Here is a 57,671-nt window from a genome sequence, read left to right as displayed (position 1 = left end):
AGACCCCTTCCGCCAGCGCCGAGCTGCGCGCCGACATCCGACGACTGGGTGACCTGCTGGGCGAGACGCTCGTACGGCAGGAAGGGCCCGAGCTCCTCGAGCTCGTCGAGAAGGTCCGCCGCCTGACCCGCGAGGACGGCGAGGCCGCCGCCGAGCTGCTCGGCGACACCGACCTGGAGACCGCCGCCCGGCTGGTCCGAGCCTTCTCGACCTACTTCCACCTCGCCAACGTCACCGAACAGGTCCACCGGGGCCGCGAGATGCGCGCCCGCCGCGCCGCCGAGGGCGGCCTGCTCGCCCGTACGGCCGACATGCTCAAGGACGGCGACCCGGAGCACGTCCGCGAGACGGTCCGCAACCTCAACGTCCGTCCGGTCTTCACCGCGCACCCGACCGAGGCCGCGCGCCGCTCCGTGCTGAACAAGCTCCGCCGGATCGCCGCCCTCCTCGACGAGCCGGTCACCGCCACCGACCGCCGCCGCCACGACCTGCGGCTCGCGGAGAACATCGACCTCATCTGGCAGACCGACGAGCTCCGCGTGGTCCGCCCCGAGCCGGCCGACGAGGCCCGCAACGCCATCTACTACCTGGACGAGCTGCACGCCGGCGCGGTCGGCGACGTCCTGGAGGACCTCGCCGCCGAGCTGGAGCGGGTCGGCGTCGAGCTGCCGCCCGGCACCCGCCCGCTGACCTTCGGCACCTGGATCGGCGGCGACCGCGACGGCAACCCCAACGTGACCCCGGCCGTCACCTGGGAGGTGCTGATCCTCCAGCACGAGCACGGCCTGACCGACGCCATCGAGACGATCGACGAGCTGCGCGGCCTGCTGTCCAACTCCATCCGGTACGCCGGCGCCACGCAGGAGCTCCTCGACTCCCTCCAGCAGGACCTGGACCGCCTGCCCGAGATCAGCCCCCGCTACAAGCGGCTGAACGCCGAGGAGCCGTACCGGCTCAAGGCGACCTGCATCCGGCAGAAGCTGGTCAACACCCGCGAGCGCCTCGCCCAGGGCACCCCGCACCAGGAGGGCCGCGACTACCTCGGCACGGCCGAGCTGCTCCGGGACCTCGCCCTCATCCAGACCTCGCTGCGCGAGCACCGGGGCGGCCTCCTCGCCGACGGCCACCTGGACCGCACCATCCGCACCCTGTCCGCGTTCGGCCTCCAGCTCGCCACGATGGACGTCCGCGAGCACGCCGACGCCCACCACCACGCCCTCGGACAGTTGTTCGACCGGCTCGGCGAGGAGTCGTGGCGGTACGCGGACATGCCCCGCGAGTACCGGCAGAAGCTGCTCGCCAAGGAGCTGCGCTCCCGGCGCCCGCTCGCCCCGACGCCGGCGCCGCTCGACGCGGCCGGGGAGAAGACCCTCGGCGTCTTCCACACGGTGAAGGAGGCGTTCGAGCGGTTCGGGCCCGAGGTCATCGAGTCGTACATCATCTCGATGTGCCAGGGCGCCGACGACGTGTTCGCCGCCGCCGTCCTCGCGCGCGAGGCGGGGCTGATCGACCTGCACGCCGGCTGGGCGAAGATCGGCATCGTGCCGCTGCTGGAGACGACCGACGAGCTGAGGGCCGCGGACGTCATCCTCAACGACATGCTCGCCGACCCGTCGTACCGACGGCTCGTCTCGCTCCGCGGCGACGTGCAGGAGGTCATGCTCGGTTACTCCGACTCGTCGAAGTTCGGCGGCATCACCACCTCCCAGTGGGAGATCCACCGCGCCCAGCGCAGACTGCGCGACGTGGCCCACCGCTACGGCGTCCGCCTCCGGCTGTTCCACGGCCGCGGGGGCACGGTCGGCCGCGGCGGCGGCCCCTCGCACGACGCGATCCTCGCCCAGCCCTGGGGCACCCTGGAGGGCGAGATCAAGGTCACCGAGCAGGGCGAGGTCATCTCCGACAAGTACCTCATCCCGTCCCTGGCCCGGGAGAACCTGGAGCTGACCGTCGCCGCGACGCTCCAGGCGTCCGCCCTCCACACGGGGCCGCGCCAGCCGCAGGAGGCCCTGGCCCGCTGGGACGCGGCGATGGACACGGTCTCCGAGGCCGCCCACACGGCGTACCGGGCGCTCGTCGAGGACCCGGACCTCCCGGCGTACTTCTTCGCCTCCACCCCGGTCGACCAGCTCGCGGAGCTGCACCTCGGCTCCCGGCCGTCCCGCCGCCCCGACTCGGGCGCCGGGCTCGACGGCCTGCGGGCCATCCCGTGGGTGTTCGGCTGGACACAGTCGCGGCAGATCGTGCCCGGCTGGTACGGCGTGGGCTCCGGCCTGAAGGCGCTGCGCGACGCGGGCCTGGACGACGTGCTCGGCGAGATGTACGAGAAGTGGCACTTCTTCCGCAACTTCCTGTCGAACGTCGAGATGACCCTCGCCAAGACGGACCTGCGGATCGCCCGCCACTACGTCGACACGCTCGTGCCCGAGCCGCTGAAGCACGTCTTCGCCGCCATCGAGGCCGAGCACGCCCTCACCGTGGAGCAGGTCCTGCGGATCACCGGCGAGCGCGAACTGCTGGACGCGCAGCCCGCGCTGAAGCAGACGTTCGCGATCCGCGACGCCTACCTGGACCCGATCTCCTACCTCCAGGTGGCGCTGCTGAAGCGGCAGCGCGACGCGGCCGCCGCCGACGAGCCGGCCGACCCGCTGCTCGCCCGGGCGCTGCTGCTCACCGTGAACGGCGTGGCGGCCGGTCTGCGCAACACCGGCTGACCGCGCGCCCCGCACGCGGACGGGCCCCCGCCGGAGTCGCTCCGGCGGGGGCCCGCCCGTTCACGCGCGCGGGGCGCGTCGTCAGTGCTGCCGGACCCTGCGGCGGCGCGCCACCAGGAGGGCGCCACCGGCGACGAGCACGGCGGCGAGGGCGGCGAGGACGCCGACGGGGGCGCCGCTTCCGGTCTCGGCCAGGTCACCGGTGGAGGAGCCCTCGGACGGGGACGGGGACGGCGCGGCGGTCGGCGCGGTCCCGCCCGGGGCGGTCCCGGACGGCGCCGGGGCGCCCGGCGCCACGGACGGGGACGGCGAGGTCGCGGGGGACCCGGGGTTCTCCGACGGACCCCCGGACGGGTTCCCCGAGGGCGTCCCGGACGGGTTCTGCGAGGGGGCCCCGGAGGAGTTCTCCGAAGGGGTCCCGGAGGGGTTCCCGCTCGGGGTGTCGGACGGGCCCGGCGCCACGTCCGGGCAGTCGGACTTGAAGACCTTGGACTTGGCCTGCCCCTTCTCGCCCTCCCAGTTCCAGGACAGCTTGTACTGACCGTCGGGGAGGGTCATGTCCTCGGTGCGGCCGTGGCCCTCGCCGTCCAGGGTGATCGAGCCGTTCTTGACGGCCGTGCCCTTCTCGACGTCGTTCTCGGCCCAGGCATGGATCTGCCAGGTGACCTCCTGGGCGGCGTCGAAGCGGAAGGCGTCGAGGTAGAACGCGCAGACCTTGGGCTCGTTCTTCTTGAGCTCCTCGCCGGTCTCCGCGTCGTGGATCTTGACGGTGCCGTTGTCGCCGTTGGTGGCGTGGGCGGTGGGGGCGAACGTCAGGCAGCAGGCCGCGGCCGCCACCAGGGCGCCGGTGGTCTTCGAAAGGGTGCGCATGGGCAGTCCAACGTGAGAGGTGACTGTGCCGTGGGGGGCGGCTCAGCTTCCTGTGGCGCCGCACGCCAGTCAAGGGCGATCGGAGGCATCCGGACGGATGTATTCCATTTGCTCCCCGCGGCCCCGATAACGGTTGGGCCACATCGCGTTCGGTTGTACGGAAGTCCGCACCGGTTCTGCCACGACCCGGCCGTCCGACCGCATGTGACGCATCGTCAGAGCATCAGGAACGACGCCACCAGCACCGCCCCGCCGGCCGCCCCCGACGCCCAGGCGGCGCGGGTCCAGCGCAGCCCGCCGCCGATGACCAGGGACGCGAGCAGCAGCGCACCGCCCAGCGGCAGCCACGCGTGCAGCCCGCCGGCCCAGCCGGTGCGCACGGCCTCGGTCGTGTCGGGCTTCACGACGACCTCGTACCGGCCGCCCTCCTCGACGGCGACGGACCGGGCGATCGTCATGTCCGTCCGGGGCGGCGCGGCGGGCCCGTCCGGGACGAAGCGGCCCGTGCACACCTCGTCGCCGCAGCCGGTGACCGTCATGGTGCCGTGCACGCGGCCCTCGGAGAGCAGCACGTGCTGCGCGGTGCCCCAGGACGCCCGGACGCCCGCGACCACCAGCACCAGGGCGACCAGCGCCAGGGCGGCGACACGGGCGTACGGGAGTACGGGGATCCGCTGCTTCGGGCTCATGGGGCGCGATCCTTGGCCATGGGGCCGCGCCCGGTCAATTCCGGTGGACGGCCCGTCAGGAGTTGTACGCGGACTGCGCCCGCTCCAGGCCCTCGGTGACCAGCGCCTCGACGGCGTCGGCCGCGCGGTCCACGAAGTAGTCGAGCTCCTTGCGCTCGGCGGAGGAGAAGTCCTTGAGGACGAAGTCCGCGACCGGCATCCGGCCGGGCGGGCGCCCGATCCCGAACCGCACCCGGTGGTACTCCGGGCCCATCGCCTTCGTCATTGACTTGAGGCCGTTGTGGCCGTTGTCGCCGCCGCCCAGCTTGAGGCGCAGCGTGCCGTAGTCGATGTCCAGCTCGTCGTGGACGGCCACGATCTGGTGCGTGGGCACCTTGTAGAAGTCCCGCAGGGCGACCACGGGCCCGCCGGAGAGGTTCATGTACGACATCGGCTTGGCGAGCACGACCCGCCGGCCGGACGGGCCGGGGAGCCCCAGCCGCCCCTCCAGGACCTGCGCCTGCGCCTTGCCGTGCCGCTTGAAGGAGCCGCCGATCCGCTGGGCGAGGAGGTCGGCCACCATGAAGCCGACGTTGTGCCGGTTCCCGGCGTAGCCGGGCCCCGGGTTCCCCAGCCCCGCGATCAGCCAGGGGGCGCTGGCGTCCGTCATCTGCGTGTGCCTCCGGATAGGGGTGTGGGGGGTGCTGGACGCACCCCCCACGACGACATCAGGCCGAAACCGATGCTCAGGCCTCGGTGGCCTCTTCGCCCTCGGCGGTCGGCTCCTCGGCCTGCGCGGCCAGGACCTGCAGGACGACGGTGTCCGCGTCGACGGCGAGGGAGACGCCCTTCGGCAGGGTGATGTCCTTGGCGAGGACGGAGGCGCCGGCCTCCAGGCCCTCGACGGAGACGGTCAGGGCCTCGGGGATGTGGGTGGCCTCGGCCTCGACCGGCAGCGCGTTCAGCACGTGCTCCAGCAGGTTGCCGCCCGGGGCCAGCTCGCCCTCGGTGTGGACCGGGATCTCGACGTTGACCTGCTCGCCGCGGTTCACGAGCAGCAGGTCGACGTGCTCGATGAAGCCCTTCAGCGGGTCGCGCTGGACGGCCTTCGGGATGGCCAGCTCGGTCTTGCCGTCGAGCTCCAGGGCGAGCAGGGCGTTCGACGTCTTCAGGGCCATCATCAGGTCGTGGCCCGGCAGGGTCAGGTGGACCGGGTCGGTGCCGTGGCCGTACAGGACGCCCGGGACCTTGTTGGCGCGGCGGATGCGGCGGGCGGCACCCTTGCCGAACTCGCTGCGGGTCTCGGCGGTGAGCTTCACTTCGGACATGGCGCACTCCTCGTATGCGGGGGCGGACATCTGGTCGCGGTCACTCGGCCACGACTGGACTGGCCTGCTACGAAGAGCGCGTCGATAACGGACCGCCGCGGTCGTACGGACCACGGCCTCCCTCGCCGAGCAACTCCGACAGTCTACTCGGCGTTCCGCGGCGCACCCAATCCGATCACCGGGGCCCGCGGACGGCCCGACCCGGACGGACCGACCCGGACGGCCCCCGGACGGCCCCCGGACGGCGAAGGCCGCCTCCCCGGGCGGGGGAAGGCGGCCTTCGCGGCGGTGCCGCGCATCGGGTACCGGCTACTGCTGCTCTTCGAAGAGGCTGGTGACCGAGCCGTCCTCGAACACCTCGCGCACCGCGCGGGCGATCGTCGGCGCGATCGACAGCACCGTGATCTTCTCCAGCTCCAGCTCGCCCGGCGTCGGCAGCGTGTTGGTGAGCACGAACTCGCTCACCTTGGAGTTCTTCAGCCGGTCCGCGGCCGGGCCGGAGAGGATGCCGTGCGTCGCGGTGACGATGACGTCCTCGGCGCCGTGCGCGAACAGCGCGTCGGCGGCGGCGCAGATCGTGCCACCCGTGTCGATCATGTCGTCGACCAGGATGCACACGCGGCCCTTGACCTCGCCGACGACCTCGTGGACGGTCACCTGGTTGGCGACGTCCTTGTCGCGGCGCTTGTGGACGATGGCCAGCGGGGCGTCCAGCCGGTCGCACCAGCGGTCGGCGACCCGTACGCGGCCGGCGTCCGGGGAGACGACGGTCAGCTTGGAGCGGTCGACCTTCGCGCCCACGTAGTCCGCCAGGACCGGCAGCGCGGTCAGGTGGTCGACCGGGCCGTCGAAGAAGCCCTGGATCTGGTCGGTGTGCAGGTCCACGGTGAGGATGCGGTCCGCGCCCGCGCACTTCAGCAGGTCCGCGACGAGGCGCGCCGAGATCGGCTCGCGGCCCTTGTGCTTCTTGTCCTGCCGGGCGTAGCCGTAGGACGGGATGATCACGGTGATGCTCGCGGCGGAGGCCCGCTTCAGAGCGTCGATCATGATGAGCTGTTCCATGATCCACTTGTTGATCGGAGCCGTGTGGCTCTGGATCAGGAAGCAGTCCGCGCCTCGCGCCGACTCCTGGTAGCGGACGTAGATCTCACCGTTGGCGAAGTCGAAGACCTTCGTCGGCACCAGATCGACACCCAGCTGATGTGCGACCTCCTCGGCCAGCTCGGGGTGGGCGCGGCCGGAGAAGAGCATCAGCTTCTTCTCGCCGGTCGTCTTGATCCCGGTCACAGCACTGTCTCCTCAGACGTGTTCTCTGGCCGCGTGTCCCGTGCGCCGCGAACCAGCCGAATTTGTGTGCACGTATCACGGTACGCCCAGTACGACGTACGTGTTTTCGGTCAGCCTTCGCCGCCGGTCTCTCCGGCCGCCGCCGTGGCGGCCTGGGCGGCGGCGCTGCCGGGCCGCTTCCGGGCCACCCAGCCCTCGATATTCCGCTGCTGGCCACGGGCCACGGCCAACGCGCCGGCCGGGACGTCCTTGGTGATCACGGAGCCGGCGGCCGTGTAGGCGCCGTCCCCGACCGTGACAGGAGCCACAAACATGTTGTCCGACCCGGTCTTGCAGTGGGACCCGATCGTCGTGTGGTGCTTCTTCTCGCCGTCGTAGTTCACGAAGACGCTCGCGGCGCCGATGTTCGTGTACTCGCCGATGGTGGCGTCGCCGACGTACGACAGGTGCGGGACCTTCGTGCCCTCGCCGATCGTCGCGTTCTTCGTCTCGACGTAGGTGCCGATCTTGCTCTTGACACCGAGCCGCGTCCCCGGGCGGAGGTACGCGTACGGGCCCACGGAGGCGCCCTCGCCGATCACGGCGGAGTCCGCGACGGTGTTGTCCACGCGGGCGCCCCGGCCGACCTGGGTGTCCCGCAGGCGGGTGTTCGGGCCGACCTCGGCGTCCTCCGCGACGTGCGTGGCGCCCAGCAGCTGCGTACCCGGGTGGACCACCGCGTCCCGCTCGAACGTCACGGTGACGTCGACCTGCACGGACGCCGGGTCGATCACCGTCACGCCGTCCGCCATGGCGCGCTCCAGGAGGCGCCGGTTGAGCAGCGCGCGGGCCTCGGAGAGCTGGACGCGGTTGTTGATGCCGAGGATCTCGCGGTGGTCGCCCGCGACGGACGCGCCCACGCGGTGCCCGGCCTCGCGCAGGATGCCCAGCACGTCGGTGAGGTACTCCTCGCCCTGGCTGTTGTCCGTGCGGACCTCGCCCAGCGCCTTCGCGAGGAGCCGCCCGTCGAACGCGAACACGCCGGAGTTGATCTCCCGGACGGCCCGCTGCTCGTCGCTGGCGTCCTTGTGCTCCACGATCGCGGTGACGGCGCCCGTGGCCGGGTCGCGGACGATGCGGCCGTAGCCGGTCGCGTCCGGCACCTCGGCGGTCAGCACGGTGACGGCGTTGCCGTCCGCGGCGTGCGTCGCGGCCAGCGCGCCCAGCGTCCGCCCGGACAGCAGCGGGGTGTCGCCGCACACCACGACCACGGTGCCGTCGACCCGCCCCAGCTCCTCCAGCGCCATGCGGACCGCGTGCCCGGTGCCGTTCTGCTCGTACTGGACGGCGGTGCGCGTCCCGGCGTAGTGCTCCTGGAGGTGCGCGGCGACCTGCTCGCGGGCGTGGCCGACGACGACGCAGAGGTGCTCGGGGTCCAGCTCGCGCGCGGCGGAGACGACGTGTCCGACGAGGGAGCGGCCACAGATCTCGTGCAGGACCTTCGGGGTCTTGGACTTCATGCGGGTGCCCTCACCCGCGGCGAGGACGATGACTGCGGCCGGGGGGTTGGCGCTCACGGGTGGCCCTTCGGCTTCGGGTGGTGGACACCCGCAGGATACCGGGGGGTTTCGCAGGGGAAACGAGGGCGGGTCCCGGCCGCGGAGGCCAGGACCCGCGCGGACGTGCCGCGACTGGCTCCCCCATCAGGATTCGAACCTGAACATACGGGACCAAAACCCGCAGTGCTGCCTGATTACACCATGGGGGATCAACCCGGTTGAACCGGACACGAGGTCGGGTCGCCGGACCGGCACGCAACACTATGCCGTACCGACCGGCCTCCGTGCGACGGTGCCCGGCGGACCTGCGGGGGCCGCCCGTAGGCTGGGATGCATGACCACAACGGGGGCACACCAGGACGCCGCGGGCATGACCGCCCGGGGATTCGGGTGGTGGGGGAGGCGGCGCGGAGCCGCGCTGGACATCGGACTCGGGGTCCTCTCGGCCCTGGAATGCGCGGGCGAGGGCGTCGGCTTCGCCGAGGGCGTCCACGTGCCGGCGGCGGTGGGGGCGCTGTTCGGACTGGCCGCCGGATCGGTGCTCGTCCTGCGGCGGCGCTGGCCCATCGCCGTCGTCCTCGTCTCCGTCGCCGTCACACCGGCCGAGATGGGTTACCTCATGGCCGTCGTCGGCCTGTACACCCTCGCCGCCTCCGACGTGCCGCGGCGGATCACCGCGGCGCTCGCCGGCATGTCGCTCGTCGCGGTCTTCCTCGTCACCTTCGTGCGGCTGCGGCAGGACGTCGCCGCCTCCGACTTCGACCCCGGCTCCTGGTACGTGCCGCTCGTGTCGGTCTTCATGTCGGTCGGGCTGACCGCGCCGCCCCTCCTGTTCGGGCTCTACATAGGGGCGCGGCGGCGGCTCATGGAGAGCCTGCGCGAGCGCGCCGACTCCCTGGAGCAGGAGCTGTCCCTCCTGGCCGACCAGGCGGAGCAGCGCGCCCAGCTCGCCCGCACGGAGGAGCGGACCCGCATCGCGCGCGAGATGCACGACGTGGTCGCCCACCGGGTGAGCCTCATGGTCGTGCACGCGGCGGCGCTCCAGGCGGTGGCGCTGAAGGACCCGCAGAAGGCGGTCAGGAACGCGGCGCTCGTGGGGGAGATGGGGCGGCAGGCGCTGACGGAGCTGCGGGAGATGCTGGGGGTCCTGCGCGCGGAACCGGCACAGCCGGCGGCCGGGGCGCTGTCCGCCGCGTCCCCGGGGGAGCCGCCGGCGTCCGTGGGGGAGCCGCTGGCCTCCGTGGGGCGGGCCGCGGCAGCCGCCGCCTCCGCCGCTTCCGGCGCCTCTGCTCCTTCTGCTGCTCCCGCCGCTCCTGCCGCCGGTGCGTTCGCGGCGGAGGACGGGGCCGGGCCGGGGCTCGGCGGTGTCGAGGAGCTCGTCGAGCAGTCCCGCGCGGCGGGGACGGTCGTCGAACTGCTCGTCCAGGGCGAGGCCCGCGCGTACGCCCCGGAGGTCGAGCAGACCGCGTACCGGGTGGTGCAGGAGGCCCTGACCAACGTCCACAAGCACGCGGCGGGCGCCAGGGTCGTCGTACGCCTCGCCCACCGGGGCGAGGAGGTCGCCATGCAGGTGGAGAACGGCCCCTGCGACGCGGCCACCGCCAGCGCCCGCCTCCCCAGCGGCGGCAACGGCCTGATCGGCATGCGGGAGCGGGTGACGGCGCTGGGCGGCGTGTTCGTCTCGGGCCCCACGGACGAGGGCGGCTTCCGCGTCTCGGCCGTCCTCCCGGTGGGCGGGTGAGTCCGGTGACCCCGGTGGCCGGGGCCCCGGTGGCCGGGGGTGGGTGACCCTGGCGGTCGGGTGTTCCCGGTGAGTGGCCCCGGTGGTCGGGTGGGGTCGGTGGTCGGGTGGGGTCGGTGCGGAGGCGCCGGGGGCGGTTGCTCAGGGGCTGGTGAGGCGGGTGGGTTGGACGCCGGTGACCAGGGCCGTCAGGGCGTGGTCGATGTCCGGGCCCAGGTACCAGTCGCCCGCGTGGTCCAGCCCGTACACCCGCCCCTCCACGTCGATGGCCAGCACGCCGCGGCCGTCCCCTTCGGCCCCCAGCGGCGCCAGCTCGGTCTCCAGCGCCCGCCCCAGGTCCGACAGGCTCCGCGCCAGGTGCAGCCCCGCCAACGGGTCCAGCAGCAGCGGACTCGGCGCGATCTGGCGCCCCTGACCGGGGGGCGCGATCCGCAGCCCCCCGAACTCGGCCCACACCTCCACCGCCGCCGGGAACACGCTGTGCCGGTGCCCGGCCGGGGACGTGTGGGCCCGCAGTGCGTCGGCCCACCGCTCGGCCTGCTCGATGTCCCAGCGGCCCGGCTGCCAGCCGGCCTCCCGCAGGGCGGCGTCCACGGCGACGGAGAAGCGGGTGGTGTTCAGGTCGGGCATGGCGGGTGGGGTCAGCCGTTCTGGTGGGACGAGGTCGGATCGACGGAACGTACACCGAAGTGCGCGAGGAGGGCGGCACACGAGCGGCACGGCGCGGCGTAGGTGCCGTGGAGCGGATCGCCGTCCTCGCGGATCCGCCGGGCCGTGATCTTGGCGTTCTTCAGGGAGCGCCTGGCCTCGCCGGCCGTCAGCGGTTTGCGCCGGGCCCGTTTGGACCGGTTGCCCTCCGCGGCGACCAGGTGCCGCGACAGCAGGATCGCCTCCGGGCAGCGCCCGGTGAAGCGCTCCCGCTGCCCGCTCGTGAGCGTGTCGAGGAAGTCCTGGACGAGGGGGTGGAGCACCGGCGGCTGGTTGCCCCGCGCCGCCGTGCACGTGAGGGTCTCGCCGCGTACCGACAGCGCCGCGCCCACCGTCGGCAGGATGCCGTCGCGGCGGTGGCGGAGCGCGGGCGCGCGGTCGGGGGTGGCGGTGCTCCACGAGAGGCGCGGGTCCCCGCCGCCGGACCCCGTGTCGCGGGAGGCGGGCGCCGTTCCTGGTTGCGCTGCGTGCATGGTGCGTACTGTTCCCCTCTGTGCAATCCCCCCAGTTGCGTGGACAGACTGCCAAATGGGTGAGGAGATGGGAAACGAGGTCACTGAATCGGCCTATCGGTGTGTCGCGGGATCACCGATCGGCCACCCGGGCGTGACGCATGGTCACCGCCGTGGAGGGCCCGGCCGCCCTCTGGACCCACCGCATAGGCTGTGCGGAACCAGCCAGCAGCAGCCAGGGGGCAACCGCCATGACGACAGGTCGGCTCGGGCACCAAGCCGCGCCGCCGAACGCGGCCTACGCGGGACAGCTCGTGCACTTCCCGGACCCCGTCCGGGCCGCCCGCCACCCGAGGGGGGTACGGGTGGACGCCGACGGCTTCCCGGACTTCTCGCCGTACGCCCGTGCCGCCGCGGAGATCGCCGAACCGCCGGAGGGCTTCGGCGTGGACGAGCTGCGGCTGACCGACTACGTCTCCGCGAACGCCGCGCTCAAGGCCGACGGCCACCCCCTGTGGGACGCGCTCCCGGCGGTCGCCACCCCGCACGGCTGGACCTGGCACCACGTCCCCCGCACGCGCCGCATGGAGCTGGTCCCCGTCGAGGTGAAGGCCCTGCTGCGGCACCACGGCGGGCTCGCCACCGCGGCGGTCGACCAGGACAAGCGGGGCACGCGCCCCCTCCAGGACACCCGCCCCGCCCACTTCGGGCTGCCCAGGAACGCCGTGTCCGTGACGGAGACGCAGCTCCAGGGCGTCGAGGAGGACCTCGGCTACCGGCTGCCCGGCGCGTACCGCTCCTTCCTCAAGGCCGCGGGCGGCTGCGCGCCGGTCGGCGTCGCCCTCGACGCGGAGCTGGGGCTCCTCGTCGACCAGCCGTTCTTCACGGTCCGGGACGAGGCCGGCGCCAACGACCTCGTGTACGTCAACAAGTGCCTGCGCGACCACCTGACCAAGGACTACCTGGGCGTCGCCTTCGTCCAGGGCGGCCTGCTGGCGGTGAAGACGCGGGGCGCCGGGACGGGTTCGGTGTGGTTCTGCCCGTACGACGACGCGCGGGACGGCGACGGGTCGGCGATCCAGGAGCGCATGGAGCGGCTCCTGCTGCCGTGCGGCGCGGACTTCGACGAGTTCCTGCGGCGCCTGGCGGGCAGCCCGCCGGAGCTGGAGACGGTGGCGAACCTGATGGTGGACGGCGGCTTCGCACGCGCCGTCCCGGTCACGGGTGAAGGGTGACGGGTGACGGTCCGATGGTGACGTTCGCGCAGGCGCAGGAGCGCGCCGAGGAGTGGGTCAACGGAGACGTGCCGCCGTACCAGCACCGCGAGGTGCGGGTGCGGGAGTTCGAGCTGGGCTTCGTCGCCTGGGCGGAGGACCGCCCCGACGGCCCCTCCTCGGACGGCGGCGGGCAGCGGCTGGTCATCGCCCGCGACGGCGAGGCCACGCTGTGGCCGGAGCTGCCGGTGGGCGAGGTGATCCGCCGGTACGAGGAGGAGTACGGAGCCCGGGCGGCGGCCGGGACCCCGCCGCCCCGGCAGCCGGAGCGCATCGACCTGAACCAGACGTCCTTCCTGCTGACCCCGCCGGAGTGGCTCCAGGACGCGGCGGACCGCATGGGCGTCCCGGACCGGAGGGCGGAGGAGCCGCCGGGTGCGGCTGCTGCGTCGGGTGCGTCTGGTGTGTCAGGTGCAGCGGGCGCGGCCGGCGTGTCGGGTACGTCGGGCGTGTCCGGCGCGGGCTCGGAGGCGGGTTCGGACGCGGGAGCGGATGCGGGGGAGGCCCCGGTGGGCGGCGCGCCCGCGCAGGGCGTGCCGTTCGCGCCGCCCGCGCCGGGTGCGACCCCTCCGCCGGCGGTGCCGTTCGCGCCGCCCGCGGGCGCGCCGGCCGACGAGTGGTCCGTGCCCGGCCCGCGGGACGCCGGTGGCCCGCGCGACGGCGCCCCGTCCGGCACGGACGCGCGCGACGCCGCTCCGGGAGGCACCTCCGCGGGCGGCACCTCCCCGTTCGACGCCGTTCCGGGCGGCACCCCGCCCGGCGGCACCGTGCCCGGCCCGCGGGACGCCGTCCCCGGACCCGGCCCGGACCACGAGCCGACCGCCCCCGACGGGGTGCCCGCCACGTCGTCCACCACGTCGTCCACCACGCCGCCGCCCTCCGCCTGGAACGACACCAGCGCCTCGGCCGGTGCGGCCGACGACGTCTCCGTCCCCCTCCCGGCGACCGTGTTCGCGCCCCCGCTGGCCGGCTCGGACGACGACGACACGCCGCCCCCGGCCGTCCCGGCCGACGCGCCGACCGCGCTGATGCAGGGCGGCAGCCAGCTCCCCCGTACGGCCGTCGGGCCCGTCCTCGACCTGGACGCCGCCGACATCGCGGACGCGGCGACCAGCAAGGCGGCGGTGCCGCCGCGCACGCCCGGGAGCGGTACGCGCGGGGGCGGCCCCACGACCCCGCCGCCCCCCGGCGCACCGGGTACGCCGGGCGCCCGCCCGCCCGCCGGAACGCCGACCGGCACGCCGACCCCGCCGCCCGCACCGGCGCCGGGTCCCGGTGCGCCCGCCGGCGGGTACGTACCGACGCAGCTCGTCGCGCAGCTCGGACCGGACGGGCCGAAGCCGCCCGGCGCGCCCACCCCGCCGCCCGGCGGCGGTGTGGACACGGCGCAGACGATGCTGGCCCACCCGGGACCCGGCGGCCCCGGCACGCCGCCGCGCCCGGGCCCACCCGGACCTCCCGGACCTCCCGGTCCGCCCGGGCCTCCCGCGCCGCCCGGTTCGACGCCGCCGGGCGCCGTCGGGGTCGACATGGCGCAGACGATGCTCGCGCAGCCGGGCCCGGGCGGCCCCCCGGCGCCTCCCGGCCCGCCCGGCGCGCCGGGCGCCCCCGGCGTACCCGCGCCGCCCGGAGCCCCGGGCGCCCCCGGCGGGACGCCGCCCGGCGGGGTGCACCACGCCGCGACGATGCTGGCCCACCCCGGCCCGGGCGGCCCCCCGGCACCCCCCGGCCCGCCCGGCATGCCCGGCGCACCCGGGGCCGTACCGCCGCCCGGTATGCCCGGCGCGCCCGGCGCCGTACCGCCGCCCGGTGCGCCCGCGTACGGGTATCCGCAGCCGACCGGCCTGCCCACGGTCGGCCCCGGCTACCAGGTCGTGCTCCGCTACCGGGCGCCGGACGGCTCGGAGGCGCAGATCATCCGCCGTTCCGCGCCGGGCACCCCGCACCCGGAGTGGCAGATCCTGCACGAGCTGCGCGCCATGAACGTGCCGCCGCAGCAGGTGCTGGAGCTGCACACGGAGCTCGCCTCGTGCGAGCTGCCCGGCGGCTACTGCGCCCGGATGATCCAGGAGACCTGGCCGCAGGCACGGATCACGTCGATCGCCCCGTACGGGCGTGACCACGCGAGCCGCCAGCAGGGCATGCGGCAGCTCATCGCCCACCAGGGGGAGCTGCATCAGGTGGCGGACGGCCCCGCCCGCCCCGCGCCGGTGCGCGCCCCGCTGCCGCCGGTGCAGCCGGTCCCGCCGATCCCGCCGGAGGGCATCGCGCAGGAGCTGACGGGCGCGTTCGGGCCGCACGGCATCTGCCGGTTCGACCAGCGGGCCGTGTCCCGGCAGGGCGTACCGGAGCTGGTCGCGCGCACCCTCGTGTGGGCGGGCCTGCCGGCGGACTTCGGGCCGTTCTTCTGGGCGCAGCCCGCGCAGCCGGTCGTCCCGACGCTGGCCGAACTGGCCGCGCAGCGCCAGATCCAGCCGGCCGCCGACGCGGGTGCGTACCTGGTGCTCGGGTCCGACTTCGGCCGGGCGATCTGCGTCCAGTACGGCACGGCCCACATCGTCGCGGTACCGGTCGAGGCCGGCCCGGGCGGCCGGCCGGTGGCCCCGCAGTTCGTCAACACGGGCCTGCCGGAGTTCACCCGCTGCCTGGCCCTGCTGGGCCGCATGTGGCGCCTCCGCTTCGGCCTGACGCCGGAACAGGCGGGCCGCTGGACGGTCGACTTCCAGGCCCAGCTCGCCATGCTGGACCCGGCGGCACTGGCGTCCCCGGAGAGCTGGTGGTCGGTCCTGCTGGAACAGATGTGGGACGGCCTGCTGTAAGCACCGCGGAAGGGCCCCGGCGCCTCGGCACCGGGGCCCTCCTCACTCCACCGAGGCGGGCGGCTGCGCCGTTCTTCGCCCTCGTGCTGCCCGTCATCGGGCACGCCGGGGCGGTCAGCCCAGGGACTTCTCGATCGTCTCGAAGATGTCGGCGTCGGTCTCCTGTTGCCAGGCCGGCAGGTCCTGCCAGTCCGCCACGTAACCGGGCTTCGGGTCCTCGAAGTGCTTGAACATCTGGGCCGTCCAGCACGTGGCGACGAAGCGGCCCTTCTGCTCGCGGGACAGCCGGGCCGTGTTGCCGCCGCTGATCTCGACGAACCGGCGGACCTGCTCGTAGACGGAGCCCGCGGCCTCGCGCTCCCACTGCGGGGTGTCGTCCCAGGGGGTCACGTAGCCGGGCTTCGGCTCACCGGGGAAGTGGCGGCGGACACCCGCGATCCAGGCTTCCCGGAACAGTCGTGCGCCATCGGTCTGCGACATGCCTCACCCTCTCGTCACGGCGTACTCAGAGCGGCGATCTCCGCCTCCGGTTCCGCCACACGGTGGTCCCGGCTCGGAGCCGGCCTCCCCCCGGGCCCGGAGTCTACGGGCGGCCGTACCCGGAGGACGACGCGACCGGAGGGCGGGCCGTACGGTTCCCGTCCGCCGGCCGTCAGGCGGCCTTCAGTGCGGCGACGTGGCGGGCGCGTTCCTCCAGGGTGCGAGCGGCGGGGAGGCCGCGGTGGGCGGGCAGGGCGCGGAGGATCGTCGCGAGGTGGGCGTCGCCACGGGCGGAGGAGACCGTCAGGTGCTCGTCGAGGAAGGCGTGCCACGTGGCGCAGGCGGCCTCCACGTGCCGCATGCGGAACTGCCGTTCCGCGATCACGCCCAGGCAGTGCAGGCGCCCCTGCCGCTCCTCGGGGGCGCGTGCCGCGTTGGACCGGCGCAGGCTCCTGATCGAGCCCTCCCCGTCGCCCAGGCACCAGCGGACGTGGGCCTCGTGGAAGAAGTAGGCGGCCTCGTCGTAGCCGCCCACCGCGTCCCGCCGGTCGTCGGCCCGGGCGAGGGCCGCCTCGGTCTCGCCCAGGCGGGCCAGGGCGGCGCGCCGGTCACCGACCATGGCGGAGGCGTGGGCCTGCTGGCCCCGCAGGAACGCCACGAGGCGCGGCCCGGCCGCGGGTGCCGCCTCCGCCGCGCCGTCCGCCAGCTCCAGCGCCTTCGGCCCGTACCCGAGGTGGGACGCCTGGAGGCTCATGCCGCGCAGGGTGCGGCAGTACGTGACGTGGTCCTCCGCCTCCCCGGCCAGCCTCAACGCCTTCACGTAGTACCGCTGGCCCAGGCCCTGCCGCTCCTCGTACATGGCCATCCACCCGGTGAGGTAGACGAGGTCGGCGGCGGCTGCCCGCATGTCCCGCCGTACGCGCTCCGGGCCCGGCGCCTTCAGGTACGGGCCCACCGCGTTCACCAGGAAGGCCGCCGCCATGGGGCGGGCGTGACCGGCGCCGATCTCGTCCAGGATCTCCGCGACCTTCTCCGTCATGCGCCGGACCGTCCGCACGTCACCGTCCCCGATGTGCACCGTCCGGCCCGTGCGCGCCGCCTCCGACCGACCCGCCAGGTCCTGGAAGGACGGCACCAGCAGCGTGGCGCTGTACAGCCCCGCGCCCAGGACGCTCCGCCGGGACGGGTCCATGTCCGCCCGGCTCAGCTCCACCACCCCCGACGCGAGGTCGGGCTCTTCACCGGGCCCCGCGCCCCACCCCAGTTCGGCGGAGGTCACCGGGCGGCCCAGCAGACGGGACAGCGCCTCCACCGCGGCGGGCCGGGCCTCCGCCTTCGGCACGCTGCCCTTCAACCAGTGGGAGACCGCGGTCTTGTCGTAGTGCAACCGGAGTCCGAGCTCCGCGCCCGTCCGGTTCACCTTGCGCGCGAACTGTTCGTTGCCCGCGCCGGCCTCGGCCATCAGCCGCGCCAGCGTCTCATTGGGTGTGCGTGTCCGTGCCGCCATCGCCGAACCCCCGAGCGTTCAACCCGTTCAACCGGACCTCCAGAGTGCCCGGTTCTCCCCGGAGCGGTACCCGCGTTGGATGGATGCCAGCCGGACGGGGCCCGCCCGGCGCCCGGGTCCTGGACACCGCCCGGATGAAGGTCGCCGTCGTCGCCGGGCCGCCCGGCCGGGGCGGCTGGTACCCGCTGGCCGGGGTCTACGGCGACGCGTCGTGGAGGGCCCGGGCGCGGACCCTCGTCCCGCTGCCCGCGCCGCGCGGTGACGGCGTCAGTCCCCGTCCGGCTCCGTGAGGAGCGGGAAGCGGCGCGGCGCCACGAGCAGGAGGGCCAGGACGGCCAGGCCCGCTGCCGCCGCCGCGCCCAGGTACACGTACTCGACCGCCGTGTCCACGGCGCGGCGCAGGGTCTCCGAGGCGGCCGGGGACAGGGCGCCCGGGTCGTCCAGGGCGCGGGCCGCCGTGTCCAGGTCGCCGCCCGAGGGGCCGAGGCGGGAGGTGAGCACCGCGTTGGCGACGGCGCCGAACAGGGCCGCGCCCACGCTCTGGCCGATCTGGCGGCAGAACAGCACCGACCCCGTCGCCGTGCCCCTCTCCGACCAGCCGACCGTCGACTGGACACCCACGAGCAGCGGCAGCTGGAACAGGCCCAGGGCCGCGCCCAGCAGCAGCATCAGCAGCGCCGGCTGCCAGGGCTCGCCCGGGTACGGCAGGAACGGGAACACCAGCAGCGTCACCATCGCCAGCGACATGCCGATCACCGCCGACTGCCGGAACCCGACCCGCCGGTACACGTGGTGCGACAGCGACGCGCTCACCGGCCAGCTCAGGATCATCACCGACAGGACGAACCCGGCCGCCACCGGCCCGAGGCCCAGCACCGCCTGCGCGTACGTCGGCAGGAACACCGACGGCGCCACCATCAGCAGCCCCAGCGCGCCCAGCGCCAGGTTCACCGAGGCGATCGTGCGCCGCCGCCACACCCAGCCCGGCACGATCGGCTCCGCCGCCCGCCGCTCCACCAGCACCGTCAGGGCGACGAGGAGCGCGCCCGCCCCGAACAGCCCCAGCGACGGCACCGACAGCCAGGGCCACGCCACGCCGCCCTGCACCAGCGCCGTCAGCACCACCGCGCCGGACGCGAATACCAGCAGGGCGCCCGGCCAGTCCACCCGCGCCCGCTCCGGCCGCCCCGTGCGGCGGGGTTCCACCAGGTAGCGGGCCACCAGCCACAGGGCGAGACCGCCCACCGGGACGTTCACCAGGAAGATCCAGCGCCAGTCCGCGTACGTCGTGAGCAGCCCGCCCACCGCCGGTCCCGCCACCGCGGACGCCGCCCACACGCCCGACAGCCGGGCCTGGATCCGCGGCCGGTCCTTCAGCGGGTACAGGTCCGCGGCGATCGTCTGCACGGTGCCCTGCAGCGCCCCGCCGCCCAGGCCCTGGAGCACCCGGAACGCGATCAGCGACGCCATGTTCCACGCCGCGGCGCACAGCAGCGAGCCGACCAGGAACAGCACGATGCCCGTGATGAGGACCGGTTTCCGGCCGTACGTGTCGGAGAGCCGCCCGTACACGGGGATGGTGACCGTGACGGCGAGGAGGTAGCCGGAGAACAGCCACGAGAACAGGGAGAAGCCGCCCAGGTCGCCCACGATCTGCGGCACCGCCGTCGCGATCACCGTGCCGTCCAGCGCGGCCAGCGCCACCGACAGCATCATCGCCGCCACGACCGGGCCCCGGCGGAGCGGCTTCTCCGGGGACGGCGCCGCTCGGTCGGCGGCCGGTATCCGGTCGGCGGCCGGTGCTCGGTCGGCGGCCGGTGCTCGGTCGGTGGCCGGTGCTCGGTCGGTGGCCAGGGCCTGCGGGGCGTCCTCCCCCGTGCCCACGCCCTCCGCGCCCGTCCCGTTCGCGCCCGTTCCGTTCGCGCCGGTACCGTTCGGGCCCGTCCCGACCGTGCCCGCCTCGCTCGGGCCCGTCCCGTCCGCGCCCGTCCTGTTCGTGCCCTCCACCACGTGCGTCCCTCCCCTCACGGCATTTCCACCTGACACCCTCTCACCGGGCGGTCCCGGAAAACAGGTGGGGAGGATCCGGCGCGGGCTGGTACCCATGGAGGTGGACCGCTCCTCCGCGGGGTCCTCCACGGGGGTGGGGACCTCGTGGGGGTGTTCCTCCCCCTTCCTCCGCCCGGTTCGTCCGCGTGCGGAATCCGAGGCCCCCCGGAACACCCTCGGGACTCCTCTGGGCCTTCCCTCGGGACTCCACCGGGGTTCCCCTGAGATCCTCCGGGTCTTCCGTCGGATTCCGCCCGTGCGGGAGGATGTCCTTGTTCTTCGTCCTTCCTCTTTCGGCCCGTTCCGTTGTCCCGGCCCCCGCTCCGGTTCGCACCCGGCCCCCGCTCCGGCCCGCACCCAGCCCCGCTCCGGTTCGCACCTCGGCCCCACTCCGCCCCCCCTCGCTCCGCCCCCCGCTCCGGCCCGCACCCGGTCCGCGCCCCGCCCGTACTCCGGCGCGCGCCCGAGGCGGCGCCCCGCCCCGCACCCCGGCCGCGCCCCCCGCCCGGCCTTCCTGGCGCGGGCACCACCGTGCGGGCGTAGGCTGAGAGGACCCCGGCCCGTTCTTCGCGTCGGGTCTTTCGCGTTGCCCACCCCCCTCACGAACCCGGGACGGAAAGCTCCATGAGCCTGCACGGTCTCCTCGATGCCGTCGTCAAGGACCCCGCCCTCGCCGAAGCCGTCAAGGCGGCCACCGGCGGGCACCGGGCCCACGTGGACCTGGTCGGCCCCCCGGCGGCGCGGCCCTTCGCGGTGGCGGCGCTGGCCAGGGACGCCGGGCGGACCGTGCTGGCGGTGACCGCGACCGGCCGGGAGGCCGAGGACCTGGCCGCCGCGCTGCGCAGCCTGCTCGACCCCGACCGCGTCGTGGAGTACCCGGCCTGGGAGACCCTGCCGCACGAGCGGCTGTCCCCGCGCAGCGACACGGTCGGGCGGCGCCTCGCCGTGCTGCGCCGCCTCGCGCACCCGTCGCCGGACGACCCCGCGGCCGGCCCCGTGCAGGTGGTCGTCGCGCCGATCCGCTCCGTACTCCAACCGCAGGTCAAGGGCCTTGGCGACCTGGAGCCGGTCAGTTTGCGGACCGGGGAGAGCGCCGACCTGGGCACGGTCGTCGAGGGACTGGCCGCCGCCGCGTACCAGCGGGTGGAGCTGGTGGAGAAGCGCGGCGAGTTCGCCGTGCGCGGCGGCATCCTCGACGTGTTCCCGCCGACCGAGGAGCACCCCCTGCGCGTCGAGTTCTGGGGCGACGACGTCGAGGAGATCCGCTACTTCAAGGTCGCCGACCAGCGGTCCCTGGAGGTCGCCGAACACGGGCTGTGGGCGCCGCCCTGCCGGGAGCTGCTGCTGACCGGGCAGGTCAGGGAGCGGGCCGCCGCGCTCGCCGAGGCCCACCCGGAGCTGGGCGAACTCCTCAGCAAGATCGCCGAGGGGATCGCCGTGGAGGGCATGGAGTCCCTCGCCCCCGTCCTCGTCGACGACATGGAGCTGCTGCTGGACGTGCTGCCGCAGGGTTCCATGGCCGTCGTCTGCGACCCGGAGCGGGTACGGACCCGGGCCGCCGACCTGGTCGCCACGTCCCAGGAGTTCCTCCAGGCGTCGTGGGCGGCCACGGCGGGCGGGGGAGAGGCCCCGATCGACGTGGACGCCGCGTCCCTGTGGTCCATCGCGGACGTACGGGACCGGGCGCGCGAGCTGGGCATGCCCTGGTGGTCGGTGTCGCCGTTCGCGCCCGACGCCGAGCTGGAGCAGGACACGATCCAGCTCGGCATGCGCGCCCCGGAGGCGTACCGGGGCGACACGGCGCGCGCGCTGGCCGACACGAAGGGCTGGCTCGCGGACGGCTGGCGCACCGTCTTCGTGACGGAGGCGCACGGCCCGGCGGCCCGTACGGTCGAGGTGCTCGGCGGCGAGGGCGTCGCGGCCCGCCTCGACGCGGACCTGACGGAGATCACCCCGTCCGTCGTGCACGTGGCGTGCGGTTCCGTCGAGCACGGCTTCGTCGACGCGGGCCTGAAGCTGGCCGTGCTGACGGAGACCGACCTGTCGGGGCAGAAGGCCGCGGGCAAGGACGGCCGCCGCATGCCGACGCGCCGCCGCAAGACGATCGACCCGCTCACCCTGGAGGCGGGCGACTACATCGTCCACGAGCAGCACGGCGTCGGCCGGTACATCGAGATGGTGCAGCGGACGGTGCAGGGCGCCACCCGCGAGTACCTGCTCGTCGAGTACGCGCCCGCCAAGCGCGGCCAGCCCGGCGACCGGCTGTACATCCCGACCGACCAGCTGGAGCAGGTCACCAAGTACGTCGGCGGCGAGGCCCCGACCCTGCACCGGCTCGGCGGCGCCGACTGGACCAAGACGAAGGCGCGCGCGAAGAAGGCCGTCAAGGAGATCGCCGCCGACCTGATCAAGCTGTACTCGGCGCGGATGGCGGCGCCCGGCCACGCCTTCGGCCCCGACACGCCGTGGCAGCGGGAGCTGGAGGACGCCTTCCCGTACGTGGAGACGCCCGACCAGCTCTCGACGATCGCCGAGGTGAAGGAGGACATGGAGAAGTCGGTCCCGATGGACCGGCTGATCTGCGGCGACGTCGGCTACGGCAAGACGGAGATCGCCGTGCGGGCCGCCTTCAAGGCCGTGCAGGACGGCAAGCAGGTCGCCGTCCTCGTCCCGACGACGCTCCTCGTGCAGCAGCACTTCGGCACGTTCTCGGAGCGGTACGCGCAGTTCCCCGTCGTGGTGAGGGCCCTGTCGCGGTTCCAGTCGGACGCGGAGGCGAAGGCGACGCTGGAGGGGCTGCGGGAGGGCTCCGTCGACGTGGTCATCGGCACGCACCGGCTGTTCTCGTCCGAGACGAAGTTCAAGGACCTGGGCCTGGTCATCGTCGACGAGGAGCAGCGCTTCGGCGTCGAGCACAAGGAGCAGTTGAAGAAGCTCCGCGCCAACGTCGACGTGCTGACGATGTCCGCGACGCCCATCCCGCGCACGCTGGAGATGGCCGTCACCGGCATCCGCGAGATGTCGACGATCACCACGCCGCCCGAGGAGCGGCACCCGGTCCTCACGTTCGTCGGCCCGTACGAGGAGAAGCAGATCGGCGCCGCGATCCGCCGCGAACTGCTCCGCGAGGGCCAGGTGTTCTACATCCACAACCGCGTCGAGTCCATCGACCGGGCCGCCGCCCGCCTCCGCGAGATCGTGCCCGAGGCACGGATCGCGACGGCGCACGGCCAGATGTCGGAGCAGGCGCTGGAGCAGGTCGTCGTGGACTTCTGGGAGAAGAAGTTCGACGTGCTCGTGTCGACGACGATCGTCGAGTCCGGCATCGACATCTCCAACGCCAACACGCTGATCGTGGAGCGCGGCGACAACTTCGGCCTGTCGCAGCTGCACCAGTTGCGCGGCCGCGTCGGCCGGGGCCGCGAGCGCGGGTACGCGTACTTCCTGTACCCGCCGGAGAAGCCGCTCACCGAGACCGCCCACGAGCGCCTCGCGACGATCGCCCAGCACACCGAGATGGGCGCCGGCATGTACGTCGCCATGAAGGACCTGGAGATCCGCGGCGCGGGCAACCTCCTGGGCGGCGAGCAGTCCGGCCACATCGCCGGCGTCGGCTTCGACCTGTACGTCCGCATGGTGGGCGAGGCCGTCGCGGACTACCGGGCGTCCCTGGAGGGCGGCGCGGAGGAGGAGCCGCCGCTGGAGGTCAAGATCGAGCTGCCGGTCGACGCGCACGTCCCGCACGACTACGCGCCCGGCGAGCGGCTGCGCCTCCAGGCGTACCGGGCGATCGCCTCCGCCAACTCGGAGGAGGACATCAAGGCCGTCCGCGAGGAGCTGGTGGACCGGTACGGCAAGCTGCCCGAGCCGGTCGAGAACCTGCTCCTCGTGGCGGGCCTGCGGATGCTGGCGCGGGCGTGCGGGGTCGGCGAGATCGTGTTGCAGGGCAACAGCGTCCGCTTCGCCCCCGTCGAGCTGCGCGAGTCGCAGGAGCTGCGCCTGAAGCGGCTGCACCCGCGGACGGTGATCAAGGCCCCGGCCCGCCAGATCCTGGTGCCCCGCCCGACGACGGGCACGATCGGCGGCAAGCCGGTGGTGGGCCGCGAACTGCTGGCGTGGACGGGGGAGTTCCTGACGACGATCCTCGGCTCGTAGCCGGGAGGCGGTGGCGGGGCGTCGGAGGCGGGGCGTCGGAGGTGGGGCGGGGCCGCCCGGCCGCTCCGGCGCACCACCGGCGCGGCGGCCGGACGGCGCCGGCCGGTGCGGTCGGGCGGTACGACCGGACGCCGAGGTCGGACGGTGCGGTCGGACGGTGTGACCGGGCGGTGCGGTCGGACGGTGCGGTCGGGCGGTGTGACCGGGCGGTGCGGTCAGGCGGTGCGGTCCGCCGTCGCGTACTGCTCGCGGTACCAGGCGGCGTGCCCCGCGAAGCCCTCCGCGAACGGGCGGCCCGGCGCGCGTCCCAGCTCCTCCCACAGGGCGGTGCTCGCGAACCAGTGGTCGCTCACCAGCATGTCCAGGGTGTGCGTGGACACGCCCCGCGCGGCCAGCCGCTCGCACGCCTCCGCGTAGTCGACGCTCTCCGCCGGCCAGGGCACCCCGCAGGCACCGGCGGCAGCCCGTACGAGGTCGTCGGCGCGTACGGGGTCGGGGTGGTTGGCGTGGTGGACCGTGTCGCGCAGCCGGCCCTCCGGGGCCAGCGCGACGGCCACCAGCGCGCCGGCGAGCGCGTCGACGTCGATGACGGACAGCCGGGCCCGCTCCCACTCCCGTACGCGCGCCCCCAGCACCCCCAGGAGCCGCAGCAGCCCGGGGACGACCCACCGGTCACCGGCGCCGTACACCAGGTGCGGGCGCAGGACGTGCCCGCCCGCGGCGCGCACCAGGTCCTCGGCGGCGGCGCGGGTCCGGGACGTCTCCGACAGCGGGGCGCGCTCCAGGTCGGCGGCCTCGGCCCGTACGAAGCTGCCGCGCCCGTACACGGCGGCGGTGCTCAGGTACACGACGCGGGCCACACCGGCCCGCCGGGCCTCGTCGAGCAGGGCCGCGGTGCCGTCGACGTTGACGGCGCGGCACAGTTCGTCGGGACCCCCGATGTGCGAGGCGCAGTGCAGCAGCACGTCGACGCCGTCGCACAGGCCGCGCAGCGTCCCGGGGCGGGTGAGGTCGCCCGTGACGTTCTCGACGCCGGGCCCCCGCGGCACGACGGGCCGCCGGTGCGCCACCAGCCGCAGCCTCGGCCGCCGCGCCCCGCCGGCGTGCCGCGCGTGCTCCACGACCCGGCTGCCGACGAACCCGCCGGCTCCGGTGACCAGGACGGTGGGGGCCAGGGAACTCGTCACGTACGCGCGCCTCTCGTTACGGCTCGGCTTGTCTCACTCACTGTGGCGCGGACCGGCGGCCCGGGCCCCCCGGCCCGGGCCACCGGCCCGCTGGACTCCGGACCCCACCCCCCGGGAGGGCCCGGACCACCGCACCCCGCTCCCCGTCCGGCGGGTGGGTGGGACCGGAGGTCAGACCAGGGGCCAGGCCGTGACCGTGCTGGCGAAGACCTGCTGGTCGCGCTGGCGGCCCGTGACCTCGACCGTGGGGCGGCCGAGGGCGTCGGGGGCGCCGGGGACGGCCTCGATCCAGCAGGGGGCGTCGAACTCGGCGTAGTTCTCGTACACCGTGCTGACGGCGATCGGCAGGATCGGGTGCGGGCTCACCGCCTGGGCCGCCTGGCGGGCGGCCTCCAGCAGGACCATGCCCGGCACGTGGTCGACCGGGTGGTCGAACAGGATCGGGTGGGTGGTGTCGGCGCGCAGCAGCCAGCGGCGCGGGGACCGCCCGGCGGGCGCCTCGGACACCGCGGGTCCCTCGGGCGCCGCGGACAGGACCACGTCGCGGGCGCGGTCGCGGCCGACGATGGCCGGGTCGACGGGCGGCGGGAGCTCGCCGTCCGGGAGGAAGGAGCGGTCGCCGCGCAGCCTGCGGTAGGCGCTGGGGGTGACGCAGTTGAAGGAGGCCCCGCCGGTGGCGACGGGCTCGCCGTCGCGCAGGACGCTCGCGCTGTAGCGCATCCTGCTCAGCTCGCCGCGGCGCCGGGTGATGTCGCGGCACGTGACGTGCAGTTCGAGCTCCGTGGGGACCGGTTCGGCGGCCACGGCCTCGGGGGAGGCCGAGAAGGTGAGGTCCCACATCAGGAACTGGTGCCCGAGGGGGACGCCGTACGCGGCGTGGGAGAGGAGCGACCCGGTCTGGCGAATCGTTTCTGCTAGCAGCATCGGGTCCTGGTGGGCGCCCTGCGTCACGAAGAGCGCGTGGGCCCGGGGCCACTGCGCCCGGACGGTGAAGGCGTCGGGGCCCCTCTTCGTCCAGTCGGTGAGGAAGACCTCGGCCATGGCGGCGCGGTGGACGTACTGGCGCGGAACGGTCATGGTGAGGTTCTCGCTCGCGTCCGGGAGCCGGGGTTGTGGCACGGTGGGTGTCAACCGCGGAGCCGAGGGAGTGCCGGCCTCAGCGGTGTGCGACAGCGTTTGCATGCAGGACTCGTTTCCCCGTGGATGAGCAGAAGATCTTGGCAAGGTCGGGCACACCTGAGATTGCCTGATTCGCCGACTTAAGATACAGACAAGGCTGTTTGGATTGTCAACCAATACGGGAGTGTGCCGATGGCGCTGCAAGAGCGTGGGATCAGGACGCGGCGGCTGATCCTTGAGGCGGCGGCCGAGGTCTTCGCCCAAAGCGGTTACGAGGGCGCGAGCACCACGGCGATCCTGGCGCGCGCCGGACTGACCAGGGGCGCCCTCTACCATCACTTCTCCTCCAAGGAGGCCATCGCCGCGGCCCTGGTGGACGCCCAGACGCAGGCGCTCGTGGCGCCCGAGCGCCCGACGAAGCTGCAGTCGCTGATCGACCTCACGCTCCGCTTCGCGCACGGCCTCCAGCACGACCCCGTCCTGCAGGCCAGTGTCCGGCTCACCGTGGAGCAGACCTCCTTCCGCGACGGCAAGGTCATCGCGTACCAGCGCTCGGCCGAGGTCATCCTGGAGATCCTCCGCGACGCGGAGGCGCGCGGCGAGCTCCTGCCCGGCCTGGAGGTCGAGGACGTCGCACAGCTCATCGTGGGTGCCTTCACCGGTTTGCAGCTCATGTCGCAGCTCTACACGAACCGCGAGGACCTGACGCACCGGGTCGCCGTCATGTGGCGCTGCATGCTCCCCGGGATCGCCGCGCCGGGCCTCGTGGCGCACCTCAGGACCCAACTGCGCGCGGGTGGTCTCGAAAAGGCGGAGTGACGCGCCGCCGGTGACGACCGGCTGAACGCCGCGTGGCTGTGTGAACACTTCTTCAAGGGTGGGTGACTACCCCGATAACCGTGCACTCCTGTCTGGTTGTCGGTGGGACGATCGCCCACCTCAGTCTTTTTGCCTTGAACTTTCTCGCTAGATAAGGGGCAATACGGGCAAAGCGAACCTGATTTCCCTGTCATGGGCTGTCTCATCCGCGTTGACAAGCAGACAAGTCTGTTTGTAGCGTCCACCTCAGAACGGGAGCCGCACGGTCCCTCCGACCGCGGCTCCTCTCGCACGTGCAGTCCACCCCAGCGCGTCCCGACCTTCCCGATCGGATGACGCGGAGCTGTCACGCGGAACGAAGAGGTAATGCGGATGCCGCTCGCACTTGTCGCGCTCACCTTGAGCACCTTCGGAATCGGAACCACCGAGTTCGTCATCATGGGACTGCTGTCCGATGTCGCCGACGACCTGTCGGTCTCCGTGTCCGGGGCCGGCTATCTCATCTCCGGATACGCGCTGGGCGTCGTCATCGGCGGACCGCTCCTGGTCTCCGCCGGTATCCGCCTGCCGAGGAAGGCCGTCCTGCTCGGACTCATGGGCATCTTCATCGCGGGCAACCTGCTGTCCGCGCTGTCCCCGGGCTACGAGGTCCTGATGGCCGGCCGCATCGTCACGGCCACCTGCCACGGGTCCTTCATCGGCCTCGCGTCCGTCGTCGCCGCCGACCTCGTCGAGGCGTCGAAGAAGGCGCGCGCCGTGTCCATGGTGTTCGCGGGCGGCGCCATCGCGAACGTCGTGGGCGCCCCGCTCGGCACCTGGGTCGGCCAGCACTTCGGCTGGCGGGCCACGTTCTGGATGCTCGTCGTCATCGGCGCGATCGGCTTCGTCGGCATCATGGTGCTGCTCCCGGCCCAGCGCGGCGCGCAGACCGCCGGCCTCCGCCAGGAGATCGCCGTCTTCCGCCGCCCGCAGGTGCTCATCGCCCTCGCCATGACCGCCTTCAGCCTCGGCGCGCTGTTCACCTCGTTCACGTACGTGGCACCCCTGCTCACCGAGGTCACCGGGTACGCCTCCGCGGCCATCGCCCCGCTGCTGGTGCTGTTCGGCGCCGGCCTGGTCGCGGGCAACACGATCGGCGGCCGGTTCGCCGACCGGGCCCTGCTGCCCACGCTCGGCGTCGCGCTCGCCGCCCTGACGCTCACCCTCGCCCTCTTCTCCGCCACCGCGCACAACAAGGTGCTGGCGGCGATCACGCTCGTCCTCATGGGCGCGGCCGGGTTCGCGACCGTACCCGGCCTGATGACCCGGGTCATCAGCAAGGCCGAGGGCGCGCCCACCCTCGCCGCCGTCGTCACCGTCTCGGCCTCCAACGTCGGCATCGCCGCCGGTGCCTACCTCGGCGGCCTGGCCATCGACGCCGGCTACGGCTACACCTCGCCCAACTGGATCGGCGCCCTTCTCGCGGCCGCCGCCCTCGCCCTGACCATCCTGTCCGGCGCGCTGGAGAAGAAGCCCGCGCCGCAGACCACCGCGGACGGCGCGGCCCCCGAGGGCGCGGCGGTGCGGCCCGGCACCTCCGGCTGAGCCTCCGGACCGCCGGCCGCCACCCCGCCTCCCCAGCGGAACCGCCTCCCCAGCGGACACGACACCGAAGGACCGCCACACCATGACCGCCAGTCCTGTCACGGCGCCCCAACCGGCGTTCGTCACCTTCAGCGAGAAGCTGCGGCTCATGAAGAGCAACGGCCTGTACCGCAGCTACTTCCCGACCGCCCACATGTCCACCAGCCCCGGGCAGACCCTGCACGAGGGCGAAGAGATCGAAGTCTGGTGCACCAACGACTACCTCGGACTCAGCCAGCACCCCGAGCTGATCCGGGCGCAGATCGACTCCACCGCCCGGCACGGCACCAGCATGGGCGGCTCCCGCAACATCGCGGGCACCAGCACCACCCACGCCGAGCTGGAGGAGCGGCTGGCCCGCTGGCACGGCAAGGAGCGCGCACTCGTGTTCTCCAGCGGGTACGTGGCGAACTTCGAGTCGCTCAGCGTGCTGCTGTCCGAGATACCCGGCATCGTCGCCTTCTCCGACGAGAACAACCACCGCTCCCTCATCGAGGGCATCCGCCGCTCCCAGTGCGAGAAGCGGATCTTCCCGCACAACGACGTGGACGCCCTGGAGGAGCAGCTCGCCGCGTGTGACCCGGACCAGCCCAAGCTGATCGTCTTCGAGTCGGTGTACTCCATGGACGCCGACATGTCGCCGGTCTCCCGGATCTGCGACCTGGCCGAGCGGTACAACGCCCTGACGTACCTCGACGAGACCCACGCCATCGGCGCGATGGGGCCGACCGGCGCCGGGCTGTGCGAGGCCATCGGCGAGACCCGGCCCACCTTCGTCCAGGGCGTCTTCGGCAAGGCGCTCGGCACCGTCGGCGGCTACGTCGCGGGCCCCGACACGGCCGTGGACTTCATCCGCTCGCACGCCCCCGGCTTCATCTTCACCACCTCGCTCCCGCAGGCGTGCATGGACGCCACGCTCAAGGCGCTGGAGCTCGTGCAGGACGGCGAAGGGCTGCGCCGCCGGCTGACCGACAGGTCCCTGCGGATGAAGGCCGCCCTGCGGGAGCGGGACATCCCCTTCCTGGACGCCGCGCACCACATCATCCCGGTGATGATCCCCGGCAGCGAGCGGGTGCGCAGGGTCACCGACCTGCTGCTGGAGAAGCACCGGATCTACGTCCAGCCCATCAACTTCCCGTCCGTGCCGCTCGGCACCGAGCGGTTGCGGGTCACCGTCCCGCCGTACCGGACGGACGAACAGATCGACGGTTTCGCACAGGCCCTACAGGAGTGCCTCGCCAACGCCTGACCGTGCGCGCCCGGCGCACCCGACCGGCGCGCACACGCCTGACGCGAACGCTGACCAGTTAAGGAGACCGTTGTGGACATCAAGGAGATCACTCCCTTCATCGGCGCGGAGATCACGGGCATCACCTACGAGGACTTCGCCGACCAGGCGACCGTCGACGCCTTCGTGGACGCGGTCAACCAGCGCGAACTCGTCGTGATCCGCGGCTTCGAGATAACGCCGCAGCAGCAGGTGGCCCTCGCCGGCCGCCTGGGCACCCCCGTCCCGTTCGTGATCCAGAAGTACCGGCACCCGGAGGTGCCGGAGATCATGATCTCCTCGAACGAGAAGAAGAACGACAAGCCCGTCGGCGTGGCCCGGGTCGGCAACTTCTGGCACCAGGACTCGTCGTTCGTCGCCGACCCCGCCCCGTACACGATGCTGCACGGCGTCAACGTGCCGAGCACCACCGGCCACACCCTCTTCGCCAGCGCCGTCGACGTCTACGACCGGCTCCCCGACGAGTGGAAGAACAAGATCGCCGGACGCAACGGCATCCACACCGTCGCCAAGCGGCTGCGCATCCGCGAGGAGCACGTGGGCCTGTCCGTCGCCGAGTTCCGGGCGTGGATCGACATCGAGCACCCCAAGGTCGAGCACCCCCTCGTCGTCAAGGACCCGTACACCGGCCGCGAGTACCTGTACGGCGCCCCGGAGTACATGGACAGCGTCGTCGGCTTCGACGCCAACGAGAACGAGGCGTTCTTCGCCCTCGTGGACTCCCTCATCCAGGACGAGGACCACGTCTACACGCACCGCTGGACGCCCAACGACCTCGTCGTGTGGAAGACGCAGACCACGCTGCACGCCGCGACGGACGTCGAGCCCGGCGTCCCCCGCACGGTGCACCGGGTCAGCATCGCCGCCCGGGCCTGACCGTGAGCGGTATAGCCGACATAGAGGTCGTCCTGCCCGCGTCGAGCGTCAGCATGACCGAGGCGGCCCGGTCCTCCGGCGTGGACCTCGCCGACATCCTGAAGATCACCCACAGCGAGAGCTTCCCCGCGCTCGCCGAGGACGAGCCCTCCTGGGAACTGGCCCGGGAGGCCGGCCGCAGGATCCTCGACCGGACGGGACTCGGCCCCGACGACGTCCAGCAGGTCATCTACGCCGGCTCGGGCGAGTGGGACGTCCCCTTCTGGTCGCCGGCCGCGAAGGTGGCGGACGCGCTGGGCATCCGGCGCGCCCACTGCTACGAGATCACCAACTTCTGCAACGCCGGACTGACCGCGATCCGCGTCGGCGTCCACGAGATCCTGCTGGGCCGTGCCGAGAACGTCCTCGTCCTCATCGCCGACCGGCTCAGCAGGATGGTCGACTACGACGACCCCGACTCCAAGGCGCTGTTCAACTACGGCGACTCGGCCGCCGCCGTGCTGCTGTCCCGGGAGTCCACCGCCTTCCGGCTCCTGCACTCCGCGATGCGGACCGACCCCAGCTGGTCCGACTACTACAAGGGCGAGATCCGTGACGGGCGCGTCGTCATCCGGCGCGACGCGCACCGCCCGGGACTCGCCACCGCCTACGTCGACAACTTCACCGCGCTCATGGACGACACCCTCTCCGCCCTCGGCCGGAAGGTGTCCGACATCGACTACTTCCTGATCAACCAGGGGGACCGGTCGATGCACGAGCGGCTGCTGCGCGAGACCGGCATCCCGCCCGAGCGCAGCGTCTTCAACTACCACCGGCTGGGCCACATGGGCGGCGCCGACACGATGATCGCGCTGCGCGACCTGCTGGACGGGAAGCGCCTGCACCGCGGTGACCTCATCCTGCTGGCCACCAGCGGCATGGGGTTCAGCTGGGGGATCACCGCCCTGGAATACCAACTCGGCGTACCTGCCGCACAGCTCGTCGCCGGCCGCCACGAGGAAGAGGGAATGTGATGAAGCACGACCCCTACGGCACGGGAGTCCTCAGCAAGGACATCCCCGAGGAGCGCGAGCGCCTCGAACTGCTCCAGCAGGCCCTGGACCCGGTGAGCACCAAGGCGCTGGCCGCCCTGCCGCTCGGAGAGTCGCCCCGCTGCCTCGACCTGGCCTCCGGCGCGGGCTCCGTCTCGTACTGGCTGGCCGACCGCTTCCCCGGCGGCACCGTCACGTCCGCCGACATCGACGCCCGCTACCTCGACGAGGACTACGCGCCGAACCTGCGCGTCCACCACTTCGACATGCGCGTGGACGACTTCCCCGCCGAGTCCTTCGACGTCATCCACGCCCGCTCCGTGCTCAAGCACATACCGGAGCGCGACGAGGTGCTCGCCCGGATGTACAAGTGGCTCGCGCCCGGCGGCTGGCTGGTGATCGTGGACGGCTACTGGTTCCCGTCCGACGAGACCGCGCACCCCGAGTGGTCCAAGCCCATGGACGCCATCGTGCGGCAGATGAACTCGCAGGGCGGCGACATGCGGTGGACGCGCAAGCTGCCGTCGACCATCGCCCGCCTCGGCCTCACCGACGTCACCGTCGACCTGGCGCCGTCCCTCGGCGGTTGGGACGGCTGGGGCGCGCAGGGCCACCGCTGGATCCGCCCGACGATCCGCCAGACCGGACCCACGCTCGTGGAGAAGGGCTACCTCTCCCAGGAGGAGGTCGACCGCTACCTCGAACTGCCGGACGGCCCCGACTTCGCCGAGTGGTTCGGGGTGATCGCCGCGGTCTCGGGCCGCCGCCCGTGACCGTCGCCGTCGCCGAGGTCCACCGGCTGGACCGCGCGGCCCTGCCCGCCTGCCTCGCGCTGGCGCGGGGCCGCGGCTGGCCCGCCGAGGTCCGCGCCTGGGACCTGCTCTTCGAGGCCGGCGCCGTGTACGGCGCGTACGCGGCGGCGGGCACGGCCGCCGGGGCCGGCGAACTGGCCGGTGCGGTGGGGGCGGTCCGGTACGGGACCGCCGTCACCACCATCGGCGGGATGCTGGTCGCCGAACCGCACGCCGGCCGGGGCCTGGGCACGCGGCTGCTGCGGCACGCCCTCGACCGGGCGCCCGCCGACACGGTGTGGCTCACCGCCACCCCCCAGGGCCGCCCCCTCTACGAGCGGTTCGGGTTCCGGGAGATCGGCACCCTGGTGCGCTGCGCCGGCACGCCCGCCCCGGCGGCGGCCGGGGACGGCGACCCGACCCGCGCGGCGGGACCCGACGACCTCCCGGGCATCGTCGCCCTGGACGGCGAGGTCTTCGGCGCCGACCGGGCCGGAATGCTGCGCCACCTCTTCTCCGTCGCCGCGCGGACCCGGGTCGTCGACGGGCCGCGCGGCCCCCGCGGGTACGCCATGGCCTGGGACGCGGTCGGCGCGACCGCCATCGGGCCCGTCGTCGCCGACGACCCGGAGACGGCCGCGGCCCTGCTGGCCGGGCTCACCGCCCGGGCCGGGGGGCCGGTCCGGTTCGACGTCGACGCCGAGCAGCACGCGCTGCTGGCCTGGGCGCGCCGGCGGGGCCTGCGCCGGGCCGTCTCCACCACCGTCATGATCCACGGGCGGCCCCTGCCGGGCGACAGGTCCCGCCTGTTCACCCCGGCCACCGGCGCGCTCGGCTGACCCGTCCGCCCCGCTCGGCCCGACCGTCCCCACCGCCCCGCCCGTTCTGCCAGTCCGCCCCGAGCTCCGGGCCCTCAGGTTCTTCCTCTCCCCCGCGGCCCTGAGGGCCCGGTATCCCCCGTACCGCTCCGCCCCTTCCCCCGTACGCCGACCCACCCCGACCCACCCCGACGAGGAGACGTCATGCCCTCCCGGCTGTTCACTTCCGAGTCCGTCACCGAAGGCCACCCCGACAAGATCGCCGACCAGATCAGCGACACGATCCTCGACGCCCTCCTGGCCGAGGACCCCGCCGCCCGCGTCGCCGTCGAGACCCTCATCACCACCGGCCAGGTGCACGTGGCCGGCGAGGTGACGACCACCGCGTACGCCGACATCCCCGCCCTCGTCCGCGCCAAGGTCCTGGAGATCGGCTACGACTCGTCCGCGAAGGGCTTCGACGGCGCGTCCTGCGGCGTCTCGGTCTCCCTCGGCTCGCAGTCCCCGGACATCGCCCAGGGCGTCGACCTCGCCTACGAGGCGCGCGTGCCCGGAGCCCTCAGCCAGTGCGAGGCCGACGGCATCGCCCTCCAGGGCGCCGGTGACCAGGGCCTGATGTTCGGGTACGCCACGGACGAGACGCCCGAGCTGATGCCGCTGCCGATCCACCTCGCCCACCGCCTGTCGCGCCGCCTGACCGACGTGCGCAAGGACGGCACCGTCCCCTACCTGCGCCCCGACGGCAAGACGCAGGTCACCATCGAGTACCAGGGCAGCCGCCCGATGCGCCTCGACACGGTCGTCGTCTCCTCGCAGCACGCCGCCGGCGTCGACCTGGACGGGCTGCTCACCCCCGACGTCCGCGACCACGTCGTCACCCCGGTCCTCAAGGAGCTCGCCGAGCGCGGCATCGAACTGGAGACCGACGGCTACCGGCTCCTGGTCAACCCCACGGGCCGGTTCGAGATCGGCGGACCGATGGGCGACGCGGGGCTCACCGGCCGGAAGATCATCATCGACACGTACGGCGGCATGGCCCGCCACGGCGGTGGCGCGTTCTCCGGCAAGGACCCCTCCAAGGTCGACCGGTCGGCCGCGTACGCGATGCGCTGGGTCGCCAAGAACGTCGTGGCCGCCGGGCTCGCCCGCCGCTGTGAGGTCCAGGTCGCCTACGCCATCGGCAAGGCCGAGCCGGTGAGCGTCTTCCTGGAGACCTTCGGCACGGCCCGCGTCGCGGTGCACCGCATCTACCGGGCGGTCGAGGAGGTCTTCGACCTGCGCCCGGCCGCCATCGTCCGCGACCTGGACCTGCTGCGGCCGATCTACGCCCGGACCGCGGCGTACGGCCACTTCGGCCGCGAGGACGAGGGCTTCACGTGGGAGCGCACCGACCGCGTCGAGGCCCTGCGCGCGGCCGCCGGCATCTGACCCCGCCCCTCCGCACCCGCTCCGAGGAGAAGACGTCGTGCGCATCGCCGTGACCGGTTCGATCGCCACCGACCACCTGATGGTCTATCCCGGCCGCTTCACCGAGCAGTTGATCCCCGGACAGCTCGACCGGGTCTCCCTGTCGTTCCTCGCCGACGACCTGGAGGTCCGCCGCGGCGGCGTGGCCGCCAACATCTCCGTCGGCCTGGGGCGCCTGGGCGTCGGGCCGGTCCTCGTCGGCGCCGCCGGCGTGGACTTCCCCGAGTACGACGCCTGGCTGCGCTCCCACGGCGTCGACACCGCCTCCGTGCACATCAGCGAGAGCCGCCACACCGCGCGCTTCGTGTGCACCACGGACGCCGACCAGAACCAGATCGCCACGTTCTACCCCGGTGCCATGACCGAGGCGCGGGACATCGTGCTGGGCCGCACCGCGCGCCGCGTCGGCGGCCTCGACCTGGTGGTCGTCGCGCCCAACGACCCGACGGCGATGGTGCGGCACACCGTCGAGTGCCGCAGTTGGCGCGTGCCCTTCGCCGCCGACCCCTCCCAGCAGCTCGCCCGCCTCGACGGGGAGCAGGCCCGGCGCCTGGTGGACGGCGCGCGCCTGCTGTTCACCAACGACTACGAGGCCGCCCTGCTGCGGGAGCGCACCGGCTGGAGCGAGCGGGAGATCCTGGAGCGGGTCGGCACCTGGATCACCACGCGCGGCGCGGAGGGCGTGACCATGGCCACCGCGGACGGCACCCGCGTGGACGTGCCGGCCGTCCCCACGGACCGGGCCGTCGACCCGACCGGCGTCGGCGACGCGTTCCGGGCCGGCTACCTCGCCGGCCTGGCCTGGGGCTGGTCGCCGGAGCACGGGGCCCAACTGGGCTGCGCCCTGGCGACGCTGGTGCTGGAGTCCGTCGGCACGCAGGAGTACAAGATCGTGCCGGTGGAGCTGGCCGACCGGATGAACGAGGTCTACGGCCGCGCGGCGGTCGCCCCGGACCTGGACGCGCGGCTGGCGGACGCGTCATGAGCACCCGGCTCCGGCCCTCGCTGCGGGAGGTCCTGGCGAGCGGCACGCCGTCCTTCTCCTTCGAGTTCTTCCCGCCCCGCACCGACGACGGCACCCGCGCCCTGTGGGACGCGGTCCGCCGGATCGAGCCGCTGTCGCCGACCTTCGTCTCGGTCACGTACGGCGCCGGCGGCTCCTCCCGGGACCGGACGGTCGCCGTGACGGAGCGGATCGCCGCCGAGACGACGCTGCGGCCCGTCGCCCACCTCACCGCCGTCGCCCACTCGGTGGCCGGCCTGCGGGGCGTCATCGGGCAGTACGCGGACGCCGGCATCCGGGACGTGCTCGCGCTGCGCGGCGACCCGCCGGGCGATCCGCGCGGCCCGTGGGTGCCGCACCCGGCGGGGCTCACGTACGCCTGGCAACTGGTCGAACTGCTCAGGTCGCTGGGCGACTTCACCATCGGCGTCGCGGCGTTCCCGGAGGGGCACCCGCGCTCCGCGTCGGTGCGGGAGGACATCCGGCACTTCGTCGACAAGTGCCGGGCCGGCGCCGACTACGCCATCACCCAGATGTTCTTCGACGTCGAGGACTACCTGCGGTTCCGCGACCGGGTCGCCGCCGCGGGCTGCGACACCCCGATCATCCCGGAGATCATGCCCGCGACCGACGTGCGGCAGATCCGCCGCTTCGCCGAACTCAGCGACGCGGCCTTCCCGGAGGACCTCGCCCACCGCCTGGAGGCCGCCCGGCACGACCGGGAGGCGAGCCACCGCATCGGCGTCGACCACGCCACGGCGATGGCCTGCCGCCTCCTGGCGGAGGGCGCGCCGGGGCTGCACTACATCACCCTGAACCGGTCGACGGCCGCGCTCGACATCCACCGCAACGTCATGGCCGCGGGCTGGACGCAGGAGCCCTCCCGCGCGGGGGCGGCCCTCTAGGATCTCGACCATGCCGATCGCCGCCCGCGCCGCCCGCCGTCCCGTCGCCGCCGCGCTCGCGGCCGTCGTCCTCGCCCTGTCCGGGTGCGGGGCGGACGGGGAGGGGAGGGAGGGCGCGGACGGGACCGCGCTCGCCGCCGTCGACACGCTCACCGTCAAGGGCCGGGCGCCCCGGACCGGGTACGAGCGGGAGGAGTTCGGGCGGCCCTGGGCCGACACGGACGGCAACGGCTGCGGCACCCGCGAGGACGTCCTCGTGCGGGACGCCACCGACGTGCGCCACAAGGACGGCGACCGGTGCAAGGTGGCGCGGGGCGTCATCGAGCGGGACCCGTACACGGGGCGGCGGATCGAGTTCCGGCGGGGCGACGGCAAGGTCGACGTGGACCACGTGGTGGCCCTGTCCGACGCCTGGCAGAAGGGCGCCCGCCAGTGGGACGCGGCCAAGCGCCTGCGCTTCGCCAACGACCCGCTGAACCTGCTCGCCGTCGACTCGTCCGCCAACCGCCGCAAGGGCGACGGCGACGCGGCGACCTGGCTGCCGCCGTCGCGGGAGTTCCGCTGCCGGTACGTGGCCCGGCAAGTCGCGGTGAAGAAGAAGTACGGGGTGTGGGTCACCGCCGCCGAGCGGGACGCGATGAAGCGGGTCCTGAACGGCTGCCCCGGCGAGCCGCTGCCCTGACCCGCCCCGCCTCGCCCCGCCGGGAGACCCGTGGCGGGGCGGGAGGCCGCCTTCGACACGGACGGGCCGGTGGAGGTGCCGTTCGCGCTGACGCCGGTCCGCTGCGAGGCGTCCCACGGGTACGCCGTGTACGTCGAGCCGAACGCGTGGGTGCGCCACCGGGTGTGGACCCGGCGGCGCACGCCCGGCGGGCGGCGGCGTGCGGGGGACCGCACGCCGCACGCCGTGCCCCCGGTGCGGGGCGTCCGCTCAGAACTTCAGCTCCCACTGCTGGGCCTCGTGCTCGAAGCCCGGGGTGACCTCGACGGTCAGGGTCTTCGCGTCGGCGGGCACGTCGAAGGCGTACGTGCCGGTGGCCTTCTTGCCGGGCGCGACCGTGCCGGTGACGCCGTCCAGGCCGTCGTCGTAGACCTGCTCGGCGGTCACGCCGTCCTTGCCGGCGCGGGCCTCCAGGAGGACCATGTCGGCGTCGAACTTCTCCTTGCTGCCGTTCTCGACGACGACGGTGACCTTGTACGCCTTGTTGCCCGCGGTGTGGCCGGAGGAGATGTCGCTCGGCGTGAAGGACTTCGCCGCCGAGACGGTGATCTTCAGGTCGTCGTCGTAGATGATCGTCTCGTCGGCGGACAGCACCTCGGGCACCTTGTCGCCTTCCGCGCCGCCGTCCGTGCCGCCGGCGTCGCCCGCGGCGCCCGTGCCCTTGTCCCCGCCGGCCGTGTCCTTCGGGGCGGTGTTGCTCAGCTCCTTGTTGATCTCGTCGACGGCGGTGTCCACGGCCTTGTACGTGAGGTACGCGCCGACCACGGAGAGGATCAGCGCCACCAGGCCGAGGATCGCGCCGGCCGTCGTGACGCCCTTGTTGGTGGCCTCGCCGCGCTTGGCGCGGCCCCGGCCGACCAGGCCGAGGATCAGGGCCAGCAGACCGAGGATCCCCGCGAGCCAGAAGAACAGCGGGATGAACCCGGAGACCGTGCCGATGATGCCGAGCACCAGCGCGGCCGTGCCCAGCCCGTTGCGCGCCGGAGCGGCCGGGACGGGCGGAGCGGGGTGCGGCGCGCCGTACTGGGGCTGCTGCGTGGGGTGGGACATGGATGCCCTCCGGGCGAAGTCATGGGACGGGGACGGAGCTTGACGCAGCCCCGTGAAGCGATGCGTCAATCACACCAGAGCTTGTGAACCCAGTCAACAAGCGTTCTTTACTCGTTACCTGCTCACGCTGTGAAACAGTGTCATCGTGTACTCGCCGTAGGATGCGGGCACATCGCGGACGGAGGGAGCGGCCACGTGCCGGAGAACACGAACGCACCAGAGGTGACCGCCGCCGAGATCGCCAGGCTCGCCGGGGTCGGCCGGGCCGCCGTCAGCAACTGGCGCCGCCGCCACGCCGACTTCCCCAAGCCGGTCGGGGGCACCGAGACCAGCCCGTCCTTCGCGCTGGCCGACGTCGAGCGCTGGCTGCGCGCCCAGGGCAAACTCGCCGAAGTGCCCCTGCGGGAGAGGGTCTGGCAGCAGGTCGCCGGCCACCCCGGGGGCGCCGCCACCGCCCTCGTCCACGCGGGCTGCGCCCTCCTCCTCGTCCACGAACGGCCCGCCCTGTGGCCCGCCGGGACCCGGGTGCCCGACGAGCACCTCGCCGAGCTGCTGCCCACCGTCCTCGACGGCGCTCTCACCGCCCGGCTGGGCCCCCTCCGTCCCGTCCCCACCCCCACCGCCGAGGCGCTCGCCCCGTCCGTGCCGCTGCTGCGCGCCGCCGTCGAACTCGCCGCCGGGAGCGGCGGCGCCCCGGCCGCCTTCGAGTTCCTGCTGGGCCGTCACCTCGACGCCCACCCCCGCCAGTTCACCCTCACCCCGCCCGGCCCGGCCGCCCTCATGGCCGCCCTCGCCGCCCCGCCCGGTCGCGCCGAGCGCCCCACGGTCCTCGACCCCGCCTGCGGTACGGGCGCCCTGCTCCGCGCCGTCGAGGCCCCCGCCGCCCTGTACGCCCAGGAGGCCGACCCCGACCTGGCCGCCCTCGGCGCGCTCCACCTCGCCCTGCACACCGGCGCCGAGGTCCACGCCCGCGCGGGCGACGCGCTGCGCGCCGACGCCCACCCGCACCTCGCTGCCGACGCGGTCCTCTGCCACCCGCCGTTCAACGAGCGCAACTGGGGCCACGAGGAGCTCGCCTACGACCCCCGCTGGGAGTACGGCCTGCCCGCCCGCACGGAGTCCGAGCTCGCCTGGGTGCAGCACGCCCTCGCCCGGCTCCGCCCCGGCGGCACGGCCGTGCTGCTCATGCCGCCCGCCGCCGCGTCCCGCCGCTCCGGCCGCCGCATCCGCGCCGACCTGCTGCGCCGCGGCGCCCTCCGCGCGATCGTCGCCCTCCCGGCCGGCGCCGCGCCCCCGTACGGCGTCCCGCTCCACCTGTGGGTGCTGCGCAGACCCGGCGCCACCGCCCCGTCGCCCGAGCTGCTGCTCGTCGACGCGTCCGCGCACGGCGCGACCGGCCGCGACCGGCTCGACTGGCAGGCCGTCCACACCGCCGTGCTCGACGCCTGGACGCCGTTCGAGCGGCACGGCACCGCCCCCGAGCACCCCGGCACCAGCCGCTCCCTGCCCGTCATCGACCTCCTCGACGACGACGTGGACCTCGCGCCCGCCCGCCACCTGCCGCCCCCCGCGGCGAGCGGCGGCGCGGCCGAGCTGGCGACCGTGGCCGACCGGCTCGCCGCCCAGTTGCGCCGCACCGCCGAGTTGGCCCCGCCGCCCGGCGGCATCACCCGCGCCGAACCGGCGCCCGCCCCCGCCGGCCCGGCCCGCCCGCCCGGCGTCACCGTCGGCGAACTCGCCCGCACCGGCGCCCTCCGCCTCCACGCCGGCGGCGCCGGCACCGCCCCCGGCCACGGCCCGCCCGCCGCCCGCCCCCGCGTCCTGACCGAACAGGACGTCCTCACCGGCCGGGAACCCGGCGGCACCCTCCCCGAAGGCCCCCCGGACGGCGAGGAACCCGTCCTGCTGCGCACCGGCGACGTCGTCGTCCCCGTCCTCGGCGGAGGCCCCGTCGCACGCGTCGTCGACGAGGCCACCGCGGGCGCCGCCCTCGGGCGCAACCTCCACCTCCTGCGCCCCGACCCGGCCGCCCTCGACCCCTGGTTCCTCGCCGGGTTCCTGCGCGGCACCGCCAACCAGCGCCAGGCCAGCAGCTACGCCTCCACCGCCACCCGCCTCGACGTGCGCCGCCTCCAGCTGCCCCGGCTGCCGCTCGCCGAGCAGCGCCGGTACGGCGAACGGTTCCGCGCGCTCGCCGAGTTCGAGCAGGCCCTGCGCCAGGTGGGCCGCCTCGGGGAGCGGCTGGTGCGCGGCATGTACGACGGGCTGACGGACGGCACGCTGGAGGCGTGAGCAACCGCACGGCCGATCCGCACAACCCTGCGGCCGTTGTCCGTGTCGCTGTATACGCTCATCCCCGTATCGGACGTCTTCCCCCCACCCGGCCTCCTGGAGGAGCCATGTACGGCCCCGGCCCCGTGCCACCGCAGCGTCGTACGCCGACCCACGTCGTCGTGCTCCGCGTCCTGTTCGCCGTGCTGCCGCTGCTGAGCCTGGGCTTCCTCACGGGGGCGGCGCCCCTGCGCCTCGCGGTGGTGACGCGACGGCCCCGCGACTGGTGGCTGTTCGGCCTCTCCGTGGTCCTCACGGTCACGTGCCTGGTCTTCATCCCGGAGGACACGGACAGCATGCGGGCCAACCTCTCGGTGGGCGGCCTCCTGCTGAACGCCGCGCTGTTCACCGGGTACTTCCTGTACGCCGACATCCGCCACCACGACCCGCGCGCCACCCGCCCGGCCACCGCGCCGTACGCGACGACGTTCCCCCTCGGCCCGGCGCCCGGCCACGGGTACCCGCCGCCGCAGACCCCGTACACGGGGACGCCCCCCGCGGCGATGCCCCCCTACGGCGGGGGGCAGCCGCAGGTCCGGCCGCACGCCGTGCCGGGGCCCGCGGCCCCGCCCCGGCCCCCGGCCGCCCCGCGGGCCGGTGCGCCCGCGGCGCCCCGCATCGACCAGGTCCGCGCCGAGCTGGACGAACTCAGCGACCTCCTCCGGAAGGAAGACGGCGGCCGGTGAACGGACGGGTCATCACCGGTCGGTACGAGCTGGCCACGGTCATCGGCCAGGGCGGCATGGGCCAGGTCTGGACGGCGTACGACCGGCGGCTCGACCGGCGCGTCGCCGTCAAGCTGCTGCGCCCCGACCACATGGCCGCCGCCGCCGACGCGGAGGACATGCGCCGCCGCTTCGTCCGCGAGTGCCGGGTCACCGCCCAGGTCGCCCACCCCGGCCTGGTCACCGTGCACGACGCGGGCAGCGACGGCGACGACCTGTACCTCGTCATGCAGTACGTCGAGGGCGCCGACCTCTCCGACCACCTCGCCGAGCACGAGCCGTACCCGTGGCAGTGGGCCGTCGCCGTCGCCGCCCAACTGTGCGCGGTGCTGGCCGCCGTCCACGCCGTGCCGATCGTCCACCGCGACCTGAAGCCGCGCAACGTGATGGTGAAGCCCGACGGCACGGTCACCGTCCTCGACCTGGGGGTCGCCTCCGTCCTCGACACCGACACGACGCGCCTCACGCACACCGGCTCGCCCATCGGCAGCCCCGCCTACATGGCGCCCGAACAGGCCATGGGCGGCGCCGTCGGCCCGTACACCGACCTGTACGCCCTCGGCGTCGTCCTCCACGAACTGCTCAGCGGGAACGTGCCCTTCGCCGGCTCCACCGCCCTCGGCGTCCTCCACCGCCACCTCTACGAGACCCCGCAGCCCATCAGGCACCTCCGCCCCGACACCCCCGAGGCGCTGGAGGCCCTGGTGCTGCGGCTCCTCGCCAAGGACCCCGGGCACCGGCCCTCCGGCGCGCAGGAGGTGTACGAGGCGCTCGCCCCGCTCCTCCCGGCGCGCGGCACGGGGCCGACCGGGCCCATGGACCCCACCCGGCCCTTCACGCGCCCCCTCGCGCCCTGGCCCGAGCGGGCCTCCGCGCCCGCCGCGGCCGTCCACGTCCCGCCGCCCCCGACCGCCCCGCCGTCCGGCGCCGCGGCCACCGGCGCGCCCGTCGCCGGGCGGCCCGGCGTGGCCGCCGCCGTCGACGAGGTGAAGCGGCTCCTCGGGGAGGGCCGCATCACCCAGGCCGTCGACCTCCTCGGCGCGATCCTCCCGGCCGCCGCTGCCGAGCACGGCGAGCACTCCCACGTCGTCCGCGTCCTGCGCAAGCAGTACGCGACGACCCTCATGGACGACGGCCAGTACCGGCGCGCCCTGCCCGAGCTGCGCCGCCTCGCCGCCGACCGGGCCGCCGAGGCGGGACCGGCCGACCCGCAGACCCTCCAGTACCGCCACGACGCGGCGCTCTGCCTGGAACAGCTCGGCGAGGCGGCGGAGGCGCTCGCCGAGTACCGGGCGATCCTGCCGTACTACGAGAGCGCCCGGCAGCAGCCCGGCGCCGACCCGAGCCGGGCGTTCGGCATCCGGCACCGGATCGGGCACCTGCTGCTCACGACGGGCGACCACTCCGGGGCGTACCAGCAGCTCCAGAACCTGCTGTACGACACGGAGCGCACGTACGGCCCGTACCACCCGCTGGCGGGCGAGCTGCGCCGGGCGCTCACCCACCAGCAGCAGGTGCGCGGTCGCTGACCCGGCGCCCCGACCGGGCGGTCAGGCGGTCGCGCGGTGGTACGCGGAGTCCGCGACCTCGCCCAGGGACCGCAGGCCCGGGCCCGGCCCCGGGACGGGGGTCGGGGCCACCACCACCGCACCCGGCGCCGCCAGGGCGTGGACGCCGTCGTGGGGGACGTCCAGGAGGACCACCCCGTACCGCCGGTCCGCGACCAGCTCGCGGACCCGGGGCTCGTCCAGCCGGCCGCGCACCAGCCGCGCCCCGTCCGGCCGCCCGCCGCCCAGCGCGAGGTCGTCCCGCACGGCCTCCTCCCGGGTGGGCGCGCCGTCCAGCGGGCCGACGAGCGTCAGCCGCGCCTCCACCCCCTGCCGCCGCAGCATCCGGCACAGCGCCGCCGCGAACAGCCCGTGCCGGGCACCGGACTCCAGCACCTCCACCACGCCCCCGCCCGCGCCCCCGGTGCCGTCCGCGCCCCCGCCCGCGGCACCCCCGGCACCGTCCGCGGCGGCACCCGCCGCGAGGAGGGGGACCGCCGCCAGCCGCCCGCACACGTCGGCCACCGTCCCCCCGATCCCGCCGGCCCCCAGCGCCTCCAGCGCCACGAGGTGCCGGTACGCCACGGTGACCTCCCCGCGCACCCGCTCGTCCGCCGCGCCGGTCACCGCGCGGACCTCGCCGACGAGCCGGTCCACCTGCGTGGGCGTCGGCACCCGGTGCGTGCCGCGGCCGGCGTGGTCGAGGAGCAGCCCGAGCCCGTAGCTCTGCCGGCGCAGGTCGGCCACCTCGTGGTGCAGGGCGTCCAGGTCCTTCTGGAGGGCGCGCGCGTGGTGCTCCACGCGCTGCTCGACCAGGGAGAGGGCGGGCCGCAGCAGCCGCCGCGTCAGCGGATTTCTCAGAAGGGAGGGCATGCGGGGCAAGCTACGCCGCACCGGCCGGTTCCCGGGAGACGGCACGGTGGTGCACGGGTGAAGTCTCGGTGGCGTGCGGGCGACGCGCGCGCCGGAGGCGCACCACCACCCCCACCAGCACCAGCACCAGCAGCGCCGCCGCCCCGACCACCGTCCCGGCCCGCAGCCCCGGCGGGCGGAACGCGCAGCTCACCGGCGACCCGTCCGGGACGTCCACGGCGACCAGGCCCAGGTACTCCCCGGCCGGCCGCCCCCCGCACCGCCACCCGGCGATCCGGGGCGCCGCCAGGACCGCCACCCCGTGCGCGCCCGGCGGGAGCACGGCGCGCACCCCGCCGCCGTCCACCCGCACGTCCACCGCCGCGGTCGTCCGCAGCCGGGCCACCGCCTCGCTCAGCCGCCCCCGGTCGAGGCAGCCGACGGAGCCCTCGGGCACGGCGCCCCGCCCCCGCCACTGCACGCGCACGCCGGCCGCGCGCTGCGTGCCGAGCGGGGCCATGGCGGCCCGCCGCTTGGGCAGCCCGCCGCGCAGCTCGACCGGCCGGCCCGTACCGCCCAGGCGCGCCGTGCCGGTGAAGTCGGGCGCCCAGACGAAGACGTCGCTGCCGACCGGGCACGCGCCGTCCGCGGGGAGGTCGTAGACGCGTGACCCGAGCAGCAGCTCCTGATTGCGGAACGCGGAAGGCCCGTACCGGAGTTCCCGCCCGTCGGAACCGGCCCCCGGCCGTACCGTCACCAGCGGCAGCCGCTCCCCGTTCCGCACCAGCACCCCGTCCCGCCAGCGCGCGCCCACCGCGAACAGGGCGTCCGTCACCGGGTTGTCGAGGCTCTGCAGGCTGCGGCCGTGCGACGTCCAGCCGCCGCCCAGCGCGGCCAGGGTCCGCGTCCACACCTGTGGCGTGTGACTGCTGTAGTACGCGGCGCCCTGCCCGCCCACCAACAGCGGGTCGTTGCCGGTGAGCTGGGGCCGCCCCGGGTCGGTCCGGTAGGCGGGCCAGCCGTCGACGGCGCGCATGGCCGCCGCCCGCGCGTCGTGCGCGCCGCCCCACGCCGGGTAGTGGTCGAGCCGCGCGGGCCGCTCCCGGTCGGCGTACGCCGTGGTGGCCGCGGCCGGCACGACGACGGCGCCCGCCAGCAGCGCGCCCCCCACGGCCCGCACCACCCGCCGCCCCCGCACCGACGGTCCCACAGGTCCCGCACGCCCCAGGAGGACGACCGCCCCCGCGGCGGCGGCCACCCCGCCCGCGAACAGCGCGTACGCCGCGCCCGTCACCAGCGCGCTGCCCGCCGCCGCCACCGCCACGGCGGCCAGCACGCCCACCCCGCCCAGCAGCGCCCGCCACCCCGGCCAGCCCGCGGCCACCGCCGTCCACGCGGCCATCACCACGACCCCCGCCAGGACGAACGTCTGCCGGTACGGGCTGCCGTTCGGCGTGGCGAAGACGTGCCACACCAGATGGGTCGGCTCCCACTGCGCGGACAGCAGCACCCCCGCCACCAACCCGCTCCACACCAGCCGCTCCCGCCGGGCCACCCCCCGGTGGAACGGCAGTGCGGCGGCCGGCAGCAGCGCCCCCGCCCCCAGGAACAGCGCCGGCGTGAAGAAGCTGTACGTCGCCGGCAGCACCCGCGCCGCCACGTCCGCCCACGGGGCCGCGTCGAAGTGCCGCGTCCACCCCGGGTAGGCGTGCTGCGACCCCAGGAACACCGGGACCAGCACGGGCGCGGCGATCCCGATCCCCAGCCCCACCGTCGCCACCGCCCGCCCCAGCACCCGGGGACGCGCCCCGCCCCGCGCGAGCAGCACCAGCGCCGCGCCGAGCGTCGCCATGTACGCGGTGTAGAAGTTGGCCGCCCAGCACACGGCGACCACCACGGGCCCCAGCACCGGCCGTCGCCCCTCCCGCACCCACGCGGCGACCAGGCACAGCAGCGGGAAGGCGATCAGCCCGTCCAGCCACATCGGGTTGTACGCGGCCTCCACCACCGCCCAGCCGCACAGCGCGTACGCGGCGCCCAGCACGGCCGCCCCCCACCGGCTGCCCCGCCGCTGCCGCAGCAGCGCCAGCGCCATGGCGCCGGCCGCCGCGCCGAGCTTCAGCACCGTCACCACGTACACGGCCAGGTCGATCCGGTCCCGCGGGAACACCCCGACGAGCAGGGCGAACGGGCTGGTCAGATAGGTTCCCAGGTCGGGCAGCAGACTGGTCCCGTACCCCGACCGCCAGTTCAGCGGCCCGCCCTCGACCCGCCCGTGCAGCAGGTCCCACAGGTGGGCGTGGAACGGCACGAACTGGTTGCCGAGGTCGTTGACGGCGCGCGTGCGCGGCCCGAAGGGGAAGGTCCGGGCGGCGGCGTCGCCGGCGCAGACGGCGAGTACGGCGAGCAGCGCGGCCGCGCCGCAGGCGCGCGGAGCGGACGGAGGGGTACGGGACTCGGCCACGCCCCGAATATGACACCGGGAAAGCGGGAATTCCCGGGCGGCGAAAGCGAGTTCATCCAATCGCCGCCTGCCCGCCACGGAAGGGGTCCGCACCCGACACGCGCGGCCGTTTCCGTGGTCGCCGTGCTGATCTCGATAGTGGTGCCCTGCTTCGACGAAGAGGAGATCATCGCCCGGTTCCACGCGCACGTGACGGAGGAACTGGGCCGCCTCGCGGCGGACTTCGAACTCGTCTACGTGGACGACGGGAGCCGCGACCGCACGCTGGAACTCCTCCAGGAGCGGGCCGCCGCCGACCCCCGCGTCCGGTACGTCTCCTTCAGCCGGAACTTCGGCAAGGAGGCCGCCATGCTCGCCGGGCTCCGCCACGCCGCCGGTGACGCGGTGGTCCTCATGGACGCCGACCTCCAGCACCCGCCGCGGCTCGTCGGCCGCATGCTGGACCTGCACGCCGACGGCTACGACCAGGTCGTCGCCCGCCGCACCCGCGACGGCGACCGCGTCACGCGCACCCTGCTCGCCCGCGCCTACTACCGGGTGGTCAACCGGCTCGTCGACGTGGAGCTGCTCGACGGCGTCGGGGACTTCCGGCTGCTGTCCCGCCGGGCCGTCGACGCGGTGCTGGAACTCACCGAGTACAACCGCTTTTCGAAAGGGATCTTCGCCTGGATCGGATTCCCCACCACGACGTTCGAGTACCAGAACGAGACGCGCGAACAGGGCCGCTCGAAATGGACGTTCCGCAAACTCCTCAACTACGGGCTCGACGGTCTGCTCTCCTTCAACGACAAACCGCTCCGCGCCGCCTTCTACCTGGGTTTCCTCCTGCTCTCCACGGCCTTTCTCTACGCGGCGTGGATCGTCGGCGACGCCCTCCTCAACGGCGTCGACACCCCCGGGTACGTCACCCTCCTGGTCGCCGTCACCGCGCTCGCCGGTGTCCAGATGGTGATGCTCGGCCTGATCGGGGAGTATGTGGGACGTATCTACTACGAGGTGAAGCGGCGCCCGCACTTCCTGGTGAAGGCGGCGAACACGGGCGTGCCGAGCACCGAGCCGTCCCCGGGGGAGTTCAGCCGAAGATGACCGGCGTCAGCGGCCAGATCGTCAGGTTCGCCCTGGTGGGGGTGGTGAACACCGGCACGTACTACGGCTGCTACCTGCTGTTCCTGGCGTGCGGCCTGCCGTACGTGGCCGCGCACGTCGTCGCGTTCCTGCTGTCGATGACCGGCTCGTTCTTCCTCAACAGCCACTTCACCTACCGCACCCGCCCCACCTGGCGGAAGTTCCTGCTGTTCCCCCTCACCAACGCCGCGAACTTCGTGATCACCACCGCCGGCGTCTGGCTGCTGGTCGGCGTGGCGGGCCTGTCCAGCCGGTACGCGCCGCTGCTCGCCGCGGCGGCGGCCGTCCCCGTCACGTTCGTCGTCTCCCGGACGATCATGCTGCGGCCCGAGAACCCGGAGGACCGTGACTCGTTGGCAGAAGTGGCTCCGAAGTAGTGGCCCGGGCCACATCCACTGCTTACCATCGATCACCGCAAGGTCGTTGACTCTGACGTACGACCCACGCCGGGAGGCCCCTTTGCACCGCCGCCGTCGCACCGCGCTCTCCGTGTCCGCCGCCCTCCTCGTCGCGGCCCCCCTCCTCACCGCCTGCGGCAGCGACGCCCACCCGGGCGCGGCGGCCGTCGTGGGCGGGGACCGCATCGAGACGGCCGCGCTCCAGGCGCAGGTCCGGGACGTCCGCTCGGCGCAGGAGGCCTCGCTCCAGGCCGACCAGCTGATCCGCGCCACGGGCGACCTGAGCCGCGAGAAGCTCAACGGGATGATCTTCGACCGGCTGGTGGAGAAGGTCGCCGCCGACGCCGGGATCACGGTCAGCCGCAAGGAGGTCCAGCAGACCCGGCGCGACGCCGCCCGCCAGTACGGCGGGGACGGGCAGCTCGCCGCGATGCTGCTCCAGCAGCAGGGCACCGCGCCCGGCGAGATCGACGGGGTCGTCCGGCGCAACATCCTCATGAACAAGATCGCCGAGAAGCACGGCGTGACGGGCTCCCCCGAGGGCCAGAAGAAGCTCACCGACCTGTTCGGCGCCGCCTCCGAGGAGCTCGGCATCGACGTGAACCCCCGGTACGGCACCTGGGACCACGAGAAGATCCAGCTCGGCCGCTACCAGGCCCCCTGGCTCCGCCAGGTCACCCAGGACCCGGGGGCGGCCCCGACGGGGGCGTAGGGCCGGGGCGGTAGGTTCGAAGGGTGAACGCTCAAGCCGCAGACACCCCCGGCACCGGCCGCCTCGTCCTCCTCACCACCAGCCACCGGGTGGCCCCCGGCGTGCTGTCCTGGCCGGCGTGGCAGACCCTGCACGCCGCCGACGCGGTGCTGTGTCCCGACCCGGACCACCCGCAGCTCCCGTACCTCCGCGAGGCGGGGGTCGCCGTCGAGACCGCGGAGCCCACGGTGCGGGAGCTCGTCGACGCGTGCGCCGGGGACCGCACGGTCGTCGTCCTCGCCACCGGCGAGGGCGACCGGGACCTCACCGACGGCCTGGCCCGCCTGGCCGGCTCCGGCCGCGTCGCCATGCCCGACCTGGAGCTGCTCCCCGGTTCGTACGACCTGCCGGGCGCCCGCCTCCTCGACCTCGTCGAGGTGATGGACCGCATCCGCCGCGAGTGCCCCTGGTCGTCCCGCCAGACCCACCGGGGCCTCGCCAAGTACGCCATCGAGGAGGCGTACGAGCTGGTCGAGGCGATCGAGGACGGCGACCGCGAGGAGCTGCGCGAGGAGCTGGGCGACGTCCTCCTCCAGGTCGTCTTCCACGCCCGGATCGCCGAGGAGGCCGAGGAGGAGCCGTTCTCCCTCGACGACGTGGCGGGCGGCCTGGTCGAGAAGCTCGTCCACCGCCACCCGCACGTCTTCGGCGAGGAGACTGCCGAGACGCCCGAGCAGGTCAAGGAGCACTGGCTGCGCACCAAGGCCGTCGAGAAGCGGCGCGCCTCCGTCACGGACGGCGTCCCCCTGGGGCAGCCGGGCCTCGCCCTGGCGGCGAAGCTCGCGAGCCGGGTCCGCAACGCCGGCCTGGACGTCGAGCCGCCGTCCGGGGAGGGCGTCGGCTACGCGCTGCTGGAGCTGGCGGCCCGCGCGGAGGCGGACGGCGTGGACCCGGAGGCCGCGCTGCGGGCGGCGGCCCGCGCGTACCGCGACGCGATCCGCGCGGCGGAGGGCCACCCGGCCGGGTGACGGCCCGGCTGGGTAACGTGGCCCTCCGGCCCGTCAGGGCTTGCGAGTTGGGGAGGACCGGTGGGCGGGGACCAGACGCGGGACGTGACCGTCACCACCGTGCTCCGCGCGGTCCGGTCGGAGAGGCATGGGGAGCTGATCGAGCGGCTGAAGGCGTTCGACAGGCCGGCCGCCCGCGGCTTCGGCCAGCTGGTGGCCAACGACCGGGCCGCCCGCGCACGGGTGGACGGCGGCCCCCACGTGGTCCGCGCCGAGGCCGAGCACTGGCTGCGCTGGGCGGCCACCCGCGACCCGCGGACCCTGGCCGAGCTGTGCTCCTTCGCGAGGGAGGTCACCGCGTCGGAACGCACCCGCGACCTCCGTCGCGACGTGCACCGCCCCGCCGACGAGGCACCCCCGGCCGGGGACGCCCCCGCCGTCCCCACCCGGAACACCGTCTCCGGCGGCACCGCCGCCCACCTCGTCCAGGCGGGGTACATCGGCAGCGTCCAGTACGGCGCGGAAGCACCCGACGACCCGGCCCTCTGGTGGGAAGCGGCGACGGCCGATCCGCTCGCCCTCGGCACCCGGCACGAGGGGCCGTACGTCCCCCGGGACCGCGACGCGGACCTGGCCGAGGCGGGGGAGTGCGGCTTCCTGGTGATCACGGGGGAGCGGCTGTCCGGGAAGACGACGACCGCGTGGGCGCACCTGCGCCGGTTCGCCCCCGGCACCGAGGTGTGCGTCCCGCTGCCCGGCACGGACCTGCGGACGCTGCCCGGGTGGATCCGCGCCCGGGACAACGACTGCGTGCTGTGGCTGGACGACCTGGAGCGCTACCTGGACGCCGACCGGGGCCTCGACGCCGCGCTGCTGTCCCGCTTCATGGCGATGGGCGTGCCGGTCGTCGCCACGATGTCCGACGCCGCCTACGACGAGTACCGCTTCGGCTCCCTGACGTCCGCGCGCCTCCTCGGCCGCGCCCGGACCGTCGAACTGGACCTCGAATGGAGCGCCGCCGAGCTGGCCCGTCTGAAGGGCGCGCGGGACGCGCACCTCCGAGGTGCGTACACCTGGCGCGGCGACCGGAGCGTGACCGAGTACCTGGCGGTCGGGCCCGAGCTGTGGGAGGAGTGGCGGCGGGCCGGGCGCCCCGCCGGGAACCGGTCCGGCCACCAGGTGGTCCGCGCCGCCCTCGACCTGGCCCGCTGCGGACTCACCGGGCCGCTGCCGCGCGACTTGGTCCGGGCCGTGTACGAGACGTACGCCCCCAAGCACGCCGAGGCGTTCGACGCGGCCCTCGCCTGGGCGACCCGGCCGCGCCTCGGCGTGACGGGCCTGCTCGTGGAGGCGCCGGGCACGGCGGAGCTGGCCGCGTACGGCTCCTTGATCGGGAAGGCCCTGGTGACCAAGGGGCTGCCGCGCGTCCCGTACGAGGTGTGGGACCTGGCCCTCGCCCACGACCGGCAGGCCGTCTCCGTACGGGCCCTGCAGCACTTCCGGGCGTGGGCGAGGGCGGACGACCGGGAGGCGATGTACCGCCTGGCACAGCTCCTCCACGACGAGGACTGGCTGCGCGGGGCCGCCGACGCCGGGCACCCGGGCGCGATGGCCGAGCTGGGCCGGGTGCTGGCCGACCGGGGCGAGGCCCGCGCGGCGGAGCCCTACCTGGAACGGGCCGCCGAGGCGGGTGACGTCGGAGCGGCGACCCTCCTGGGAACGCTGCTGCGGGACCGGGCGATGGGGTGGCTCCGCAAGGGCGCGGACGGGGGAGACCCGGAAGCGGCGCACCACCTGGGCGATCTGCTGTTCGGCCTGGGCGACGACCAGGGCGCCCTCAAGTACTACGTGGACGCGTTCGAGGCCGAGTACGCGGAGGTCGCGGGCAGCCTCGGCGCGTACCACCTGTACCGGGGCGAGTCGCTGCTCGCGGAGATCTTCTTCCGCCGCGCGGTCGACGCCGGTGACACCCGCAGGGAGGGGCACCTGGCGCGGCACGATCCGGTCACGCCGGAGGGAACGGAGGAGTACCTGCGGGAGTTCTCCTGGCACCCCATGGACGCGACCCACCTGGGTGCCTTCCTGGAGAGCAGCGGCGACCGGGACCAGGCCCGCACCTGGTACGAGAAGGGCTTCGAGCTCGGCGACCCCTACGGCGCCTTCCTCCTCGCCCGCCTCCTGGAGAAGGACGGCCGCCTGGACGAGGCCGCCGCCTGGATGCGCAAGGCCGCCGACGCCGGGTACCCGGGTGCCGCGGAGGACCCCGGCGGCGGGGCGGATACCGTCGGGGGGTGAACGCCGCCCACGACCCCGCCGCGCCCCCCGAACTCTTCACCTGGGAGTTCGCCACCGACCCGTACCCGGCGTACGCCTGGCTGCGGGAGCACGCGCCCGTGCACCGGACCCGGCTGCCCAGCGGCGTCGAGGCGTGGCTGGTCACCCGGTACGCCGACGCCCGGCAGGCCCTCGCCGACCAGCGGCTCAGCAAGGACCCCGCGCACCACGGCGGGCCCGCGCACGCCAAGGGCAAGACGGGCATCCCGGGGGAGCGCAAGGCCGAGCTGATGACGCACCTGCTCAACATCGACCCGCCGGACCACACGAGGCTGCGCCGGCTCGTGTCGAAGGCGTTCACCCCGCGCCGGGTCGCGGAGTTCGCCCCCCGTGTGCAGGAGCTGACGGACCGCCTGATCGACGGCTTCGCCGCGCGGGGAGAGGCCGACCTCATCCACGAGTTCGCCTTCCCCCTCCCCATCTACGCCATCTGCGACATGCTCGGTGTGCCCGCCGAGGACCAGGACGACTTCCGGGACTGGGCCGGGCAGATGATCCGGCACGGCGGCCGGACGGCGTCCTCGTCCGAGGGGGGCGGGCGGCGGGAGAGCCCGCGCGGCGGTGTCGCGCGGGCCGTGAAGCGGATGCGGGCGTACCTCGTCGACCTGATCGAGCGGAAGCGGGAGGACCTCGGCGACGACCTGATCTCCGGCCTCATCCGCGCCTCCGACCACGGCGAGCACCTCACCGGGAACGAGGCCGCCGCGATGGCCTTCATCCTCCTGTTCGCGGGTTTCGAGACGACCGTCAACCTCATCGGCAACGGCACGTACGCCCTGCTCCGCAACCCCGGCGAGCGCGCCCGCCTCCAGCGGTCCCTCGCCGCGGGCGAGACGGGGCTGCTCGCCACGGCCGTGGAGGAACTGCTGCGCTACGACGGGCCGGTCGAGCTGGCGACCTGGCGTTACGCGACGCAGCCGCTCGTCCTCGGCGGGCAGCGGATCGAGCCCGGCGAACCCGTCCTCGTCGTCCTCGCCGCGGCCGACCGGGACCCGGAGCGGTTCGACGCCCCGGACACCCTGGACCTCGGGCGGACCGACAACCAGCACCTCGGGTACGGGCACGGCATCCACTACTGCCTGGGCGCGCCGCTCGCCCGGCTGGAGGGGCAGGCCGCGCTGGCCACGCTGCTGACGCGCCTGCCCGACCTGCGCCTCGCCGTCGACCCGGACGAACTGCGGTGGCGCGGCGGGCTCATCATGCGCGGGCTGCGGACCCTCCCGGTGGAGTTCACCCCCGAAAGGGCCTGACGGACCATCAGCTCTGTGATGTTCGCGTAATCTCCCCTGCATCGACTTGTGACTGGCGTTCGAATGCCGCTACGTTCACCGTCACCTCAGCAGTCACGCGAAAGGTCCAACGCATGCGCTCCGGGAACGGACGACACCGTCGACCCCGTCAGGCTCCCGCCCTCGTCGTCGCCGCGGGGGTGACCGGATCGGCGATCGCCCTGCCGCTGCTCGGCGCGGGCACCGCGTCCGCCGCCGACGCCGCCACCTGGGACCGGGTCGCCGAGTGCGAGACCGGCGGCATGTGGAGCGCCGACCTCGGCAACGGCTACTACGGCGGCCTCCAGTTCTCGCAGGAGACCTGGCAGGCGTACGGGGGCACGGCGTACGCGCCGCGCGCCGACCTCGCCAGCCGCTCCCAGCAGATCGCCGTCGCGGAGAAGGTCTTCGCCGCGCGGGGCTCCGCCGCGTGGGAGACCTGTGCGCCCATCGCGGGCCTGGCCGGTGCGGGCGACCCCGCCCCGGCGGAGACCGGCCCGGGTGCCACGCCGGAGCCGTCCGCGAGCACCGGTGCGGACGCCGGGGCGTCGAAGGAGCCCGCCGCGCGGGACGGGAAGGCCGCCACCGAGGGCGCCACGACCCCCTCCGGCACGGCCGAGGGCGGCGGGAAGGCCACCGCCCCCGCCGTCCCGGACGCGACGGTCACGCCGACCGCGCCCTCCGACGACCCCGCGGACCCCGCCGCCTCCGGCGACGCGCCCGCGGCCGACGGCGGCACGGGCGGCTCCGCCTCCGGCACGGGCAGGCACCGCGGCGAGCCGGCCAAGGAGGAGGCCACGACCGCTCCGACCGTTCCGGGCGCCACCGATGACTCCGGCGAGTCCGGCGAATCCGCTGAATCCGGCAATGCGGTCAGTGGGCGTGAAACCGGTAGACACACCTCGCGGGGTGACGGAACGGCACGTACTGCGGAGGGCCTCGCCGCGGACGGCACGTACACCGTCCAGCCCGGCGACAACCTGTGGGCCATCGCGGACACCCACGAGCTGGCCGGCGGCTGGCCGGCGCTCTACGACGCGAACCGCGAGACCGTGGGTACCGACCCCGATCTCATCCTCCCTGGCCAGAGCCTCGATCTGGGCGTGAATGAGGGGTAGTTACGGGCCGAATGTCCGTTTCTCGGAAGTGAGACAAGAGTCTCTTTGCCCCAACTCGCGCCCCTGCGCCGCCCGATCCGCCCGTCTCCGCCCCTACCTGCGCAAACACCCGCAAGAGGTGGGCGCGTAGGGGTGGATTGACCCGGATGTCCCCCTTTGAACTTGGGGCGGGTCTGTGCTTACCGTCGATACCGCTCGCCACCGCGGGCCCCGTCCGACCGGTAACGCCGAATCCTGCCGCCGGACGACGGGAACAGTCGACGCTTCCAGCGCCGTAGGCAGGAGCGGGGGACCCAAGGTAAGTGCCGGGCCCGGCCGTTGAGAGACGACCGGAACCGGCTCGGGGTGAAGCCGCGCGCCCAGCGCGCGGCCGGGCACTCACCAGGCCCGAACCCGACAGCTCACCTCGTAGGCGTCGGTGAGGAGATCCGCCATGCTGAATTCCGATTCCGGCAAGGGAAAGCACCGTCGCCCGTCCAAGGCCGTCCGTCTCGTCGCGTTCGCCGGCATCACCGGCGTGGCCGTCGCCGCCCCGCTGATGGGCGCCACGTCCGCCAGCGCCGCGACCGCCTCCGAGTGGGACCGCGTCGCGCAGTGCGAGTCCGGCGGCAACTGGTCCATCAACACCGGCAACGGCTACTACGGCGGCCTGCAGTTCTCGGCCTCCACGTGGGCCGCGTACGGCGGCACGCAGTACGCCTCCACCGCCGACCGGGCCAGCAAGGCCCAGCAGATAGAGATCGCCGAGAAGGTCCTCGCGGGCCAGGGCAAGGGCGCCTGGCCGGTCTGCGGCGTCGGCCTGTCCAGCGCGCCGTACGGTGGCGGCGCCGCCGCCGAGCGCACCGCCGAGGAGCCCACCACGCGCAGCGAGCAGCGCACCGCGCCCAAGCCGGCCCAGCCCGAGGCGGCGGCCCCCAAGGCGGCGGCCCCCAAGGCCAAGGCCGAGACCGTCACCACCCCGACCGGCGAGAAGGTCGAGAAGGGCGACGGCGAGTACGAGGTCAAGGCCGGCGACACGCTCAGCTCCATCGCCACGGCCGAGGGCGTCAAGGGCGGCTGGAAGAAGCTGTTCGACCTGAACGAGGACATCGTCGACGACGCCGACCTCATCTACCCGGGCCAGCAGCTCCACCTGAGCTGACCCGGAGGCGGTCCGGCCGGACCCACCCGGCCGGCCGCTCCCCCCCCCGAGCCGGCCCCGGCTCGTCGCGCATCCCCCGTACGCGGCGAGCCGGGGCCTCCCCCGTTTCGGGGCAAACCGGTCCAGGACGGATGAGAACGGGGGCGCTCAAGGTGGTTACCGTCCAGTAGGAATGGCGGCTGTTCACCCCGCAATCCACCGCTTCGTGCCCTTTTTCGTCCCAGCGGGCGGGCGGTCGCGGGCCCCGGCCCTCCGGGGCGGTTAGGCTCTTGCCGCAAGGCCAAAGATCCTGCACTCCATGCGTCACATCCCAGAAGGAGATGCTCGTGCCGTCCATCGACGTCGTCGTAGCCCGGGAAATCCTGGACTCCCGAGGCAACCCCACGGTCGAGGTCGAGGTCGGCCTCGACGACGGCAGCACCGGCCGTGCTGCCGTCCCGTCCGGTGCCTCCACCGGTGCGTTCGAGGCCCTCGAGCTCCGCGACGGTGACAAGGACCGCTACCTCGGCAAGGGTGTCGAGAAGGCCGTGCTCGCCGTCATCGAGCAGATCGGCCCGGAGCTCGTCGGCTACGACGCCACCGAGCAGCGGCTGATCGACCAGGCGATGTTCGACCTGGACGCCACCCCGGACAAGTCCTCCCTCGGCGCCAACGCCATCCTCGGCGTCTCCCTCGCCGTGGCGCACGCCGCCTCCGAGGCGTCCGACCTGCCGCTCTTCCGCTACCTGGGCGGCCCGAACGCGCACCTGCTGCCGGTGCCGATGATGAACATCCTGAACGGCGGCTCGCACGCCGACTCCAACGTGGACATCCAGGAGTTCATGATCGCCCCGATCGGCGCGGAGTCCTTCTCCGAGGCCCTGCGCTGGGGCACCGAGGTCTACCACACCCTGAAGAAGGTCCTGAAGGACAAGGGCCTGTCCACCGGCCTCGGCGACGAGGGCGGCTTCGCCCCGAACCTGGAGTCCAACCGCGCCGCCCTCGACCTCATCCTGGAGGCGATCAAGCAGGCCGGCTACACCCCGGGCAAGGACATCGCGCTCGCCCTGGACGTCGCCGCGTCCGAGTTCTACAAGGACGGCGCGTACGCCTTCGAGGGCAAGTCCCGCACGGCCGCCGAGATGACCGAGTACTACGAGGAGCTCGTCGCCTCGTACCCGCTCGTCTCCATCGAGGACCCGCTGTTCGAGGACGACTGGGACGGCTGGAAGACCATCACCGAGAAGCTCGGCTCGAAGGTCCAGCTCGTCGGCGACGACCTGTTCGTCACCAACCCGGAGCGCCTGGCCCGCGGCATCGAGGAGGGCGCGGCCAACGCCCTGCTCGTCAAGGTCAACCAGATCGGCTCCCTCACGGAGACCCTGGACGCCGTCGAGCTGGCCCAGCGCAACGGCTTCAAGTGCATGATGTCCCACCGCTCCGGCGAGACCGAGGACGTCACCATCGCCGACCTGGCCGTCGCCACCAACTGCGGCCAGATCAAGACCGGCGCCCCGGCCCGCTCCGAGCGCGTCGCCAAGTACAACCAGCTCCTGCGCATCGAGGAGATCCTCGACGACGCCGCGGTGTACGCCGGCCGCAGCGCGTTCCCGCGGTTCCGCCCCGCGAACGACTGAACGAGCGGGGGCCGGCGCCTCGTCGCCCCCGGTTGCGTACGTCCCCGGCCACGGTCCCGTACCGTGTCCGGGGACGTCGTACGTGAGGAGGGGCGAGCCGATGGGCCAGGACCGGGACCGGTTCTCGACCGCGACGAGGCTGCGGCTGCTCGGCGAGCAGACCGCCGCCCGCGTCTACCGTTCCCAGAGCCGCCGCCAGGCGCGCCGCTCCCGGCTCACCGGCCGGGCCGCCTTCCTCGCCCTCGTCGTCTGCACCATGGTCGTCGCCCTCGCCTACCCGATGCGCCAGTACGTGTCGCAGCGCGGCGAGATCGCCGAGCAGGAGCGGCTGGCCGAGGAGGCCGCCGCCCGCGTCGAACGGCTGCGCGACGAGAAGGCCCGCCTCCAGGACGACGCCTACGTCAAGCGGCTCGCCCGCCAGCACCTCCACTACGTGATGCCCGGCGAGACCGCCTTCACGATGAACGACCCCGGGGCGGCCCGGCGGCACCGCACCGACCAGGGCGGCACCGGCCGGCCCTGGTACTCCAGCGTCTGGGACGGCGTGGACCGCGCCGACCAGCAGAACCGATAGCCGCTGGGCCGCCCCCGGCGGTCCCGCGCCCCACCAGGACCGAGCAGGATCAAGGCAGGCATGGAAACGCCCCCTCCGCAGACCGAACGCACCGAGCCGACCGAGGCCGACGTCGCGGCCTTCAAGGAACAGCTCGGCCGCCCGCCGCGCGGCCTGCGGGCCATCGCGCACCGCTGCCCGTGCGGCGAGCCC

General features: G+C 74.2%; 47 protein-coding genes, 1 tRNA gene, 1 pseudogene and 1 riboswitch (2 of these 50 running past the window's edge). Of the genes and pseudogenes, 32 read left to right on the top strand and 17 right to left on the bottom strand.

Annotation, left to right across the window (positions count from 1 at the left end):
• On the top strand, positions 1–2,714 hold the 3' portion of the coding sequence (ppc, locus tag AC07D6_RS19795; protein WP_315880844.1) for a phosphoenolpyruvate carboxylase. 16 nt of this gene lie to the left of the window's left edge; 2,714 of the gene's 2,730 nt are visible here — the last part of the coding sequence; its start codon lies beyond the left edge, outside the window; its stop codon occupies positions 2,712–2,714.
• Positions 2,715–2,795: 81 nt separating this feature from the next.
• On the opposite strand, the gene AC07D6_RS19790 is transcribed toward ppc, so the two are convergent.
• The 7 genes from AC07D6_RS19790 to AC07D6_RS19760 all read right to left on the bottom strand — a co-directional run bounded on the left by AC07D6_RS19790 (position 2,796) and on the right by AC07D6_RS19760 (position 8,614).
• Positions 2,796–3,584, bottom strand: a complete 789-nt coding sequence (locus AC07D6_RS19790; protein WP_479046030.1) for an LPXTG cell wall anchor domain-containing protein — start codon at positions 3,582–3,584, stop codon at positions 2,796–2,798.
• 215 nt (positions 3,585–3,799) lie between these two features.
• Positions 3,800–4,273 (bottom strand): hypothetical protein, encoded by a 474-nt coding sequence (locus AC07D6_RS19785; RefSeq protein WP_315880846.1) that lies wholly within the window; start codon positions 4,271–4,273, stop codon positions 3,800–3,802.
• 55 nt (positions 4,274–4,328) lie between these two features.
• A complete protein-coding gene (pth, locus tag AC07D6_RS19780) occupies positions 4,329–4,922 on the bottom strand; it encodes an aminoacyl-tRNA hydrolase (RefSeq protein WP_315880847.1) in 594 nt (197 codons plus the stop codon).
• 76 nt (positions 4,923–4,998) lie between these two features.
• A complete protein-coding gene (locus tag AC07D6_RS19775; protein ID WP_479046027.1) occupies positions 4,999–5,580 on the bottom strand; it encodes a 50S ribosomal protein L25/general stress protein Ctc in 582 nt (193 codons plus the stop codon).
• A gap of 309 nt (positions 5,581–5,889) precedes the next feature.
• The gene (locus AC07D6_RS19770; protein ID WP_315880849.1) at positions 5,890–6,867 is read right to left on the bottom strand and encodes a ribose-phosphate diphosphokinase; all 978 of its coding nucleotides are present in this window, start codon (positions 6,865–6,867) and stop codon (positions 5,890–5,892) included.
• 110 nt (positions 6,868–6,977) lie between these two features.
• On the bottom strand, positions 6,978–8,423 hold the full coding sequence (glmU, locus tag AC07D6_RS19765; RefSeq protein WP_315880850.1) for a bifunctional UDP-N-acetylglucosamine diphosphorylase/glucosamine-1-phosphate N-acetyltransferase GlmU: 1,446 nt from the start codon (positions 8,421–8,423) through the stop codon (positions 6,978–6,980).
• 115 nt (positions 8,424–8,538) lie between these two features.
• A tRNA-Gln gene (locus AC07D6_RS19760) sits at positions 8,539–8,614 on the bottom strand.
• A gap of 125 nt (positions 8,615–8,739) precedes the next feature.
• Here AC07D6_RS19760 and AC07D6_RS19755 point away from each other — a divergent pair.
• Entirely contained in the window at positions 8,740–10,146 is a 1,407-nt protein-coding gene (locus AC07D6_RS19755) for a sensor histidine kinase (protein ID WP_479046024.1), read from the top strand.
• A 141-nt stretch (positions 10,147–10,287) separates the two neighbouring features.
• Here the strand turns inward: AC07D6_RS19755 and AC07D6_RS19750 are convergent, their stop codons facing one another.
• Together AC07D6_RS19750 and AC07D6_RS19745 are read right to left on the bottom strand one after the other, a co-directional pair.
• Positions 10,288–10,776, bottom strand: a complete 489-nt coding sequence (locus AC07D6_RS19750; protein WP_479046021.1) for an SUKH-3 domain-containing protein — start codon at positions 10,774–10,776, stop codon at positions 10,288–10,290.
• 11 nt (positions 10,777–10,787) lie between these two features.
• A complete protein-coding gene (locus AC07D6_RS19745) occupies positions 10,788–11,327 on the bottom strand; it encodes a YwqJ-related putative deaminase (RefSeq protein WP_315880853.1) in 540 nt (179 codons plus the stop codon).
• A gap of 230 nt (positions 11,328–11,557) precedes the next feature.
• Here AC07D6_RS19745 and AC07D6_RS19740 point away from each other — a divergent pair, with 230 nt between their 5' ends.
• The gene (locus AC07D6_RS19740; RefSeq protein ID WP_479046018.1) at positions 11,558–12,541 is read left to right on the top strand and encodes an SMI1/KNR4 family protein; all 984 of its coding nucleotides are present in this window, start codon (positions 11,558–11,560) and stop codon (positions 12,539–12,541) included.
• 14 nt (positions 12,542–12,555) lie between these two features.
• The gene (locus tag AC07D6_RS19735; RefSeq protein ID WP_479046016.1) at positions 12,556–15,399 is read left to right on the top strand and encodes an SUKH-4 family immunity protein; all 2,844 of its coding nucleotides are present in this window, start codon (positions 12,556–12,558) and stop codon (positions 15,397–15,399) included.
• A 114-nt stretch (positions 15,400–15,513) separates the two neighbouring features.
• Here AC07D6_RS19735 and AC07D6_RS19730 read toward each other — a convergent pair whose 3' ends face one another.
• Together AC07D6_RS19730 and AC07D6_RS19725 are read right to left on the bottom strand one after the other, a co-directional pair.
• Complete coding sequence (locus tag AC07D6_RS19730) at positions 15,514–15,879, bottom strand: hypothetical protein (protein WP_479046013.1); 366 nt, start codon at positions 15,877–15,879, stop codon at positions 15,514–15,516.
• A 172-nt stretch (positions 15,880–16,051) separates the two neighbouring features.
• Positions 16,052–17,386, bottom strand: a complete 1,335-nt coding sequence (locus AC07D6_RS19725) for a hypothetical protein (protein WP_479046011.1) — start codon at positions 17,384–17,386, stop codon at positions 16,052–16,054.
• 83 nt (positions 17,387–17,469) lie between these two features.
• Here AC07D6_RS19725 and AC07D6_RS19720 point away from each other — a divergent pair, with 83 nt between their 5' ends.
• Entirely contained in the window at positions 17,470–17,676 is a 207-nt protein-coding gene (locus AC07D6_RS19720) for a hypothetical protein (RefSeq protein WP_479046009.1), read from the top strand.
• On the opposite strand, the gene AC07D6_RS19715 is transcribed toward AC07D6_RS19720, so the two are convergent.
• Positions 17,654–19,171: an MFS transporter gene (locus AC07D6_RS19715; protein WP_479046206.1), complete on the bottom strand. Its 1,518-nt coding sequence runs from the start codon at positions 19,169–19,171 to the stop codon at positions 17,654–17,656. The two genes, AC07D6_RS19720 and AC07D6_RS19715, sit on opposite strands and share 23 nt — an antisense overlap.
• An 888-nt stretch (positions 19,172–20,059) precedes the next feature.
• Between AC07D6_RS19715 and mfd the strand changes: the two genes are divergently transcribed.
• Positions 20,060–23,590: a transcription-repair coupling factor gene (mfd, locus tag AC07D6_RS19710; protein WP_479046007.1), complete on the top strand. Its 3,531-nt coding sequence runs from the start codon at positions 20,060–20,062 to the stop codon at positions 23,588–23,590.
• A gap of 215 nt (positions 23,591–23,805) precedes the next feature.
• Here the strand turns inward: mfd and AC07D6_RS19705 are convergent, their stop codons facing one another.
• Together AC07D6_RS19705 and AC07D6_RS19700 are read right to left on the bottom strand one after the other, a co-directional pair.
• Entirely contained in the window at positions 23,806–24,777 is a 972-nt protein-coding gene (locus tag AC07D6_RS19705) for an NAD-dependent epimerase/dehydratase family protein (protein WP_479046005.1), read from the bottom strand.
• Positions 24,778–24,948: 171 nt separating this feature from the next.
• Positions 24,949–25,854 (bottom strand): ScbA/BarX family gamma-butyrolactone biosynthesis protein, encoded by a 906-nt coding sequence (locus AC07D6_RS19700; RefSeq protein WP_479046003.1) that lies wholly within the window; start codon positions 25,852–25,854, stop codon positions 24,949–24,951.
• Positions 25,855–26,088: 234 nt separating this feature from the next.
• Between AC07D6_RS19700 and AC07D6_RS19695 the strand changes: the two genes are divergently transcribed.
• The 12 genes and pseudogenes from AC07D6_RS19695 to AC07D6_RS19640 form a co-directional block, all read left to right on the top strand.
• Positions 26,089–26,715, top strand: coding sequence for a ScbR family autoregulator-binding transcription factor (locus AC07D6_RS19695; protein WP_315880863.1), 627 nt, complete (start codon positions 26,089–26,091; stop codon positions 26,713–26,715).
• Between the two features lie 372 nt (positions 26,716–27,087).
• Positions 27,088–28,299 carry an MFS transporter gene (locus AC07D6_RS19690; RefSeq protein WP_479045998.1) on the top strand — a complete coding sequence of 404 codons (1,212 nt, stop codon included), beginning with the start codon at positions 27,088–27,090 and terminating at the stop codon, positions 28,297–28,299.
• 82 nt (positions 28,300–28,381) lie between these two features.
• On the top strand, positions 28,382–29,587 hold the full coding sequence (gene hemA, locus AC07D6_RS19685) for a 5-aminolevulinate synthase (RefSeq protein ID WP_315880865.1): 1,206 nt from the start codon (positions 28,382–28,384) through the stop codon (positions 29,585–29,587).
• 72 nt (positions 29,588–29,659) lie between these two features.
• Positions 29,660–30,502 carry a TauD/TfdA dioxygenase family protein gene (locus tag AC07D6_RS19680; protein ID WP_479045994.1) on the top strand — a complete coding sequence of 281 codons (843 nt, stop codon included), beginning with the start codon at positions 29,660–29,662 and terminating at the stop codon, positions 30,500–30,502.
• 2 nt (positions 30,503–30,504) lie between these two features.
• Entirely contained in the window at positions 30,505–31,515 is a 1,011-nt protein-coding gene (locus tag AC07D6_RS19675) for a 3-oxoacyl-ACP synthase III family protein (RefSeq protein ID WP_315880867.1), read from the top strand.
• Positions 31,515–32,306, top strand: a complete 792-nt coding sequence (locus AC07D6_RS19670; RefSeq protein WP_479045991.1) for a class I SAM-dependent methyltransferase — start codon at positions 31,515–31,517, stop codon at positions 32,304–32,306. The genes AC07D6_RS19675 and AC07D6_RS19670 overlap by 1 nt, the downstream gene beginning before the upstream one ends.
• Positions 32,303–33,163, top strand: a complete 861-nt coding sequence (locus AC07D6_RS19665) for a GNAT family N-acetyltransferase (protein ID WP_479045988.1) — start codon at positions 32,303–32,305, stop codon at positions 33,161–33,163. The genes AC07D6_RS19670 and AC07D6_RS19665 overlap by 4 nt, the downstream gene beginning before the upstream one ends.
• Before the next feature lie 183 nt (positions 33,164–33,346).
• Positions 33,347–34,570 carry a methionine adenosyltransferase gene (gene metK, locus AC07D6_RS19660; RefSeq protein WP_479045985.1) on the top strand — a complete coding sequence of 408 codons (1,224 nt, stop codon included), beginning with the start codon at positions 33,347–33,349 and terminating at the stop codon, positions 34,568–34,570.
• Between the two features lie 37 nt (positions 34,571–34,607).
• Positions 34,608–35,594, top strand: a complete 987-nt coding sequence (locus AC07D6_RS19655) for a carbohydrate kinase family protein (RefSeq protein ID WP_479045982.1) — start codon at positions 34,608–34,610, stop codon at positions 35,592–35,594.
• Positions 35,591–36,517, top strand: a complete 927-nt coding sequence (gene metF, locus AC07D6_RS19650) for a methylenetetrahydrofolate reductase [NAD(P)H] (protein WP_479045980.1) — start codon at positions 35,591–35,593, stop codon at positions 36,515–36,517. The genes AC07D6_RS19655 and metF overlap by 4 nt, the downstream gene beginning before the upstream one ends.
• A 10-nt stretch (positions 36,518–36,527) precedes the next feature.
• On the top strand, positions 36,528–37,199 hold the full coding sequence (locus tag AC07D6_RS19645; RefSeq protein WP_479045978.1) for an HNH endonuclease family protein: 672 nt from the start codon (positions 36,528–36,530) through the stop codon (positions 37,197–37,199).
• Between the two features lie 51 nt (positions 37,200–37,250).
• Positions 37,251–37,364: pseudogene (locus AC07D6_RS19640) on the top strand (N-acetyltransferase); the annotation flags it as partial.
• 84 nt (positions 37,365–37,448) lie between these two features.
• Here the strand turns inward: AC07D6_RS19640 and AC07D6_RS19635 are convergent.
• Complete coding sequence (locus tag AC07D6_RS19635) at positions 37,449–38,288, bottom strand: DUF4190 domain-containing protein (protein ID WP_315881064.1); 840 nt, start codon at positions 38,286–38,288, stop codon at positions 37,449–37,451.
• 222 nt (positions 38,289–38,510) lie between these two features.
• On the opposite strand from AC07D6_RS19635, the gene AC07D6_RS19630 reads away from it, so the two are divergent.
• From AC07D6_RS19630 to AC07D6_RS19620, 3 genes are all read left to right on the top strand, one after another.
• Entirely contained in the window at positions 38,511–40,580 is a 2,070-nt protein-coding gene (locus tag AC07D6_RS19630; RefSeq protein WP_479046203.1) for an N-6 DNA methylase, read from the top strand.
• A gap of 107 nt (positions 40,581–40,687) precedes the next feature.
• On the top strand, positions 40,688–41,305 hold the full coding sequence (locus tag AC07D6_RS19625; protein ID WP_479045975.1) for a hypothetical protein: 618 nt from the start codon (positions 40,688–40,690) through the stop codon (positions 41,303–41,305).
• On the top strand, positions 41,302–42,873 hold the full coding sequence (locus AC07D6_RS19620; protein WP_479045973.1) for a protein kinase domain-containing protein: 1,572 nt from the start codon (positions 41,302–41,304) through the stop codon (positions 42,871–42,873). The genes AC07D6_RS19625 and AC07D6_RS19620 overlap by 4 nt, the downstream gene beginning before the upstream one ends.
• A gap of 21 nt (positions 42,874–42,894) precedes the next feature.
• On the opposite strand, the gene AC07D6_RS19615 is transcribed toward AC07D6_RS19620, so the two are convergent.
• Entirely contained in the window at positions 42,895–43,764 is an 870-nt protein-coding gene (locus AC07D6_RS19615; RefSeq protein ID WP_479045970.1) for a class I SAM-dependent methyltransferase, read from the bottom strand.
• Between the two features lie 10 nt (positions 43,765–43,774).
• The gene (locus AC07D6_RS19610; protein ID WP_479046201.1) at positions 43,775–46,216 is read right to left on the bottom strand and encodes a YfhO family protein; all 2,442 of its coding nucleotides are present in this window, start codon (positions 46,214–46,216) and stop codon (positions 43,775–43,777) included.
• Positions 46,217–46,330: 114 nt separating this feature from the next.
• Between AC07D6_RS19610 and AC07D6_RS19605 the strand changes: the two genes are divergently transcribed.
• The 11 genes from AC07D6_RS19605 to AC07D6_RS19555 form a co-directional block, all read left to right on the top strand.
• Positions 46,331–47,293, top strand: a complete 963-nt coding sequence (locus AC07D6_RS19605) for a glycosyltransferase family 2 protein (RefSeq protein WP_479045967.1) — start codon at positions 46,331–46,333, stop codon at positions 47,291–47,293.
• Complete coding sequence (locus AC07D6_RS19600; protein WP_479045964.1) at positions 47,290–47,709, top strand: GtrA family protein; 420 nt, start codon at positions 47,290–47,292, stop codon at positions 47,707–47,709. The genes AC07D6_RS19605 and AC07D6_RS19600 overlap by 4 nt, the downstream gene beginning before the upstream one ends.
• 82 nt (positions 47,710–47,791) lie before the next feature.
• Entirely contained in the window at positions 47,792–48,442 is a 651-nt protein-coding gene (locus tag AC07D6_RS19595; RefSeq protein WP_479045962.1) for a SurA N-terminal domain-containing protein, read from the top strand.
• A gap of 23 nt (positions 48,443–48,465) precedes the next feature.
• On the top strand, positions 48,466–49,449 hold the full coding sequence (locus tag AC07D6_RS19590) for a nucleoside triphosphate pyrophosphohydrolase (protein ID WP_479045960.1): 984 nt from the start codon (positions 48,466–48,468) through the stop codon (positions 49,447–49,449).
• 60 nt (positions 49,450–49,509) lie between these two features.
• Positions 49,510–51,723 (top strand): tetratricopeptide repeat protein, encoded by a 2,214-nt coding sequence (locus AC07D6_RS19585; RefSeq protein ID WP_479045958.1) that lies wholly within the window; start codon positions 49,510–49,512, stop codon positions 51,721–51,723.
• Positions 51,720–53,012, top strand: coding sequence for a cytochrome P450 family protein (locus AC07D6_RS19580; protein ID WP_479045955.1), 1,293 nt, complete (start codon positions 51,720–51,722; stop codon positions 53,010–53,012). The genes AC07D6_RS19585 and AC07D6_RS19580 overlap by 4 nt, the downstream gene beginning before the upstream one ends.
• Positions 53,013–53,125: 113 nt before the next feature.
• Positions 53,126–54,148 carry a transglycosylase family protein gene (locus AC07D6_RS19575; protein WP_479045952.1) on the top strand — a complete coding sequence of 341 codons (1,023 nt, stop codon included), beginning with the start codon at positions 53,126–53,128 and terminating at the stop codon, positions 54,146–54,148.
• 260 nt (positions 54,149–54,408) lie between these two features.
• Positions 54,409–54,578, top strand: a riboswitch (cyclic di-AMP (ydaO/yuaA leader).
• 3 nt (positions 54,579–54,581) lie between these two features.
• Positions 54,582–55,289 carry a transglycosylase family protein gene (locus AC07D6_RS19570; protein ID WP_479045951.1) on the top strand — a complete coding sequence of 236 codons (708 nt, stop codon included), beginning with the start codon at positions 54,582–54,584 and terminating at the stop codon, positions 55,287–55,289.
• 326 nt (positions 55,290–55,615) lie between these two features.
• Positions 55,616–56,905 carry a phosphopyruvate hydratase gene (gene eno, locus AC07D6_RS19565; RefSeq protein ID WP_449343284.1) on the top strand — a complete coding sequence of 430 codons (1,290 nt, stop codon included), beginning with the start codon at positions 55,616–55,618 and terminating at the stop codon, positions 56,903–56,905.
• Between the two features lie 100 nt (positions 56,906–57,005).
• A complete protein-coding gene (locus AC07D6_RS19560; RefSeq protein ID WP_315881049.1) occupies positions 57,006–57,479 on the top strand; it encodes an FtsB family cell division protein in 474 nt (157 codons plus the stop codon).
• 60 nt (positions 57,480–57,539) lie between these two features.
• Positions 57,540–57,671: the start of a DUF501 domain-containing protein gene (locus tag AC07D6_RS19555; RefSeq protein ID WP_479045948.1), read on the top strand. 477 nt of this gene lie beyond the right edge of the window; the window shows 132 of its 609 coding nt (coding positions 1–132); its start codon is at positions 57,540–57,542; its stop codon lies off the right edge, out of view.

The sequence above is a fragment of the Streptomyces sp. NPDC045287 genome (assembly GCF_056432325.1).
This window is presented reverse-complemented; position numbering and strand designations above follow the sequence as displayed.

Bases quoted from the DNA above. Each gene is read 5' to 3' on its own strand.
- mfd (WP_479046007.1), top strand. From the start codon at position 20,060: ATGAGCCTGCACGGTCTCCTCGATGCCGTCGTCAAGGACCCCGCCCTC.
- AC07D6_RS19695 (WP_315880863.1), top strand. From the start codon at position 26,089: ATGGCGCTGCAAGAGCGTGGGATCAGGACGCGGCGGCTGATCCTTGAG.
- AC07D6_RS19560 (WP_315881049.1), top strand. From the start codon at position 57,006: ATGGGCCAGGACCGGGACCGGTTCTCGACCGCGACGAGGCTGCGGCTG.
- AC07D6_RS19740 (WP_479046018.1), top strand. From the start codon at position 11,558: ATGACGACAGGTCGGCTCGGGCACCAAGCCGCGCCGCCGAACGCGGCC.
- pth (WP_315880847.1), bottom strand. From the start codon at position 4,922: ATGACGGACGCCAGCGCCCCCTGGCTGATCGCGGGGCTGGGGAACCCG.
- AC07D6_RS19570 (WP_479045951.1), top strand. From the start codon at position 54,582: ATGCTGAATTCCGATTCCGGCAAGGGAAAGCACCGTCGCCCGTCCAAG.
- hemA (WP_315880865.1), top strand. From the start codon at position 28,382: ATGACCGCCAGTCCTGTCACGGCGCCCCAACCGGCGTTCGTCACCTTC.
- AC07D6_RS19745 (WP_315880853.1), bottom strand. From the start codon at position 11,327: ATGCACGCAGCGCAACCAGGAACGGCGCCCGCCTCCCGCGACACGGGG.
- AC07D6_RS19635 (WP_315881064.1), bottom strand. From the start codon at position 38,288: ATGTCCCACCCCACGCAGCAGCCCCAGTACGGCGCGCCGCACCCCGCT.
- AC07D6_RS19625 (WP_479045975.1), top strand. From the start codon at position 40,688: ATGTACGGCCCCGGCCCCGTGCCACCGCAGCGTCGTACGCCGACCCAC.
- AC07D6_RS19790 (WP_479046030.1), bottom strand. From the start codon at position 3,584: ATGCGCACCCTTTCGAAGACCACCGGCGCCCTGGTGGCGGCCGCGGCC.
- AC07D6_RS19755 (WP_479046024.1), top strand. From the start codon at position 8,740: ATGACCACAACGGGGGCACACCAGGACGCCGCGGGCATGACCGCCCGG.
- AC07D6_RS19775 (WP_479046027.1), bottom strand. From the start codon at position 5,580: ATGTCCGAAGTGAAGCTCACCGCCGAGACCCGCAGCGAGTTCGGCAAG.
- AC07D6_RS19615 (WP_479045970.1), bottom strand. From the start codon at position 43,764: ATGCCCTCCCTTCTGAGAAATCCGCTGACGCGGCGGCTGCTGCGGCCC.
- AC07D6_RS19785 (WP_315880846.1), bottom strand. From the start codon at position 4,273: ATGAGCCCGAAGCAGCGGATCCCCGTACTCCCGTACGCCCGTGTCGCC.
- AC07D6_RS19575 (WP_479045952.1), top strand. From the start codon at position 53,126: ATGCGCTCCGGGAACGGACGACACCGTCGACCCCGTCAGGCTCCCGCC.
- AC07D6_RS19725 (WP_479046011.1), bottom strand. From the start codon at position 17,386: ATGGCGGCACGGACACGCACACCCAATGAGACGCTGGCGCGGCTGATG.
- metK (WP_479045985.1), top strand. From the start codon at position 33,347: ATGCCCTCCCGGCTGTTCACTTCCGAGTCCGTCACCGAAGGCCACCCC.
- AC07D6_RS19750 (WP_479046021.1), bottom strand. From the start codon at position 10,776: ATGCCCGACCTGAACACCACCCGCTTCTCCGTCGCCGTGGACGCCGCC.
- AC07D6_RS19670 (WP_479045991.1), top strand. From the start codon at position 31,515: ATGAAGCACGACCCCTACGGCACGGGAGTCCTCAGCAAGGACATCCCC.
- AC07D6_RS19600 (WP_479045964.1), top strand. From the start codon at position 47,290: ATGACCGGCGTCAGCGGCCAGATCGTCAGGTTCGCCCTGGTGGGGGTG.
- AC07D6_RS19735 (WP_479046016.1), top strand. From the start codon at position 12,556: ATGGTGACGTTCGCGCAGGCGCAGGAGCGCGCCGAGGAGTGGGTCAAC.
- AC07D6_RS19645 (WP_479045978.1), top strand. From the start codon at position 36,528: ATGCCGATCGCCGCCCGCGCCGCCCGCCGTCCCGTCGCCGCCGCGCTC.
- metF (WP_479045980.1), top strand. From the start codon at position 35,591: ATGAGCACCCGGCTCCGGCCCTCGCTGCGGGAGGTCCTGGCGAGCGGC.
- AC07D6_RS19700 (WP_479046003.1), bottom strand. From the start codon at position 25,854: ATGACCGTTCCGCGCCAGTACGTCCACCGCGCCGCCATGGCCGAGGTC.
- AC07D6_RS19720 (WP_479046009.1), top strand. From the start codon at position 17,470: ATGCCAGCCGGACGGGGCCCGCCCGGCGCCCGGGTCCTGGACACCGCC.
- AC07D6_RS19730 (WP_479046013.1), bottom strand. From the start codon at position 15,879: ATGTCGCAGACCGATGGCGCACGACTGTTCCGGGAAGCCTGGATCGCG.
- AC07D6_RS19690 (WP_479045998.1), top strand. From the start codon at position 27,088: ATGCCGCTCGCACTTGTCGCGCTCACCTTGAGCACCTTCGGAATCGGA.